We start from the raw sequence: 43,139 nt of genomic DNA, 5'->3' as shown, positions 1-43,139 counted from the left end.
GTCCCTGCCCACGCAGGAACCGGATTTGAGCCCATTGATCCAAAGAAATCACCCATCCAATCTTTTTCGGATGGGCTACTTTTCGAGGAGCGTTTTGGGCTACTTTTCAACGAGCGCTGACAGGTGGTGATCCCGGAAGATTCGAGCGCTTCGCGGGCTTTTTGGACTGTGGTGTGCGAACACCCCACGGTGATACGGATTTGGCGGACGGACCAACCTTTGAGAACAAGGTCCATCACCGCCCGGTAATCAGTCACAACTGGACTCCTCTGGCAATGCCGCGCGCCCTGTAGTCGCGCGGTCACCAGCATCGTCCCCCAAGGTGTTACTGGATACTCACCATCGCGTTACTCGAAACCCACCACGGTGTTACTAGATGCACCCGCGCAACACTTCGGAAAGTAGGATGAAAGATGAACGTAAAGACGCTGCGTAAATCCGCGCTAGTTGTAATCATGTTCTTGATCCTCGGCGTTTTGGCGTACGAAGTATTCACTGGGTCACTGACTGTTAGTACGACCGTCGTTGCAGTGGGTGCTTTGGCATTTATGGCCTGGGGGTATTGGAAGGTTTCCCACGAGCGGCCGAGCACGGTCTTTTTCACCCCGGTGATCTTGTCGCAATTCCCGGAGTTCACGAGCTCGTCGTTCCTCGTCTACTACACGCTGCTCGGTGTGTCATCGGCTTTGGCGATGCCAGTGGCAGGTCAGCTGGTGGACAAGCTGAAGGCACAGGGACTGCTCATTATCGGCGGAATCATCGCTGCGGTGGGGCTAATCATCTTTGGGCTGTCAACGTCGCTGTGGATGTTCTACCTCGCCGGCATCGTGATCGGTGTCGGTGTGGGCCTTTCTGCACAGTATGTGCCTATCGTTGTGGTCAACCGATGGTTCTTCCGGAATAAGGGCACCATCATGGGTGTCGTCTTGGCTGGCTCCGGGGTGGGAGGCATGATCCTCGGAATCGGCATGCCATATCTCTTGGATTCAGTCGGCTGGCGCGCCGCCTCATTCTTCCTCGCGGCATTCATGGCGGCGTTCACGATACTTCCGGCGATCTTCCTGGTGCGCAACTCCCCACTGGATTATCAAATCCCCGGCTATGGCGAGACGGCTGTCAACGCTGATGAAGCCGCCGACGTCTCCGGAGTCGAGCCGGGCTTGACCCAAAAAGAAGCGTTCACAGTGCCCTGGTTCTACGTGCTCATCGCGTCCTACTTTCTTTTCGGCATGACGTACGCGATGACACAGCACCTTGTGGCGTACCTGTCGGGCACTCCGTGGGGCATCTTTGTCTCCTCCAGCAAGATCTCCGCGGTAGTCATCACCGCGACTCTGAGTTTGATCGTGTTCAAACCGTTGATCGGCTGGTTGATCGACAAGATGGGGCTCCTACCGGCGATGTGGCTGACCTTGGGAGTGGCCGGTGTTGCGGTGTTCATCTCCACCTGGGTCACCTACTTCATTCCGTACCTTGTTCTCATCGTCATTATGTCCCTGGGCACTTCGAACGGTACGGTGTCTCCCCCACTCGTCGCGCAGGCGGCGTTCGGGCAGCGTGACTTCTCCAAGATCTGGGGTGTGCTCGGGATGGGCTACCCAATCGGCTTGGCGGTGGGAACACCGTTGTGGGGAGCGTTCCCAGACAAATTCGGTTCTTACGGCGCCGGCTTCGTCCTCGTCCCGTTCGTGACGGTCATCTTCATGGTCGGATTCACTCTCTCGGTCAAGAAAACCCGCAAGCTGTGGGCGATGAATCAGAAGAAGTAGCTCGCAGATATCAGCGCTAGCATCGTGCCGACACACGAAATCGGCCCCGAGGGGAAGCCTCGGCGCCGATCGTCGATAAGCGGGGGCGTGTCTTAATCCTTGGCCATGACCGTGGCTGCGGCGAGGAGCACAGACATAGAGCCGCGGTCGAGAGTCGGCTGGAGCTGCGGGAGGAAACCCTTGTTGTGGTTGGGCGGACCATCGTGGCCCTCCTCGAATCCGGACCAGGAGATGAAGACGTAGGGGGCATCCCAGGCGTTTGGGATGACCGGGAAATCCTCGGAACCGGATAAGCCAGCGCCCCATCCGACCAGTTCTTCGCCGAAGTAATCGGTGAAAGTGTTCTTGAGGCGCTCGGTCAGATCCCTGTCGTTGTAGATCACGGGGACGGAATCGAGGTATTCGAACTCGGGCGGTTCCGGGCAATTACCGGCCTCGCACTCGGCGGTGATAACGCGTTTCATGATGTCCTGGATCTGTTCGGAGATCTCGTCGGTTGAGGCACGCGTGTTGATTCCGAGCTCGACAAGATCGCAGATCGAGTTGGACGACGTTCCGCCGTGGATAGATCCCACCGAGATCACGCCAATCTCGAGCGGGTCGATCTCGCGGGCTACCGCAGCTTGCAGTCGGGTGACAATCGTCCCCGCGGTTGGAATCGGGTCGATTGCGCGGTGCGGAAGGGAGCCGTGGCCGGATTTTCCGTGGATGCGGACCTTCCAGTTCGACGCGGCGGTAGTCATTCGACCCGGCGTGAAAGCGAAGCCGAGCGGCGGGTCTTCGGCGAGAACGTGCTGGCCGAACACGTAATCCGGCTTAGGTAACCGTTGAACAAGGCCGTCCTCCACCATTCGGCGGGCCCCGCCACCAGCTTCCTCGCCGGGTTGGAAAAGGGCGATGAAGGTACCCGACCAAGCGTCTTTGTTGCGAACGAGCGCGTTCACGGCACCGAGATGCGCGGCGGTGTGCATGTCGTGGCCGCACGCGTGCATGACACCTTTCTCGGCCGGCGCGGCGTAATCGGCTCCAGTGTCTTCGGCGATCGGCAACGCGTCGTGGTCGGACCGGAACAAGACGGTCGGGCCGTCCCCATTCTCGATGACAGCGACTTTGCCGGTCCCCGCGAATGTCTGCACCTCGAGCCCCATGCGTTTGAGCTCTTCTTCGATGCGGGCGGCTGTCTCATGCTCCTCCATGGACAACTCCGGGTTCCGGTGGAACCACTTATACAGCTCTTCCCGCTCGGCACGAGTTTCCTCCAGCGTGGCTGATAATTTCTCGATGTTCTCGTTGACCATGAATTTCCCTCCGTTCTGCAAGTGGTGGCAGCACCACGTTCACGTTTAAGTCTAGGTCGATTCTGCGGAATGCAGGCGGGAAATGCGGTTCGGTGAAGTTGCGGGGCTTCAGGTGGGAGACCTTGACTTTGAACGGCACCGAATCAGTATTAAGCGTCAGGCTGTCACGGTTGGCAATGAAGTGCATATCAAGGAAGCTCTCAAGACTGAGGGTTCAAGGCGTGTAGTTGCCTTTTCTTCGAAGCTGGACGATGAACTCAAAGCACTGTGCAAGGGGAAGAAGAAAACAGACTTCCTCTTCACCAAACAGGGAACAAAGGAGCCGTTAAAGCGACCGCAGGGGACGAAGTCGTGGCTCGGTTGTGCCGTAGGACGCATTCAAGCAGTAGATGAGGATTTCCCCCATGTGACATCTCATGATCTTCGTCACACCGCCGTCTCTTTGATGGTGAGCGTGGGGGCACCCATCTCTGTAATCTCACGTCAGGTGAGACATAAGAACATTTCGATGACGTTGGATCACTACACCGAGCTGTTCGATAGTGACCTAGATTCTCTGACAGCAGCGATGGATTCCATCCTTTAGCGGCGGAGCTGTACGGCATCCATACGGCAATAGCAGTGCTGGAAGTGCCTATTTATCGTCTCTTTTTTCTATTAATTTGTGGATAACACCCCGCCTGACCTCGTTGTTACTGGTTAATGGAGTGCAATGGGGGTTTCGGAAAACTCATTGACCACTGCTGATGTTGCCCGATTCCAACCCTAGTTCCACGGACCCGACGATCTAGTTCCAAACTTCGAAGGTGACCTTGGTCTATAGCCTTCTCACGGGTATACGAAGGGGCGAGAATGGAAGACCCCATTCACGCCGAACTCAGTCAGCATGAATGGGGTCTTCTAGTCAGCCGACTCCGTCAGGAGCCGACTTCTTCGGCTAAACCCGCTGGCGGATGGTTCCGCCGGGGTTCTCGTCGCCCCAACGCTTCGTTACGAAGCGACCCGTCGTTGCAGAGCGGGTTACGGTGCGATTGTTGCTGGTTCCCTTCCCGACTCGTTCGGTAGTGGTCTTGTTAGGCCACCGGCCCCTAGCCGCGTTGGAAACGAACTTGCCGGTCTTTGCAGACCGATTAACACTGCGTCGAGCCATTCTCGACAACCTCCTATGGAGTCTGACGAGAGTGAGCGCGTTTCGTGCTTGAAACGCTGTTGACTCAGTTAGACTCGGTGTATCACGTCCAAGTGGTGACCGAGACTAATCTCTCGTCGGAACGGGGTCGAGCGCCAACTCGGCCCCGTCACTCAGTCTTAGGGGGTAAGCGTACGAATTTCCCCTTTTTGCTGGTAGTGGCACGTTTCTGAGCGAGTTTTCTTGCCATTGCGGCGGTCTGCTCATTCGACACTTTCGACCGCATTTGGCGTACCTCTTGAGTGCCAAATGACGAGCGCCCCAACGCCTCTTTGTAACGGCTAGTCATGCCACGCCTCCTTCGTTCCTATGCTTTCTGGCTTTCCCTCGCGCCCTTTCCAACGTTTTGTTCACATTGCGAGGAAGCATTCCGAGTCTGCCCGCAATGTCCTTCGCAGAAAGTCCCTCAGCATGCAAACGCACGACTTCCAACCCTCTCTCCGAAAGCAACCCGGTCACGAGGCGCAGTTCGTCGTCGCGTTCAAATTGCGTCTCCAACGGCATTTCGCGTGAAGGCAGGTTGTGCAATTCATCTTCTTCAACCTCTTGTATGTAGCGTGCAGTCTTCTTGAGCTCTTTGGCACGTTGTTTCAGCACCTTGCACGCCTCAATTAAGCACCTGCCGACGAAGAAGGTCTTCAAACTCGCTCCGCCAGTCGGTGACCACTTTCCTCCAACAAGCGCGTCTTCCCGAAACCCGAGGACGGATTCCACGACGATGTCTTGGGCAATTTCTTCTGCTTCTTCTGGGGTGAGGAGGTCTAAACGGACGTCCTCGTCCTTGGGGACGAATTTCAGTTTCTCACGGCATTTGGAAAGCAGTTCTTTCGTCAGAATCCACTTCTTGATACATGCGAACCCGTACCCCATGAGCTCGATTTCAAAATCGTCGTAGTCCCTGCCCTGGAAGCCTTGTTCCCGCAAAACTTCATAGAGCTCGCGGTCACCCGCAAGGCGATCTGATTCCCCGCTCGGCTTTGTGGACTCCGTCCACGCGACGGTGGTCTTACGCTTACGCCGCCCTTCGTTGCGAAACCTGTCTAAGTCGCTCACGAGCCTCCCTCATGTTCTAGGAGGAGAGTTTAGCTTCTGGGTATCACCTCTGGCTAGGCAGTTTCGAGACGCGACCGAGAACGTCCTCAGTCAACTTGGCCGCGTGCGGGGCATCATTTCTCGGGTAAAGCGCTCGTCCTTGGACAGGGCAGGATCACCGTGCCGCTGTCTGCTCGCCAGCCGGCACAAACCACCGTCGCGTCTGGCACACCACCGCCGGCAGTCCCTCCTTCCGGCAGTTCTCCGCGATCTTCCGGGCAAGCGCGAGCTTGTTCGTGCGGCCGATAAACTCGGTACCACCTTCTGTCCAAACCTCGTAGGTCTGTTTCCCGAAGCGGGCGTCGATCAATTCGCGAGGCGCGTCCTCGTAGACGCCTGTGTCAGCCACGAGAGTGTCGTGCTCCATGTGTGTTTCTGCGACGAGCCGAGAGCGCTCCCACATCGACAAGTTCCGCGGGTCAGCGTCGGCCTCAAGCGTCACGAGTCCGGTGGCGCGGTCGCAGTTCTTCACAAGTGCAGTCAGGAACTTCTTGGCCTGCGCCACGTCGAACTCGACGTGCTCACCGTCGGCGCCCAGCAGACGCACGGTCTCGGCATTGCGGCCGAGGAACACGTTCATGTGCGCGAGCTCGTCGCGGTTGAGGAACAAGTCGAGGTGGAGAAGGACCGACTCGGGACGCCGCCGTTTTGGAACCGGTACGGAAAGGAACTCTATGTCTGATTCGTCAAAGTGGTGGTGGCTAATACCCCAGGAGCCTGCCGAGAGCCCAGGGTGGCGAACAACCGCAGGGGTACGAGATTCGATGGAGGCTAGGACGTCTCTTTGAGTAGTGGGTCGTTGTCGGTTTCGATCCGGTCCCACCGCGCGAGGTACACAGCAGCCTTGTCGCCGCGGGCTAACCGTTCGCCTGTTTCCCCAAGGGCTGCGGCCGCCGACCAGTGGACGGACAGGAGGTTGAAGTTCTCGTCTCGGACTTCGATACGAGACCCCGTTGCGGGGTACGGGGCGGAGCCTTTCATTGTGAGTGCGTAGAAGTTGTCGGGCGCGGCTTCGTCGGACCAAGGATTGTCGTGGTGTGAGGTCATGCTTTGAGCATGTCGTCGTAGCCACGTTGTCGCCAGGTCGGGGGTACGTGGTTAGTAGGGAGCGTTGCCTGACGTTCGCGGAACACTGAGTTGCCGCTGAGGTTGCTCATCTTCACTGCTGGCTTGAGCGTCTTGCGTGAACTGGAAGGACATGGCGAGGAGCTGTTGAGTGAAATCCAGCGCGTTCGTCGCAGTTCTATCGGTTATCGCTTCGATTTCGTGAGTGGCATCGTTGCCCCACTCCCGGATACTGTCTGCCCAATCGTTTTTCATGCGATGCGTGAGGTAATCGTTCTCAACCAAATAGTTAACGCAGGTTTTGAATTTCGGAGCCCAGCCGTCCTTGTCTTTCGGAGGAAGGCCAAACTCCACAGCGGCTGCGAACACAATCTTCCTACACATCAGAACAGAGCTGGTGTAGGCGCCCACGGAGTGCGTGAGCACGGCCTCGCGCCACATCTCGCCTATGTGATTCGGCAAATTTCGTATCGGCCGGTCGCCAGCAGCAGGAGGGAAAACAGTCCATTCAGACCGGCCGTCGGACATCGCGATAGACGCTCCGAGGCACTCGGTGCAAACCATCCACCGGAAATGCTTCCTCTCGGTGCTGCCCGTCGGGTAGGACTTAGCGATATTCACCGTTCGGCCGCGGCCGCAGTTCGGGCATTCAATCGAACCTTTGTTGGCTGTCGAGTCTTCGAAACGAAACACAGTATGTCCGTCATTGGGGTGCAGAAAAAGTAGGCTGAACTCTTTTCTCCCGAGCATGAAACTCCTTTGATCGAGGGGGCGGTCAGGTCAATCGTAACTACCAGCAACGACACCTCCCGTTTTCTTTCGAACATGCCGACGACTAGGGCAGGCTGGTCATCAAACGCTGTTCGCCGCTCGCTTCGAGTCCCGAACCGAAAGGTTCGTTAACCTTGAAACAGCACTAGAGAGGACACCCATGTCACGACTGACTGACCTGCTTGCCCAGGCCCGGGCCTATGACCCGCGGATGGCCCAAGAACTGGAGCGCGAGTTTCGTCACGCCACCAACCAGCGCTCCTTCGGCCTCGTCTTTGAGCGCCACCTGCCCGACGCTGTCGAGCTTCCAACCCGGCCTGTTCGCCGCGGCGATACGGTTCACCTTCTGCCCGAGCGTGGATCAACGAAACCCACCGACCCGGCGCTGTGGACAGTGGCGAAGATTGACCGCACGGCCGAGGGAGGGGCCACCGCGGTGGTTGTCGAAACGAAGCCCGCGAAGGACTCCGAGGCGGAGGTGCGAGACGGGGTTGCAGTAGACGACCTTGTCGTAGTCGCTCAGCACGATGACACGATCTACCCCGGGCTCGTCCAGACCGGTGAGGTCGTGAACTCTGATGACCCCCAGGCGCCGTTTCACACGGTCATTAACGCCGAGAACCTCCACGCTTTGAACTTGCTGACGTACACCCACCGTCACAAGTTGGACTGCATCTACATCGACCCGCCGTACAACACCCGTGACAAGGACTGGAAGTACAACAACGACTACGTTGACGGAGACGACCAGTACAAGCACTCCAAGTGGCTGTCGATGATGGAGAAGCGTCTGGAACTCGCAAAGGAGCTTCTTAACCCCGAGGATTCGGTGCTCATTGTCACGATTGACGAGAAGGAGTACCTGCGGTTGGGAATGCTGCTGGAGCAGACGTTCCCGGAGGCGCGGATTCAGATGGTGAGCAGCGTTATTAAGCCTGGCGGCGTGAGTCGTAAGGGATATTTTGGTCGTTCGGATGAGTTCCTTTTCTTCGTGATGCTGGGTAATGCCACTCCTTCGCCGGTTGAAAGTTCCGAGGGGTTTGGATTCAGCGATGCTTCCGAAAACTCGAAGCCGAAAGACCCCCTTTACTGGAACACTCTTTGGCGGTCTGGTTCGAATGCTAGTCGCTCAGATCGTCCAGATTTGTTCTATCCGATTTACCTTGATGGGGAGGGGCGAGTAGTCGCGGCTGGTGATTCGCTTCCTAAAGACGTAAACCGACACAGCGTTGAAGGTCCAGAGGACCTGATTCAAGTTTGGCCGCTTCGTAAAAACGGCGACGAGGGGCGTTGGCAACTAGGGCAAGCCACTCTTTTGAAACGCGCTGCTGACGGTTACATCAGAGTAGGGCGCATCAACGGAGAAAATACAAGAATCTACCATCTGTCAAGCGGTGAAATTTCCAAAATTGAGAACGGTCAAATTGAGATTGCGGGCCGAGCAAAAGACGGCAGCGTTATCGGAGTTGAAATAGAAAGTGGCCGCAGTGTCATCCCCACGTCTCAGTGGCGTCTGGCATCGCATGACTCAAGTAGGTTTGGAACCGCGCTACTCACCTCGTGCCTGGGAGAAAAGCGATTCGACTATCCGAAGTCTCTCTACGCTGTCGAAGACACTATTCACTTTTTTGTCGCCGGCAAGCCCGACGCGACGATCCTCGATTTCTTCTCCGGTTCGGGAACAACCGCCCATGCAGTGATGCGTCTCAACAAACAGGACGGTGGCAGACGCCGCTCAATCTCAATTACGAACAATGAAGTGAGCTTCGCGGAGGCTAAGAAACTAACCAAAGACGGCTTCCGCCCTGGGGACCCTGAATGGGAGCGCCTCGGAGTATGTGACTTCGTCACAAAGCCTCGTATTGAGGCTGCAATCACCGGCAAAAACCCGGCCGGCGACCCGATCAAGGGTGACTACAAGTTCACTGACGAGTTCCCGATGGCCGACGGATTCGAGGCTAACGCCAGGTTCTTCACCCTTACGTACGAGCCCCCGACGCGGGTGCGCCACGGACTGGCCTACACGCAGATTGCCCCGCTTCTGTGGATGAAAGCCGGCCAATTCGGGCGAGTCATCGAGTCCATCCCCGACCGCGGCTGGGACGTGGCCGAATCGCACGGAGTCATCACAAACTTGGCTGCGGTCGAATCGTTCGCCGACGCGATCCGCGAGACGGGAAGCGTTACGACCGCGTACATCGTCACCGACGACGACTTGGCTTTCCAGTCAACAGTGAGCCGACTCGACGGCCTCGACGTTGAATGTGTGCAGCTCTACAGCACTTACCTCACCAATTTTTCCTTCACCCAGTCCGGAGGTGCGATCTGGCCATGAAGTACACGCTCAAGCCCTACCAAGAGACTGCTTCGCGCGAGATTCTTGAACGCCTAGATGATGCCAACCAGGTTCGTTCTATTGGCAAGCAGGCCGCGTTCGCGCTTTCTGCACCGACAGGTGCCGGTAAGACCGTGATCGCCACCGATGTGTTTGAGAAGCTCCTTTTGCCGTCAGATGACCGGGTGCCGGACGAGAAGGCTGTCATTATTTGGTTCTCGGACAACCCGGACTTGAACCGTCAGTCGCGTCACCGTATCGAGGGTGCGTCGAGTAATTTGCACGGTCGTACTGTCGAAATCGACAACTCGTTCATTAAGAACGAGTTTGAGCCGGGGAAAATCTACTTTCTCAATACCCAGAAGCTGTCCAAGGGCACAGTGCTGACGGGGGGACGGAAGAAAAACGGTTCGAACTTCGAGCTGTTCGACAATGCACCCGATTTGACGCGGGTGACAATCTGGGACACGCTTCGTAACACTCTTGAGTCGTCTGACCACAACGTTTACTTCGTAGTTGACGAGGCACACCGCGGTTCCGGGAAGCAAACCGACCGTGAGACGATCCTCCACCGTCTTATCGCCGGCCACACCCCGGACGGCGTTACTGCGCCGGTTCCGCCGATGCCAGTGGTCGTGGGCATTTCTGCCACACCGGGCAAGTTCAAGTTAATGCTAAACGACATGCCTGGTGCTCGCATGGTGTTAGAGGACGTGGACGTCCCGACCGACGAGGTGCAAGAGTCGGGGCTGCTCAAAGACATTGTTGAGCTCCAGATTCCCGGTGAGGAGGGTGAAGCGTTCGAGAACGTCTTCGTCCGCCAGGCGGCCCGTTTGCTTGCTGAATCCACGCGGCGTTGGAGCGAGTATCACATTGAGCAAGGCGGAGATGACAAGCGAGTCGTACCTCTGATGGTTGTGCAGATGCAGGACTTAGCGACCCCGGAGGACATGTACCGAGTCATCACGGCTTTGCGTGAGGGTTGGCCAGAGCTGCCGCATGACTGCTTTGCCCATGTTTTCGGTGAACATACTGCGATCCAGGCCGGCGACACGGTGATTCCGTACATCGAGCCGCAGCACGTCGAGGACCGCGAGTGGATTCGCGTTTTGTTCGCCAAGACGGCTATCTCCACCGGCTGGGACTGTCCGCGTGCCGAGGTGATGGTGTCTTACCGCCCAGCCAATGACGAGGACTTCATTACCCAGGTCATTGGCCGCATGGTGCGCTCTCCGCTGGCGCGCCGAATCCCAGGTGATGACCTTCTCAACTCCGTGCTGTGCCTGTTGCCGAGGTTCAACCGCGCGGCCGCTGAGCGGGTCGTAATGAGCATCAACAAGCCAGGCGAGATTGACCCGCCGCCGTTCATCAACCCCGTGGTGAAACCGGAAACGCTCCTGCCTATCGAGAACGAGGACCTGTGGACAGTGTTTACTGCTCTTCCGACCGAGGTTGCCCCGAAACGGTCCGGCAAGCCGATTTCACGCCTCATCAATACCGGCATTGAGCTGGAAGTAGACGGGCTCATGCTGGACGGCGAATCGAGGGCCAAGAAGGAACTCATTTCTATAGTCAACGCGCTGCTCGTTCGCTACGCCGACGAAGTTGAGACCAAGAAGAAAGACATTCTGAAAGTTGAGACGCAGCGACTGACGTACCGGTACTCGGACCGGGGGCTGAAAGACGAAGACTCCATCGAACTTGTCGCCGACGACAGGGTTATCACCGAATCGTTTGAGTTGGCGACCCCCGTGTTCAGCCGAGCACTCGCCAACCTGTGGGTCAACGATTTCCTGGTCGCAGGGTTAGAGAACGGTGAAGCCGACGAAGACCTCATTATCGAAGCGCACCTGACGCTGGGCGCTCTGGCGAAAGTCGAAGGAGCCAAAGACTCTCTGTGGCGTGAAGCCGATCAGACGGCGAAGTCCTGGCTTGACCAGCACCGGGCTGACATCTCCGCGCTGCCGGACAGCCGGCAGGCGAAGTACACGGTGCTGCGTGAGATGGCCGAGGCGCCTAGCACTGTGTTTTTGGAAAAGCCCAAAAACCGCATGGAGTCCCCGGGCGTGTGGAACTCGGAGAAAAAGGAGCTAGACCCGTACCCCCGCTACGACAACCGGGCACTCGTCGCGGAAAACGGTTCAGCGCCAGCGAACCTGAATGACTGGGAGACAAAAGTCGTCGAGACCGAAATGGCGCGACTTGGTGCGGTTTCTTGGTACCGTAACCCTTCGCGTCCAGGCCGAGACGCGCTTTCCGCGGTGTACTACGACGAGGCCACCGGTCGCTGGAGGAGTGTACAGCCGGACTTCATCTTCTTCCTTCGTGACAGCGAAGGCGCCATGCGAGCGTCCATTGTTGACCCGCACGGTGCCTACCTCGGCGACGCGCTCGGGAAGCTGCGCGGCCTTGCTCGCTACGCGGAGCAGTACGGAGAGCTCTTTGTCCGCATCGAGTCAGTCTCCGGAGCGGACGCCGAGTCGCTCAAAGTTCTCGACTTGAAGTCCGAAGCGGTTCGCGCGGCGGTGGCCGAGGCGGTAAGCGCGGAGGCCGTGTACGAGAAACACGGGTACGACTACAGGTAACGGTCGTTTCGTGGACCTCAAGGCTCACCTGGCCAATGAATGACTAGTCGATTGGCGCGACCCGAATCCGATTCCCGTCCGGGTCAGCGACTACGAAAGTTGTGCCAAAAACGTCCTCGTGCGGCTCCTCGACAATACGAACGCCTTTGTCCACCCAGGCGTCGTAAGTCTCCTGCACCTGCTCTGCTGTGACGTTCAGACAAACTTCCGAAGTACGTACTGGTTCGCCCGCCAGAGCTGATGACTCCCCAGTCCACAGGGCTAGAGCAACGCCTTCCGCTAGTCCGAAAGTGACGTAACGCGGTGTTTCAAAAGTTGTTTCGACTTCGAGCAAAGCCCTGTAGAAGTCAACCGATTTCTGGATGTCGCTGACGTAGACGATGAAAACCAATTCGCGGTTCATTTTCTTCCTCCAAACTCAAGATTGTTCTGTCCACGTTACCTGGGACATCGGTGGACCCATAGGAATCTGAGTTTCTGGAATCAATACAGTCGCCGCGTAAACGCAGGCCGCAAGCCACCAGAAGAAGTGTTCTGGAGGGCCGCGGACTAGAAGTTGTGTTCGAATAGCAAAAATCGGCGGAAACCGGTCTTAATCTATCGATTTCCGGGCGTTTGGCGTTCGGCGAAGCTCTTTCTACCAGCGGGTTCCGCCGCAACTTGCTGAAACCAAAAGTAAAGGAGGTTCCTGTGAAAATTTTCCGAACTCTTTCGAAAAGTTCTCCGAAACCCCCAAAGAAGATCGTGCCTCAGGTGAGACTCGAACTCACACCTGACTGGTTTCAGTCAACCTAGAGTTGGTCCAGCAGGGCGATGTACTTCTTTCTGGCCTTCATTGAATGGATGAGCAGCTCATCGCCATCCTTCGCGACGATCACCACTGTTTCAAGCAACCGACCATGGTGATCAAACCCCAGACGCAGTTCCCGCTGTTGGTTGTCGTCTTCGTCCAAAGTCTCGACCCAAAGGGGCCAAGTAGCCGCCTGAATGCTATCCGCCTCCTCGATGCCGTGCTTGTGGGCGGACTGGGTAAGTCTCATGCTGCAAGGAACCGTGCAATCGCCTCACGCATAATTTCGGATCGAGTAAGGCTCATTTTTTCGGCCGCTGCGTCGAGATCCAACAACTCCTGCTGGGTAAGGCGGACCCCAATAACTTGCGAGGGCTCAGCACCGCGCCCTGGGCGTCCCTTCCCACGTTCCTTCAGCACCTCAACGTCATAGCCTGCTTCTGCTTCGGCTACCCACGCTTCGAGCTGCGAATCATCGAACCTAACCGGCATGAGGCAATTCTATTACCGATCAAGTGGAGCGCGCCAGAGGATTGTGCCCCAGGTGAGACTCGAACTCACACTGGACGGGTTTTGAATCCGTTGCCTCTGCCAATTGGGCTACTGGGGCGACTCGGAAAATCCTAGCCCAGGCTGCGACGAATAGATAAATCTGCCCCGCTGGCTAGACTAACGGCCATGCGTATTTCCTCCAGTGCTGCCGTTTCCGCCGCCACTGCAGCTGTACTCGCTGCTTCCCTCATCGTCGCCCCGGCCGCCTCCGCACAGACTGCTGACACGCAGGCTGGGGACCAAGCGTCGGAAAGCTCGGTGCGCGCCGAGGAGGCGTGGAACAAGGCCAAGGGCTCCACGGATTCCTCCACCACCCAGAAGCGCACCGGCATCGGCGCGCCGGCGGAGGCGCTGCAGCCGCTGAGCCCGAACCCGGCCGCGGATCCGCTGTACATCAACCCGGCGGAGAACCCGCTGAAGGAAGTCAGCAGCTCCGAGATGTTCCTCGACTGGACCAGCGACATGGAAGAGGGCGGCGCCGGCAAGGACTTCGTGCAGGCGTGGGCGATCGGCTCCGCGATCCCGGATACGGCGAACCCGGTCGAACTGCTGAAGCAGGAGATTCAAGGCTCCACCATGATGTCCTCCGGCCTGTTCACCGGCGATTTCGCGCAGAGCTCCCGCGGCTCTAGCCAGGCAACCTCGGTGATTCTGCCGGTGTTCCTCGGCGTCATCGTCATCGGTCAGGTCATCGAGTGGCTTATGCGCGGGGTGCGTTTCATCACCCCGTAACGGGCTCGGCGCTTGACGACGATCGTTGTGAAGCGTGCCTACTTTCAAGATCGCCCCGCGGGGTTTAATATGCACTGCAGTGTATTTTTAACAATCTTGAAAGAACCATGCAGAAACCACTCCCCTTCGCCCGCGCTGCCGGCATCGTCGCCGCGCTGACCGCGGCATCGCTGCTCGCGGGCTGCGTGACCAACGAGGAAGGCGGGAACCCCGAGGGCTGGCAGCCGGTCGTGCCGGCGGCGGTGCCCGAGCTCGCCGCCTTGGTGCCGCCGGAGGTCGCCGCTGACGGCGCGCTGAATATCGGCACAAATCCCCCGTTCGCACCGTTCGAGTTCAAGGACTCCCAAGGTGCGATAATCGGCCTTGAGATGGACCTCGGCCACGCGGTGGCCGCGGTGCTCGACCTCGAGTACAAACCCACCGACATGGACTTCTCCATGATCCTGCCCGCAGTGCAGGCCGGCAGCATCGACGCAGGCATGTCCGGCTTCACGGACAACGAGGAGCGCCGCAAGTCCTTCGATTTCGTTAACTTCCTCTACGCCGGCATCCAATGGGCGTCGCAGCCGGGCTCGGGCGTGGACCCGAATAACCCGTGCGGCCTCATCGTCGCCGTGCAGCGCACCACCGTCTCCGAGACCGACGACGTACGCCCGAAGAACGATGCCTGCATCGCCGCCGGCGAGGAACCGATCACGATCCTGTCCTTCGACACCTCCGATAACGCCGCGCTTGCAGCGCTGGTCGGGCGCGCGGACGCGCTCAGCGCGGACTCCCCCGTCACGGCCTGGGCGGTGACGCGTTCCGACGGCAAGTTGGAACTCATCGGGGACATGTTCGACGCCGCGCCGTACGGCTTCGCCGTGCCGAAAGATTCCGGCCTGGCCGAGGCACTCGCCGCGGCGATGCAGCACCTCATCGAAACCGGTGATTACGACCGCATCCTCGCCCAGTGGGGCGTGGAGACCGGCCACCTCGACCAAGCGTTGATCAACGAGCAGCCGTACCAGGGCGCAGCCCAGGGGTAGTAAAGGAACATTATGAGCAACCGTATTTCACTGCCGTCGAGAAGCAGCCGCCCCGAGCGCCGCGAACGGCCCGAGCGCATCGAAGCGAAGCCACTGCGCCACCCCGGACGCTGGGTGCTGGCCGCGGTGCTGATCGCGCTGGTCATCTGGTTTGTCATCGGCGCCGCGCGCAACGAGGCGTACGGCTGGGAGACCTACTTCCAGTACTTGCTGGACACCCGCATCGCTACCGCAGCGCTGCACACGCTCGCGATCACGATTCTGGCGATGCTCATCGGTGTGATCGGCGGCGTCATCCTCGCCGTGATGCGCATGAGCCCCAACCCGGTGTTCAAGTCCGTGGCCTGGGTGTTCCTCTGGATCTTCCGAGGCACCCCGGTCTACGTGCAGCTGATGTTCTGGGGCCTGCTCGGCGCGATCTACGACTCGATCAATCTCGGTTTCGCGCAGATCCCGCTCGATCCGTTCACGTCCTCGGCGTTTATGCTCGCCGTCGTCGGCCTCGGCCTGAACGAGGCCGCATACATGGCGGAAATCGTCCGCTCCGGAGTCGCCTCTGTGCCGGAGGGCCAGATCGAGGCCTCGAAGGCGCTGGGCATGGGCTGGGGACAGACGATGCGCCGCACCGTCCTGCCCCAGGCGATGCGCATCATCATCCCGCCCACCGGCAACGAGTTCATCTCCCTGCTTAAGACCTCCTCGCTCGTCGTCGCCGTGCCGTACTCCCTGGAGCTCTACGGCCGCTCCATGGACATCGCTGCGGCACTCTTCCAGCCCGTGCCGCTGCTGCTGGTCGCCGCGACCTGGTACCTGGTGATCACTTCCATCCTCATGGTGGGCCAGTACTACCTGGAGAAGTACTTCGACCGCGGCGCGACCCGCCAGCTCACTGCTCGTCAGCTGGCCAGCCTCGCCGACGCGGAGGGCACCATCCCCCACAACGTGCAGATCATCGATGAGCCCGCGAACAAGAAGGGACACCGCTAAGCCATGACCGTCAAACACCTCCCCATGGTCCAGGCTGTCGATGTCTGGAAAGCCTTCGGCGGCTTGGACGTGCTCAAGGGCATCGACCTCGAGGTCATGCCGGGGACCGTCACCTGCATCATCGGCCCGTCCGGCTCCGGCAAGTCCACGTTCCTGCGCTGCGTCAACCACCTCGAGCAGGTCACCGCGGGCCGCCTCTACGTTGACGGTGAGCTGATCGGCTACCGCGAGCGCGACGGCGTGCTCTACGAGATGAGCGAGCGCGACGCCGCCCGCCAGCGCCGCGATATCGGCATGGTGTTCCAGAACTTCAATCTTTTCGGCCACCGCACGGTGCTGGAGAACATCATCGAGGCCCCCGTGCACGTGAAGGGGCAGCCGGTCGCCGAGGCGAAGGCCCGCGCGATGGAGCTGCTGGCCATGGTAGGCCTCGAGCACAAGGCCGACGCTTACCCGATCCAGCTCTCAGGCGGCCAGCAGCAGCGCGTGGCCATCGCCCGCGCCGTTGCGATGGACCCGAAGCTCATGCTTTTCGACGAACCCACCTCCGCCCTCGACCCGGAGCTGGTCGGCGAGGTGCTGCGCGTCATGCGCAATCTTGCCGACGACGGCATGACGATGCTCGTGGTGACCCACGAGATGGCGTTCGCACGCGAGGTTGCCGACCACGTGGTGTTCATGGCCGACGGCGTCATCGTCGAGCAGGGCACGCCGGCCCAGGTGCTGGACAACCCGCGCGAAGAGCGCACCCAGGCGTTCCTGAGCACGCTGTTTTAACCCGCGAGGCTGCTGCCCCGGATTTGCTTTGGTTTTGCCGGGCGCTGCGCTTCCTAGCATGGGTCTTCCCGATGGTTTTCGGGGAGACCCTTTGTGTTTCCGCAATGGGGTAAATATTTGATTTCGCGGATTATTGTGGCGGTTCCTCCCCGTTATGTGTGGGTGGCGCACACTTGTGTGCGAAGCCCAATATGTAGCGCATTACCATAAAGGAAAGTGTCTCCCGGCGCCGGGAAGCCGTGCACGCGGCGCCGCGGGGCTCGGGGTGAGTGGCGGGGACTGGGGCGGGGTTTAAAGGGCGAAGAGGCCGCGGACGAGCGCCGTCGCGCCGCCGAAGAATGCGAGGCCCAGCGCGATGCGGCGCGCCTTCGGTGCGGGGACGCGCGGGGCCAAAGCCTTGCCGACGATAACGCCGAGGAGAAGCCCGAGTAGTGTGGCAGCCCAGACGGCGGGGTGGATGCCGCCCATGTCGGCCGCCCCGGAGAGCTCCTTGCCGAGGAACGACAGCGCGCCGCCGACCAGGAAGATCGGCTGAATGGTGGCGGCGTAGGTGCGCTGATCCCAGCGCGCGGCCTGCGCGTACACGGTGATCGCGGGGCCAGCGACACCGGAAAGCGTGTTCATGAAGCCGCCGACCGCGCCGGAGATGGCGGCGGGCACAACGCCCTCGATGCGGGGCACGTAGCGCTTCCCGAGCGTGACCACGCTCAGGGCCACGAGCAACAGCACGCCGATCAGGATCTGCAGGACCGCAGTGGACACTCGCGGGATGATCCACGCGCCAGGGATGACTCCGATAATGAGCGCGCCGGCGATGGGCCAGAACTTGGACCAGTCAATGTTGGCGCGCATTCCCCACGTATTGGCCGTGGCGTTAATCACGGCGAGGACGTTGACGAGAACGATGCCGTCGATAGGCCCGAGCAACAGCGAGAGCACGGGCGCGGCAATCAACCCCATACCCATGCCCGAGATGCGCTGCAGGCCCGCGCCGAGGGCAACGGCCAAGAACAGGCCGATAAGGATCCAGGTCACCGGAGCGCCAGCGCTTTTAGCGGAACTTCTTCAGCATCGCCTTGCGGACGTGCTCCGGCACGAGGCCGGTGATGTCGCCGCCGTACTTGGCCACTTCCTTGGTCAGGGACGAGGAGATGTAGCCGTACTTTTCGTCGGTAAGCAAGAAGTACGTGTCCACGCCGGTCAGCCGGCGGTTCATCTGCGCCATCGGCAGCTCGTACTCGTAGTCGAGGGCGGTGCGCAGGCCCTTCACCAGCGCGGTCACGCCGTGGGCGCTGGTGTAATCCACGAGGAGGCCGCCCCAGTTGTCCACGCGCACGCGGGGATTGTCGGCGGTTACTTCGCGGATGAGCTCAACGCGTTCGTCGATAGTGAACAGCCCCGACTGCTTGGCGGGGTTGCCTGTGACCAGGACGATGACCTCGTCGAAGTGGCGCGAGGCGCGGGTGACGATGTCGAGGTGGCCGTTGGTGATCGGGTCGAACGACCCGGGGCAGACTGCGGTGGTCAACTTATGCTCCTTCCTCGGCGGACTCCGGATCCGAGTAGACCGCCATGTCCATGCGGGCGATGCCGTACAGGCGCTTCTTCAGCTTTTGGCCGGTCGGGGTGAATTCCCGCGGCCAGGCGGTTTCGGGGCTTTCGCGGTGGCGCTCGATGACGACGACGGCACCGTCGGCAAGCGTGGGCTTGAGCGCCTCGACCATCTCGGCGACGGCTTCGTCGGCCAGGTCGTACGGCGGGTCGGCGAGCACCATCGTGAAGTGCTTGCGCGGGGCGCGCGCCACGTACGTCGATGCCCTAACCGGCTCCACGCGCACGTTCGGGTGGCCGACAACGCCGATGTTGTACTCGATGACCTGCACGGCTCGCGGATCGTTTTCCACCAGCACGACCTCATCCGCGCCGCGCGAGGCCGCCTCGAGCCCCAGGGCACCGGAGCCGGAGAACAGGTCCAGCACCCGCTGGCCGACGAAGCCGAACCGCACCTGCAGGGAGGAGAACAGGCCCTCGCGGGCGCGGTCCGACGTCGGGCGCGTGCCCTCCGGCGGCACCTTGATCTTGCGGCCCCGGGCCTCACCCGAGATGATGCGGTTCATCGACATAACTAGCTCTTATCCAAATACTCGAAGTCTTCCGGCCTGAAGCTCGCGGTTGCGGCGCGGGCGAAGGCGAGATTGTTGGCGATGATACCGGCGGCGTCGTTGTAGGCCCGCTTCACAACCGCGTAATCATCCACCAGGTTCACCAACTTGAGGGTGCGGGCGATGCCGGACTGTTCGGTGCCCAGCACGTCACCTTCCCGGCGGGTGAGCAGATCCAGCTCGGCGAGCGCGAAGCCGTCGGAAGTCTCTGCAACAGACGCGACGCGCTCGTAGGAGGGGCTCCCCTGCTCGGCCGTGGTGTGGAAGAAACAGATGGATTGGTTGCCGCCGCGGCCGACGCGCCCGCGCAGCTGGTGGAGCTGGGACACGCCGAAGTGCTCGGATTCGCGGACCATCATCACGGTCGCGTTCGGCACGTCGACGCCGACCTCGATCACGGTGGTGGAGACCAGCACGTCGATCGCGCCCGCGGAGAACGCGCTCATCACCGCGTCCTTCTCCTCGCCCTTCATGCGCCCGTGCAGCACCGCGATCTCGAGCTCCTTCAGCTCGCCGGTGGCGAGCAGCGCAGCAGTTTCGGTTACGCCGCCTGCGCCGTCGATGCGCGGGCACACGATGTACACCTGGTGCCCGGCGGCGACCTCCTCGCGGATTTTCTCCCAGGCACGGTCCACCCACTTCGCGCGGAACTCTGGCACCACAAACGACTGGATCGGCTTGCGCCCGCCGGGAAGTTCCGACAGCGTCGAGACGGCGAGGTCGCCGAAGACCGTGATCGCGATGGTCCGCGGAATCGGTGTCGCCGTCATCACCAGCAAGTGCGGGGTGGTCTCCCCCGCCTTCGCGCGCAGCTGATCGCGCTGCTCCACGCCGAAGCGGTGCTGCTCATCGACCACGATCATGCCGAGCTTGAAAAACTCCACGCCCTCCTGGATCAGGGCATGCGTGCCGACGACGATATCCGCCTCCCCCGTCATGATTTTCAAGAGCGCATCCTGCTTCGCGGCCGCGGGCAGCGAGCCGGTGAGCGCGACGACGCGGGCGGGCACGCCGGCGCGCAAGAGCGTCTCGGTGAGTGAGCGGGCATGCTGCATCACCAACACCTCGGTGGGCGCGAGCAGCGCGCACTGCGCGCCGTTGTCGATGGCTTGCAGCATGGCGATGAGCGCCACGATGGTTTTTCCGGAGCCGACCTCGCCCTGGAGCAGGCGGCTCATCGGCAGCGTCTCCGCCATGTCTCGGGAGATTTCGGTGAGCACCTCCTGCTGGCCCGCTGTCAGCGGGAACGGCAGCGCGCGCAGCAGCGTGTCCTGGTCGCCGCCCTCTTTCCTGGGCAACGCCGGGGCGGTGTGGTGGGCGAGGTCCGCGCGGCGCACGCCCATCGCCAGCGCGACGGAGAGGGCTTCGTCGTATTTCAACCGCTCCACCGCCGGGCCCGGCCCTTTCGGCCCCGGGAAGTGGATCTGGTGGATCGCGGAGTTGAGCGGCAAGTGTCCAATCGGGGTAAAGCCGAGCGGTTCCTCGATCGGGTCGAGGTCCTTGAGCACGGCGTAGACCGCACCCATGATCGTCCAGGTGCTTACCAGCTTGGTGGCCGGGTAGATGGGCATCCATTCCTTGCCGGCGAGGATCTCCTCGAGGTCGCCGAAGTAGGAGAGCTGGCGGAGCGAGCCGGTTGCCTCTGTGGGACCGTCGAGAAGCACGAAGTCCGGGTGCTGGAGCTGCGGTTCGCCGTTGAACCAGTCGAGCTTGCCGGTGAACATCGCGCGGCGGCCTTCGGTGAGCACGCGCTGCGCGTAATGGGAGCCGAAAAAGGTGGCGGCGAAGTCCCGGTGGCCGTCGCTGAGCCGGACCTTGAAGATCGGCCGCTTCGGCTGCTTCCGGTTCGGGATCAGGTGGGTGCCAGTGACGGTACCGATGATGTTGAGCGTGTCGCCCTTTCCCAGGCCCTCGAGATCGGCGCCGGTGCCGTAGTGCAGATAGCGGCGCGGATAGTGCTTGAGCAGATCTCCGACGGTGTGGATGTCTAAGTGCTTCGCCAGAGCGCGCGCCTGCTTCAGCGGGATGACCAGGTTGAGCGGCCGCGCGTCGTCGAATCCCAGCACTTACTCCACCCCGATCTCCGCAATCGCGCCGAGGCCGTCGGCGGGGTACGCCATAACTTCGACTCCAAGACGCTCGGCCAGCTGGCCGAGCACCTCGTTCGCTTCCTCCGCGCCCGGCTCCTGTGGGTCGTAAAGGATGGTGACTTGCTCCCCGCCGTGCTCCAGGAAGCGGGCGCAAGTGCCCTCGACGGCGCGCAGCGCATCCTCGTCGATGCAGACGGTTTCACCGTGCGACGTCACTACAACGTCGCCCTTCGCCACGGCGCCGCCCTGGATCAGTCCGGCCCGCGGCGCGCGGTGGGCGACGGCGGTGCGCATCTCCCCGGCGGCCTCGGACATGGTGAACGCGGCGGTGGCCAGCGGCTGCGCCGGATCGTGCACCGTCAGCGCCGCGATCCCGGAGACAAGGCGCACGGTGGGCAGCAGGGTCACCGTCTGCTCGAACGCGCCGGCGGCCTTTTCGACGGCGGCGAGATTGCGTCCGTCGAGAAGCCCGTTGGGCAAGAGCAACACCTCACTGGCGCCGGAGCGGCGGATGGCAGCGAGAATGTCGGCGACCGCGTCGGGGCCGGGCGCGACGGTGAGCGCGCCGAACTCTTCGTAGAGCGCGGTGAGTGAGCCGGGCGGGGTGACGGCGATGATGAGGCGTTCTGGGGCGTGGGTCGTCGGCTCCGGAGGCAGGACCTCGAGGCGCAGGTCGCTCACCGCGCCCGCCCCGTAGGCCTGCTCGATCACCTGGCCGGCGCTGGTGGAGTGGATGTGCACTTTGCCGGTACCCTCACCGATCCGGGCGATGACCAGGCTGTCGCCGAGCGGGGCGAGGGCGCGCTCCAGGGCGTCGAGGTCGCCGTCGAACATGAACATGACCTCGATGTTGCCGCCAATGCCGTGGTGGTCAGCTGCAGCTGCCCCGGCTGGGCCGGCCGCCGCTTTGTGCTGCCCAGTCAGCGCGGGCTGCGGGCCGCCGCCAGCCTCATCGGTCAAGGCCTCGAGCAGGACAACCAACCCGGTGCCGCCTGCGTCCACGACGCCGGCTTCGCGGAGCACCTCCAGCTGTGACGGTGTGTTGGCCAGCGCGATGCGCGCGGCCTCGGTGGCGGCTGCGGCGACATTCTCAATCGTCGGCTGCGTCGGATCCTGCGCTTCCGCAACAGCCTGCGTCGCGGCGACGGATGCGGCGCGCAGCACCGTGATCACGGTGCCCTCGACGGGGTCGGCGATAGCGCGGTCCACGAAGGTGACGGCGGCGGCCAGTGCATCGGCAATCACCACGCCCCCCGGAGTATCCGCGTGCATGGACTGGGCGAGCCCGCGGATGACCTGCGACAACACCACACCCGAGTTGCCGCGCGCGCCCTTCACCGCGCCGACGGCAAGTGCCGAGGCAACCTGTTCAATCGGGGCGTCAAATGCGAGATCGTCGGCCTCCGCGACCGCCGACGCCATGGTATGCGCCATGTTGGAACCGGTGTCCGCGTCCGGTACGGGAAAGACGTTCAGCTCGTTGATCTCCACCCGCCGTCGGTTCAGCTCGTCGGCGGCGCGCCGCGCCCATGCGAGCAGGCGCGGACCGTCGAACGCGGGAGCTGGTGCCATGTCGGAAGAGTTTACAACGACCAGTCGGCAGGCTCCGCGCCCTGGCTGACGAGAGCCTCATTCGCACGGGAGAACGGACGCGAACCGAAGAATCCGCGGCTCGCCGACAGCGGCGAAGGGTGCGGCGAAGCAATGACCGGCGTGTCCCCCAGAAACGCCTTGGCCTGCTGCGCATCGCGCCCCCACAGAATGGCGACCAAGGGTGCGTCGCGTTCCGCCAGCGCCCGGATCGCCGCCTCGGTTACAGCTTCCCAGCCCTTCCCGCGGTGCGAGCCGGGGGCACCCGGACGCACCGTGAGCACCCGGTTGAGCAGCATGATGCCCTGGGTCGCCCAGGAGGAGAGGTCGCCGTCGTTGCGGGGCGGGATGCCCAAGTCGTCGAGAAGCTCCTTGTAAATGTTCACCAGCGAGCGCGGGGCGGGCACCCCCGGTTGCGTGGAGAACGCAAGCCCCATCGGGTGCCCCGGCGTGGGGTACGGGTCCTGGCCCAGGATGAGGACGCGCACGTCGTCGAACGGCTGGTGGAACGCGCGCAGGATGTCGTGCCCGCGCGGCAGGTACTCGTCTTGGGTGCGCAGGAAATCACCCATCGCACGGATCTGCGTTTCGACGCTCGCGAGCGGGCCCTGCCAGCTTTCATGCACCGGAAGGTTCATCCAAAGCTCTCCCATCCGCCGGTGTATTTCGGTTCGTCGCCGTCGATGCGCACGCCCGGCTGGCGCGTTACGGTGCCGATCGAGCGAAAACCCACGGGCGCGGAACGGTCGCAGGTGCCGATGAGGGTGTGATCCTCGCCGCCGCACAGCACCCATTCCCACGGGTCGACGTCAAGGAAGTGGCCGGCCTCCACGAGGAGACGGTCGGGTGAAAGCGCCACGGAGGACAGGTCGATGCCCACCTCGGAGCGGCGGGCCATGGTGCCGAAGTCTTTGATGAGCCCGTCGGAGTTGTCGGTCATGGCGGTAGCACCCGCGGAGCGCGCGACCACACCGCGGCCTGGGGTGATCTCCGGGCACTGGTGGGCGTGGACGAGCGGCTCGAAGCGCTCCGGTATCTCCTTGCCCGACTGCAGCAGCGCAAGCCCGGCCGCCGAATACCCCAGCTTGCCGTGCGCCACCACGCGCTGCCCCGGCCGCGCACGATCCAGACGCAGCGCGTCCAGGTTGCCGCCGAGTGAGCCGATCGCTGTCACCGAGATGACGAGTTCCTTGCCGGATGTGACATCGCCGCCGACGAGTTCGGAGGACCACGCATCCGTCATCTCGCCCACCCCGCGCGCCAGCTCCTCGATGACAGCCACCGGCATGCTCGGGGGCGCGGAGATTGCGAGCAGCGCTGCGATGGGTCGCGCACCCATCGCCTCAATGTCGGCGTAGTTCTGCACCACTGCCTTCTTGCCCACATGGAACGGCGTGGAGTACTCCGGGCTGAAGTGGCGCCCGCCGACCAGCATGTCGGTTGAGGCCACCACGCGGGAGTTCGGCGCGGCTGGTGTGAATACCGCCGCGTCATCGCCGTTGATGGCGGACGGGGCTGCGCTGACAATCGCTTCGATCACGCCCTGCTCGCCCACCTCCTCGAGGGTGGGGCCGAAGTCTGGGAACCCGGTGCGAATCACGTTGGTGACTTGGCCTTTCAGTAGACTGAGCCGCCATGAGCTCGATGGAAACTAGCGCCAAGATTAGCCGGACCCCGATCTACATCATCCTCGGGCTGGCCCTTGCGCTGGTGTTCGGCGTGCTCTTCGGGGCGCGCTACGTGTTCCAGGAGGCCGCCAACCAGCCGGTGGCGATGCCGGAACTGCCGTCGCCCGCTGCTGATTCACCAGAGTGCGCCGAGTTCATCGCCGCGCTGCCGAACCGGGTGCTCGGCTATCCGCGCGCGGAGCTCGCCGAGCCCGCCCCCGCCGGCGCCGCCGCCTGGCAGCGTTCCTCCACCGAGCGAGTGACCGTGCGCTGCGGCGTGGAATGGCCGCTGCAGTTCCACGCATACGCCCAGCCTGAAACGATCGGCGGGCAGCGGTGGCTGCGCGTCGACGATGTCGCCGGCAGCACGACGGCCACCTGGTTCACCACCGACCGCTCCCCCGTCGTCGCCGTCACCGCGGACACGGCCCAGCTCAGCTCCGGTACGACCCCCGTCGACGACATCGACACCGCTGCCCTCCCCGTCGCCGACGTGGCCCTCGCCCCCGCCCCGCTCTCCCAGCTCGCCGCTGGCGACGCCACTGGGTGCGACTCGTTCGCGGTGCCGGATGCCATCGCCGAGGGCTATTCGCGTCTCGACGTCAGCGAAGAGCACACGTTTGCGTGGACTTCACCCGGCAAAGAACCGATCGTGCTGCGTTGCGGTGTCGCCGAACCGGAGGCCTACGCGCCCGGCGCGCAGCTGACCCAGATCAACGACATCCCGTGGTTCGAGGACCCGCTCGCCAGCGGCGGCCCAGCGGGCCGGACCATGTACGCCTTGGGCCGCGAGGCGATGCTGGCCGCCTACCTGCCACTCGATAGCGGCAACGAGGCGATCACCAACCTCACCGAGCTGATCAGCGCGAGCGTCCCGGCGAAGTAGGCGGGCGCTAGCGCGCGGTGCGGGCCAGCGCGGTGCGGACGAGTACGTCGAGGAGCTCGGGGTATGCGAGGCCGCTGGCCTGCCAGACCTGCGGGTACATGGAGATCGGGGTGAACCCGGGCATGGTGTTGACCTCGTTGAGCACGGGGCCGCGGTCGGTGACGAAGAAATCCACGCGCGCGAGCGACTTGCAGTTCAGCGCGCGGAATGCGGTGACGGCCATGCGCTGGAGCAGCCCGGTCGCCGCCGCGTCGTAGGGCGCGGGGATGGTCGCGGTGACGTGGTCTTCGAGGTACTTCGTCTCGAAACCGTAGAAGCCCTCGGCGGAATCGTCGGTGCCGTTGAGTTTCGCGGCGACGGAGGCAGCGATGCGCCCGTCCGGGTACTCGAGTACGCCAACCTCGACTTCGTCGCCGACGAGAGCGCCTTCGACAAGCACTTTGGTGTCGTTGGCGAAGGCCAGCTCGATGGCGGCGGGCAGCTCGGCCCAGTCGTCGACCTTGGAGACACCGATGGAGGAGCCGCCGTTGCAGGGCTTGACAAACACGGGCAGGCCGAGGCGGTCGCGCTCCTCGGCGGTGAGGTCGGTGCGCTCGCCGGAGCGCAGCAGGATGCCGTCCGCAACCGGGATACCTTCGGCGGCGACGACTTTTTTGGTGAACTCCTTATCCATCCCGCACGCGGAGGCGAGCACACCAGGGCCGACGTAGGGGATGCCGGAAAGTTCGAAGAGGCCCTGGATGGTGCCATCCTCGCCGTACTTGCCGTGCAGGACCGGGAAGATGACGTCCACCGTCGCGGTGACCTCACCGGTGGCGGCGTCCGTGAACTGTCCGCGGGTGGCAGGTGACGTCGATACGCGTAACGCCCTGCCCGAAGAGACCTCGGGGAGTGCCTCGCCGGCGACGGGATCGAAGGTGCCCTCGACCCAGGTGCCGTCGCGGGTGATGCCGACCGGGTAGACCTCGTACTCCTCCGCGGGGAGGTGCGCCATGATGGCGCCGGCAGAAATGCAGGAGATGGAGTGCTCGGTGGACTGGCCACCGTAGATAACGGCAATACGAATCACACGTCGAGCGTACCCGCCGCGGTTGCGCTTCCCTATCCCGGCGACACGTCCGGTTACTCGGATTTCTTCGAGCGGCCCATGAGTGCGGCGATGGCTTCGGCAACGCTCATGCCGCGGTGGCAGACGGCGTACACAGCCTGGGTGATGGGCAGTTCCACGCCCTGGACTTCGCCGAGCTGGTGGATGCTGCGCGAGGAGATGACGCCTTCGGCGACCTGGCCGCGGGTAGCGGCGCGGGCCTCCTCGATGGTGGCGCCGGCGCCGAGGGCTTTGCCGAAGGTGCGGTTGCGCGACAGCGGCGAGGAGCACGTAGCCACCAGGTCGCCGAGGCCGGCGAGGCCCGAGAACGTGCGCGCATCAGCGCCGAGAGAGAGCCCGAGGCGGGTGATCTCGGCGAGGCCGCGGGTGATCAGCGTGGCGATGGTGTTCTCGCCGAGGCCCTGCCCGGAGGCCATGCCGCAGGCGAGCGCGATGACGTTCTTGGTGGCGCCGCCGATCTCGCAGCCAATGACGTCCGTGTTCGTGTACGGGCGGATGTAGTGGTTGGCGCACGCCGCCTGGACCAGCTTTGCGCGGTTTAAGTCCGGGCAGGCGATCACGGTGGCTGCGGGCTGCTCCTCAGCGATCTCGCGGGACAGGTTCGGCCCCGACAACACGGCGATGCGCTCCGCCTCTGCACCGGTGACCTCGGCGATGATCTCGCTCATGCGCATGTGCGTGCCGGTCTCGATGCCCTTGGAGATGGAAAGCAGCGTGGCGTCGGGTTTCAGGTGCGGGGTCCACGCGGTGAGGTTCTCGCGCATCGTCTGGCTGGGCACGGCGAACACGGCAATATCGGCCGCGGCGAGCGCCTGCTGCGCATCCGACGTCGGCGTGATGGCGTCCGGCAGGGTGATGCCTTTCAGGTAATCCGGGTTTTCGCGCGTCGTGGCAATTGCCTCGGTGAGTTCGGGGCGGCGCGCCCACAGCTGTACGGCGTTGCCGCCGTCTGCGAACACCTTCGCCAGGGTGGTGCCCCAGGAGCCGGCACCCATCACTGCCACGTTGACCATGTTCACTAACGCTAACATCCGCGCGCAGCCGTCACGTCCTGAACCGGCGTGACACAATGGAACCTATGGCGCCTTCACCTTCGAACCCTCCCCAGTTGCACGAGCAGGACAAGGACAAGTCGGGAGAGATGTTCCTCACCGGCCGCTTCCAGGAAGTGCCGGTGAAGCCGCAGAAGGAATTTTCTCGCACCACCCTCGCCGCCGGCGCTGTGCTGTGGCGCGGCGATCTCAGCGACCTCGACACGGTCACGGTGGCCTGCATCCACCGCCCGCACTACGACGACTGGTCCCTGGCCAAAGGCAAGGTCGATCCGGGTGAGTCGCTCGTGGCCACAGCGGTCCGCGAGATCAAGGAAGAGACCGGCTACGACATCCGCCTGGGCAAGCTCATCGGCAAGACCGTCTATCCGGTGAAGAAAACCACCAAGGTGGTCTATTACTGGACGGGCGAGGTCACCGGCGGCGAGTTCACCCCGAACGACGAGGTGGACGAGATCCGCTGGCTGCCCATCGACGAAGCGATTGAGCTCATGAGCTACGACCTCGACCGCGAGGTGCTGGCGAAAGCGCAGAAACGCTTCCGCACCCCCGCCGACGCCCGCATTCTCTACGTGCGCCACGCCCGCGCGCACGACCGGGAGAAGTGGTCCGGCGACGACAACCTGCGCCCGCTGGACAAGAAGGGCCGCCGACAGTCCGAGATGCTGGTGCCGATGCTTTCGCCGTTCGCGCCGACGCGCATCTACTCCGCAGAGCCGGACCGCTGCCAGGCCACCGTCGCCCCGCTCGCCGACGAATTGGGCATTGACGTGCAGGTGGACGCCCGCTTCGGCGACAACGCCTGGCTGGAGAATATGGTGGAGGCCCAGCGCGCCTTCATGGACGTGGTTGACCAGGGCGGGGTGAGCGTGATCTGCGCCCAGGGCGATGTCATTCCGGCGATGGTCGCGTGGCTGTCGTCGCAAGGCACCCTGCCCCTCGACGGCGAGATCAACGCGAAGAAGGGCTCCACCTGGGTCTTGAGCTTCGCTGACGGCCAGCTCACGGGCGCCGACCACATCCCGACTGCACTGCCGGTGCAATAAAAGAGAAAGGACCGCCGATGACTGAATCACCGACGACACTGACCCCCATCACCCAAGAACGCATCGAGGCCCAGCTCGACGGCTTCGGGTTGAAGCACTTCCGCGGCGAGGACGGCACGACCACCACCGCCTTCCCGGGGCTGGTCTGCTTCTTCCAGATCACCGACGCGGGCTTCAAGATCTCCACCCGCTGGCTCGCCACGGCCCGCACCCAGGACGAGGTACAGGCGCTGCGCATCGCGGCCAACGACATCAACCGCTCCGTGCCGCTGGTGCGCACCCACCCGATCACGCGCGAGGACGGCACCGCCGTGGCGCTCATTGAGGCACCGTTCTTCACCACCCTCGGCGCCAGCGACGAGCAGCTGAAGAAGATGCTGGAGTTCTACTTCTCCGCAATCCACCACGTCGCAGCCCAGCTCACCGAGCGCGTCCCGAACATCGTCGACCCCCAGCCGGAGGCCTAAGCCATGACCGCAGAGAACATCACCCCCTTGAGCTTCGAGCGCATCACCGCACTGTTTGACGAGATGGGCTGGCGTTACGACGTCCAGGACACCGGCACCGTGCTGCGCACCGGCTTCTCCGGCATCGGCATGGAGCTCAAGCAGCTCGGCTCCAGCATTGCCATCGTCACCACCGTCGCCGTCGACACCGTCACCGCGGCGCGTTTCGACGAAGTGTTGAGCTGGGTGGAGCAGTACAACAACGACAACGCCTTTCCCACCGCCACTGCGCTGCTCGACCCAGAGCGCGACTTCACCGCGTTCGGCGCGGCCTACACGCTGCCGGGCGACTGGGGCTACACGGACGACCAGTTCATCGCCCACATCACTTCCGGCATTGAGGGCGTCGTCAACGCCGGCCGCGACTTCCTCACCGCGTTTGCGCCCGAGATCATCGAGCGCATCGACGAGAACCTCTAGGGCTCGACGACCGGCTAGCTGATCGACGGCTTGAACGCCGGGCGCTGGGACTCGAAGCGCTCGATCGAAGCTTCGTCGCGAAGCGTCAGCCCGATGTCGTCGAGGCCCTCGAGCAGGCGCCACGCGGTGTAGTCGTCGATTTCGAAAGTGTAGGTGTTCTCGCCCACCGTGACCGTGCGGTCGCGGAGCGAAACGGTTGCCTCAAGACCCGGCTGCTGCTCGAGCTGCTTCCAGATGAGTTCGATGTCGGCCTCGCTCATGATGCCCGCGAGCAGACCGGCCTTGCCGGAGTTGCCGCGGAAGATGTCCGCGAAGCGCGGGCTGAACACGGCGCGGAAGCCGTAGTCCATGAGCGCCCACACGGCATGCTCGCGGGAGGAACCGGTACCGAAGTCCGGACCCGCGAACAGCACGGAGCCGTCCTTGAAGTCCTCCTGGTTGAGCACGAAGTCCGGCTCGTTCTCGCGCCAGTTGGAGAACAGGCCGTCCTCGAAGCCGGTGCGGGTGACGCGCTTGAGGTAGCGCGCGGGGATGATCTGGTCGGTGTCCACGTTGGAGCGGGTCAGCGGCACGCCGACGCCGGTGTGGGTGGTGAACTTTTCCATGTCGGTTCTCCTTTTCTCAGCTGCGCGGCTAGAGGTCGGCGGGGCTTGCGAGGTGGCCGGTCACGGCGGTTGCGGCCGCGACGAGCGGGGATACCAGGTGGGTCCGCCCGCCCGGCCCCTGGCGGCCCTCGAAGTTGCGGTTGGATGTGGACGCGGAGCGCTCCCCCGGCGCCAGCTGGTCCGGGTTCATGCCGAGGCACATGGAGCAGCCGGCGGTGCGCCACTCGGCGCCGAAATCGGTGAAGATCTTGTCCAGCCCCTCCTCCTCGGCTTGCTGCTTCACGACGGTCGAGGACGGCACCACCAGCATGCGAGTCCCCTCAGCAATGCGCTTGCCCTCGACGACGGACGCTGCGGCGCGCAAGTCCTCGATGCGGGCGTTGGTGCAGGAGCCGAGGAAGACGGTGTCGATCTTGATGTCGCGCAGCGGGGTGCCCGGGGTGAGATCCATGTAGGCCAGCGCCTTCTCGGCGGCCTGCTTGGAGGCCTCGTCGGTGAAGTCCTCCGGGCTCGGCACGTTCGCGGACAGCGGCAGGCCCTGGCCCGGGTTGGTGCCCCAGGTGACGAACGGGGTGAGCGCGGAGCCGTCGATCTCGACGACGGTGTCGAACTCCGCGCCCTCGTCCGTCGGCAAGGTCTTCCAGTACTCCACTGCGGCGTCCCAGTCGGCGCCCTTCGGGGCATACTCGCGGCCCTCGACGTAGTCGAAGGTCTTCTGGTCCGGCGCCACCATGCCGGCGCGGGCGCCGGCCTCGATGGACATGTTGCAGATAGTCATGCGGGCTTCCATCGACAGCTTCTCAATGGCCTCGCCGCGGTACTCGATGATGTGGCCCTGGCCGCCGCCGGTGCCGATCTTCGCGATGATCGCCAGAATCAGGTCCTTCGCGCTCACACCCTCGGCCAGCTCGCCGGTGACCTCGATGGCCATCGTCTTGAACGGCTTGAGCGACAGCGTCTGGGTGGCCATGACGTGCTCGACCTCGGATGTGCCGATGCCGAAGGCGATGGAGCCGAACGCGCCGTGGGTGGAGGTGTGGGAGTCGCCGCACACAATGGTCATGCCGGGCTGGCTGATGCCCAGCTGCGGGCCGACGGTGTGCACGATGCCCTGCTGGATATCGCCCATCGGGTGCAGGCGCACGCCGAACTCCTCGCAGTTCTTTCGCAGCGTGGCGACCTGGGTGCGCGACGTCGGCTCGGCGATCTCGATGAGGTCGCCGGTGGTGATGCCCTCCGTCGGCACGTTGTGGTCCTCGGTCGCCAGGTGCAGCTCGGGGTGGCGCATCGCGCGTCCCGCCATGCGCAGGCCGTCAAAAGCCTGCGGCGAGGTCACCTCGTGCAGCAGCTGAAAATCGATGTAGATGAGGTCCGGCTCGCCGTTCTCACCTTGAGTGACAACGTGGTCGCGCCACACCTTTTCCGCCAGGGTCAACGGCTTGCCAGCCATCGCGTTCCTCCTCTGTTATCCCGCCCGGCAGCTCGTCGTAAAGCGGGGAGCTCCTGCGAAAGCTTTCCAAAATGCGGGATGGTACGATCCATGACGTGAGACAGTATAGCGAAGACTCGGGCATTAAAGTCCTTGACCGCTCCGTAGCGATCGTCCGCTCCGTGAGCCGCGGCGATAAGTCGCTCGCAGCGCTGAGCCAGGATACCGGCCTGCCGCGCGCCACCACCCACCGCATTGCCACCGCGCTGGAAGTGCACCACGTGCTCGCGCGGACCGAATCCGGCGCGTGGACCATCGGCCCCGCGCTCGCCCACTTCGGCTCCGGCACCTCTCCGCAGCTGCTCACCGCGGCCACCCCAGTCATGCGCGGCCTTGTCGCCACTGTCGGCGAATCCGTCCAGCTCTACGAGCTCACCGGCGACACCCGCACTTGCATCGCCTCCGAAGAACCTGAATCCGGCCTGACGTACACCGTCCCCGTCGGTTCCCAGCTCTCGCTCGCCGCGGGTTCCGCCGCGCGCGTCTTCGCCGCTTTTTCGCTTCTCGACGATTCCCCCTTCCCCGCCAACGAACTCAACACTGTCAAAGAGACCGGCCTCGCCGAGTCCGTCGCGGAGCGCGAGGTGGGCCTGGCCTCCGTATCCGCGCCGGTGTGCGAGGGCGACCGCCTCGTCGCGGTGCTCTCCGTCTCCGGCCCGGCCGAGCGACTCGGCCCCAGCCCCGCCGCGAAGTGGGGCGCGGAGCTGGCAGCCGCGGCGCGCGCGATTTCCGACGCGCTCTAGCCGGCATCCGCCTTAAGCGTCGATGTCGTCGAGCCGCGGCTGCCCGCCCGGCTCCCACACGACGTTCTTCGCCAGCGGAATCTGGTGCGATGCGCTCTCCAGGATGTGCATGAAGTAGCCCGCCGCGTTCGGGATCGCGACGATGTCGCCGGGCACCACGCCGCGCGGGAAGCGGATCTTGCGGCGCAGGATCAGCTCGTCCTCGATGCAGTACGCGCCGACCAGGAACGCCTCGAGTTCACCGGGCCGCTCCGCGCCGCTCGCTTCCACGAGGTACGGGTCGGTCAGGTAATCGTCGGACGTCGTGCGGCACTGGGTGCGGTTCATGGCGAGGCCGACAAGCGGCAGGCCGTCGGAACGCGTCTTCACGAAGGCGACTTCGGCGAGGATCACTCCGCAACCGTCGAGAAGCGAGCGCCCCGGTTCCAGGTGGAGCCGTAAGCCCCGCTCGCGCAGCCCCGCACCGATGCCGCCGGCGAGGACCTCGCCGAGCCACGGGCCGCGGGTGGGCTCCTGCCAGTAGGGGTAAGTGTTGGTCAGCGGGTCCGATTTCCAGGTGAACGGCGTGGCGTAGCCGTTGCGCTGCTGTTCGATGGCGTGCTGGTACGCGCGCCACTCGCCCTCGTCGGCGAGGTAGCGCATGGGCACGCCGCCGCCGATGTCGATGAACTCCGGCGCGTGGCCGGCGGCGGTGAGCAGGTCCGTGAGTTGCATGCATTCGGTGAGGGCGCTTGAGCGATCCGCAGCCGCGTAACCGTGCAGGTGCGCGTGCACACCGACCGCGCGGACGTGCTCGCCGGGGCGCGCGAGGTGCTGTGCCCAGGCATCGAGACGCTCGCCGAAACGGGTCGGCGGCATCGTCGCCGGGTCCGGGGCAAGGCGCGGCGCGACAAGGGCGACGCGTGCCGACGCCTGCGCCAAACCCGCAATCCGGTCGTACTCGCCGCGGTTGTCGGCGGAAATCACGACGCCGTTGTCGATCGCGAGCTTGAGCAGCGCATCTGGCTTGATCGCCGCGGAGAGGATGATGCGCTCCCCCGGCACGCCGCGGGCCAATACCTGGCGCAGCTCGTTCTCGCTGGCCACGTCGACGCCGTTGCCGGTGTCGCGGGCGGTGTCGGCGAAGACGAGCGCCTTGTTGGCCTTGCGGGCGTAGAAAACCTTCGTCTCCACGCCAGCCGCCTCGCCAGCGTCAACGAGCTCGGCGATGTTCGCGGCCATCGGGGCGGGGTTGAGGACGTTGACGGGGCTGCCGTACTCCTCGATGAGCGCGCGACAGGCATCTGGGTTGGCCAGCAGCTCGTCGGACCACGCGACGTGCTTCGGGGCCAGCGGCGGCATGCCGTGGACGCGCTCCGGGTAAGAGAGCGCCGCGCGGCTGACGCGGTCGGCCCAGCGCTCCACTACGTCGTGCTCGGAGCGGCGCAGGGTGTCGTGGCCGAGGATGAGGCCCTCGTTCATGCGGCCTGCAGCCGCGATGTGCGCCTGCCCCGCCAGGGTGCCGTCGCGCTCGATGTGTAGGGCGCGCGTGTCGGCGTACGTCTCACCGATGCCGCTTTCCACAAGCCGGCCCACAAGCGTGCCCTCCACGACGCCGGGCGGGGCGAGGACGGAATCAATCACCACGGTGGCGCCGACCTCGGCCGCGAGGTCCGCGAGGGCCTCGTCGCCGCGGGCGATGAGCTCGATGCGGATCCGGCCGGCATCGATAAGCGCCAGCACCTCGCGTGCGGACTCCGACGGCGGGCCGAACGCGACGCGCTCCATCGTGCGAGTGAACGCGTCGAAGTCGCCGCCGCCGAGGGTTTCCCGCCCGCCGAAGGAGGCGCGGTCCACGAGCGCGTCGTAGGTATCCCGGAACGCGATGCCAACCGCGAGCGCTGGAGTCAGCGGGGCTTCACCCTCCGCCGCGGCGAGAGACGCGCGCAGCTCCGCGACCGGGTCGCCGGTGAAATCGGCGCCGTCGAGCACAGCGCGGACATCCGCGGCGCTCCCCTCGCCACCCGCGGCCTCGAGCACGCGCATTGCGCACTCGGCGAGGATCGCCTTGAGCTCGGCCAGCTCCTCGCAGGTGAGGATTGCAGCCGACGCCTCCTCGATCGCCGGCGCCGCCTGCGCGGCCGCCGCGTCATCCAGGTACCCCTTGACCTCCATGAAACGACCCGAGCGGGTCACCGGGTAGAAGACCCGCGCTTTCGCGCGGCGCACCACGTCGATGAAGGTCAGCGCCGCGCCGCGCACGAGCGCGATGTCGTCATCGCGGACGGAGTCAAGCTGTGAGGCTGGATACGCGGGGGCGATCACCGGCACATCGGCTATCTCAGTGCCAGCCAGAGAGCCGGGCCAGGTGTCGGCGTGGCCGGTGGTGATCAGCACTTCGTCGAAACGCTCCCCGTGCACCTCGACTCCGTCGCCCTTCGGCGCGATGTCGGTGACCGCGAGTTCGCGGTGCGTGAGGCTGCACGCGGGCGGCAGATGCGCATCCAGCTCCCGCCACGACTCGGCGAGCAAGTCGCCCACGGTGCCGCGCGAGGGGAAGTCGCTTGCAAGTTCGTGGTCCGGATCCAGCGCCCGCAACTGCGTTTCGACGATCGATTTCGGCGCATTCAGCAGCCACTGCCCGGGAAGACCTGGCTGGAACGCACCGAGCGCGGACGCTTCGGCGAGCGGCCGATCGTTGAACACGGTGAGCTCGATGGCCGCGCCGCGTTGGCGGGCGCGCTCCATGAGCGATTCGGCGGCCCACAGCCCGCGGGGTCCCGCTCCGACAATGGCGACCTTCATGTTTAGAGCTCCATCCCGAGGGTCTCGGCGACCCATTCGTCGTTGTACACCGTGTCGAGGTAGGCGCGGCCGTCATCGTGGAAGATCGCGGCGATCTCGCGGCTGCCGTCCTCCGTGAGCAGCGCCTCGATAGCGTGCGCGACCGCACCGCCGGATGCTCCCGGCACGAACCCGGTCCGCGTGGCCAGGCGGCGTGCGGCGCGCACGGCGTCTGCCGCCTCGACGCGAATGACGCGATCCGGCTCCACCTCCTTCGACAGCGCCGGCACAACACCCGCGCCGTAGCCGGGGAGGATGCGCTCCCCTCGGGTGCCGTCGAAAAGCACGGAGCCCTGGGCATCAACCGCAACTACCTGGGTGTCGTACCCGTTTCGGCAGATGTGGCGGAGGCAGCCGCCGATTGTGCCGGTGGTGCTCACTGCGACGACGAGGATCTCCGGCGCGTGGCCGAGCTGCTCGACGATCTCGGTCATGGTGCCGAAGTCGTGCGCGTCGAATGCGGCGCGGTTGGAGTATTGGTCGAGGTTGACGGCGCCGAGCTCCTCCTTAAGCGCGGCAACCCTCTTGCGGCGCGCGGCGAGCCAGTCTCCAGTCTCCGGGTCGGGCTCGGTCACGGGGTGCAGGGTCGCGCCGAGAGATTCGATCATGCGCAGCGTGGCGACGTTCGTACGCGCGTCCACGACGCAGTGGAACTCCCAACCGCCCATGACGGCCTCGCGTGCGAGCGCGACGCCGAGGTTGCCGCTGCTCGACTCCACCGCTACCGCCCCCGGGTAGAGCAGGCCACGCTCGGTGGCATCAGCGACCAGAGCGCGGGCAGTGCGATCCTTCGCGCTGCCGCCCGGGTTGAAGGATTCGAGCTTGCCCCACACTGTGGATCCAGCGGAGCTGAATCCGTTCGAAAGGTCGATGAGCGGGGTGCGCTCGATCGCGCCGAGCACACCACCCGGTTCATAGTCATGTGCCGCCGATACTGGGCCTTGTACACGCATGCGTCCGAGCTTATGCGAATCCGCGGCAACCCGTCTCGGCGCTACCTTCCAGCCCGCGGATACACGAGCGGGTTTTCAATGGTCACAGCCACCCGCTGCCCCACCTCGGGATGGAACCCAGTGCCGGTGCGCGCGCGGAACTCGACGCCCTCGATGTGCACCGTGATGGAGTAGCCGGTCACCTCGAACAAGACCGAGGTGACGGTACCCAGCTGGGCCACGCGTGCACCCGCACCAGCAGACTCGCCCGCTCGAGCGACCGTCACCGCCTCTGGCAGCACCGCGACGGTCACCGGCCCTGCAGAGCCCTCGCCTACTACCGTCACTTCACCCGTGCGCCACGCAAAGGAGGGCGCTGCGGTGTGAACCTGGTCGCCGGCGAGGTCGCCGTCGAGAAGCGCGGCATCAGCGATGAAGGACGCCACCCACGGTGTCGCCGGCCGCGAGACGATTGTGGCGGGGGTGTCGAACTGCTCGAGGCGGCCGTCGTGAAGCACTGCGATGCGATCCGCGATCGCGATCGCCTCCTTGCGGTCGTGCGTGACATGCACCGTGGTCAGCGAGGATTGGCGGGTGAGCGCCACCAGCTCGCGGCGCAGCGAGTCGCGCAGGGGCTCGTCGAGGGCGGAAAGCGCCTCATCGAGCAGGAGCACTTTAGGCTTAGCGACGATCGCCCGCGCCAGCGCCACACGCTGCCGCTGCCCGCCGGACAGCGTCGACGGCTTGCGTTTGCCGTATCCCGCAAGCCCGACGGTTTCAAGCGTCTCCTCGACGCGCTCGCGCTGCTCCGCCCTACTCAGCCCGGCGCGCTGCAGCGGGTAGGCGACGTTTGCTGCGACATCCATGTGCGGCCACACGGCGTGCTGCTGGAACACCATGCCCATCTGGCGGCGCTCGGGAGGGACGGCGGAGACGTCGGCACCATCCAGGGACACGGTGCCTGACGACGCCGGGATGAACCCGGCAAGCGTGCGCAGGAGGGTGGTTTTGCCGGAGCCGGACGGTCCGACCAGTGCGACGAATTCGCCGCTTGCGATGTCGAGGGTGATCGAGTCGAGGCCGACGGTGCCGTCGGGAAAGACGACGCTGAGGTTGTCGAAGGAGATGTCGCTCATCGTTTAGGTCCTGTTGGGGTTGCGCACGGTGAGGGCCAGTACCGCGATACCGATGACCGCGAATATCAGCGCGAGGGCGGAGGCTTGGTTGTAGTTGCCGGATTGCTGCAGGTTGAACAGTTGCACGCCGATGGTGGTGGTGCCCGGCGCGACGAGCAGGATGGACACGGTGAGCTCTCGTACGGCGGTGACGGCGACGAGAACGGCGCCTGAGAAGACGGCGGGCAGGGCCATTCGGCCGCTGGTGTCCATAAGCGCGCGCAGTCTGCCCGCGCCGGAGATGCGGGCGGCTTCTTCTACGGCGGTGGGGATCTTCATCATTGGGGCGCGGACGGCTTGGAGCACCATGGAGGTGAATGCGCAGACGTAGGCGAGCAGGATCACCCAGCGGGTGTTGTAGATGCCGGTGTAGCGTCCGACGATGACCCAGCCCACGCCGATGATCAGGCCTGGGAGGGCGGCGGGCAGCAGCGTGAGCAGGGAAAGCGCTGTGTTGGAGCGTGCTGCCGTGCGGGTCACCAGGATGCCGATGGCCCAGCCGAGGGCGGCGCAGAGCACCGCGGCCCCGGCGGCGAGGATCACCGAGTTGGTGAAGCCGTCGCGCACGCGCGGGTTGCTCAGCGTTGCCGCGAAATTGTCTAGGGAGATGGTGTCCAGCGTGAACGGAATGCCCGGGGCGGGAAGCAGCGCGCGGTAGGTCAAGCCGAGCAGCGGGCCGAGGGTGAGTGCGAGCGCCAGCACCCAGGCGATCACGGTGACCGGCCACTTCGCGCGGCCGAGTGAGAGCCTCATGGTCTCCCCGCCGCTCACCGCGGAAGAGCCACGAAGTGACACCACGTAGTCAGCGACCACCGCGCCGATGCCGAGCAGCATGAGCACAGTACCGACGGTGGAGACCACCTGGAGCGGGTTCGATACCGTTCCCGACTCCATGAATCGGTAGACCATGGTCGCCAGCGTTTCGAAGCGCACCGGCGAACCGAGGATGGAGGGGATGCCGAAGTCCGCGAGGTTGGACACCGCGGTCAGCGTGAAAGCGCTGAGAAACGCAGAGCCAAGCAGCGGGATGGTGACGGTGCGCAGCACAGTACCGCTTCCCGCGCCGCTGATCCGGGCTGCGAGCTCAAGGTCGGAGGGGATGGCGCGCAGCGCGGCGGCGACGATGACGTAGACCACCGGGTAGGAGTGCAGCGTCATTAGGAAGATGATGCCGTCGGCGCCGTAGAGATCCCAGATCGGCCGACCGAAGACGGCGTTAAGTCCCTGGTTGCGGCCGAAGAGTTGGAGCCACGAGATGGCTCCAACGAACGGCGGCACCAGCAGTGGTGAGAGGAGGAATAAGCGCAGGCCGGTGGCGCCGCCAACGTCGGTACGCTCCAGCAGGATTGCGATTGCCCCGCCGATCACCACAGCACCGATAGAGGATGCCAACGTGGTGTAGAGCGAATTCCACGTCGCGCGGTAGAGTCCTTGCTCCACCAGCACCGGGAACTGGTTCCCGCCAAGCGCCAAGGCAACGACCATGGCCAGCGGTGCAAGAAAAATCGCCGCGGCAATCAGCCACACCCCGATGCGGGCGAGGCCGAGCCCCGGCGAAGCAAGCTTGTTCACAGGACTAGTTCATTGCGCCCTGGAAGAACTCGACCGCGCGCTTGCGGTCGCTGGTCAGGGTGTCCATGTCCACCTGCATCAGCTTGATGTCGTTCAGCTTCGGCGCATCACCCGGGGTGCCGACACCGTCGATGACCGGCAGGTAGTTCTGCTTTACTGCCAGCTCCTGGCCCTTCTTGGACAGGATGAAGTTGATGAAGCGTTCTGCCGCGGCCTGGTTCGCGGAGTCCTTGAACACGCCGATCGGCTCAGTGATGTACGGGGAACCCTCGGTAGCGTAGACCTCCTTGATCGGGGAGCCCTTAGCTGCCAGGTCGCGCACGAGGTAGTCCACGACGATGCCCACCGGGTGGCCGCCGCCTGCGATCTCCTGGGAGGTCGGGCCGTTGGATGCGGCCACCATCGGGTGGTTCTCGCCGAGTGCGGTGATCCACTCCTCGCCCAGCTGGGAGTCGTTGATCCACACGGTGGCGTTGTAGGCGGCTGCGCCGGAGACAGCCGGGTCCGGCAGCACGATCTTGTCCATGAAGCGGGCGTCGGTCAGGTCGGTCCAGGACTGCGGGGCGTCAGCCTCGTCGATCACCTGGGTGTTGTAGGCGATCACGGTCGGGATGATGCGGGTGCCCACGTAGAAGCCGTCTTCATCCACGGCCTCCTCCATGACGTCCTTGGAGTCAACATCCTTAAGCTTCACCAGCAGGTCATCGGCCTTGTACTTCTCAAACGTCGGCGCGTCGGCGCACCAGATCAGGTCCGCCTCGACCTTGCCGGAGGTGCGCTCAGCCTCGATGCGAGCGTTCAGGTCACCGGTTCCCGCGCGGTACACCTCGACCTCAACGTCCGGGTTCTCCTCGTTGAACGCGGCGATGATCTCATCGACCTTGTTCTCCGGCTCAGAGGTGTAGAGGGTGAGCTTGGCGTTCTCGCCGGTCGCAGCGGCGGAGGTGACTGCGGAGCTGGAGTCCGCCGCCGGAGCGCTGCTCTCACCGGTGGTCTTCGGAGCCTGGGACGGCTCGGAGCAGCCAGCAAGCGCGAGCACTGCGCTGCCGCATACTGCCGCCACGGTCATGGTCTTACGGATGAACTGCATTGGAAGGCTCCTTGGTCGCGGTGGATAAACCGCGGCTAGCCTAACAATGAAGCCCTGTGTCCGCTCGGCGAGGAATTAGAAGAACGTCGCGCCCTCCCGCGCGAGCCACGCCCCGCGACCGGTGTCCGCATCCCAGCACGTCACACCGGTCTCCGCCACGGCACAGACCAACGGGCCGTTGTACACAACCTCGCCGTACTGCACTACTTCCGGCGCGATGACGGTGCCTGTGCCGTACTGCCCCTCCATGTACAACGGCACATCGTCCTTGGCAAACGAATTCCCTTCGCGCACGTCGACGAACCACTTCGGCCAGCCATTCTCGTCATACCCCAGCACCGGGTGCTGGTGATAGGAATCCACGCCGCAGTTCAGCATCGGGTCCGCACCACCCGGGGACAGTTCGCAGCCTATGTTACCGCTGGGCGTAACGAACATCCCCACCTCCCGGCCCAGGTAGCCGATGTATTGGACCATCGCCACAGGGCGTGCGTCCGCCGGCACCGGGCCGCCCGCCCCGGGGTACGCGAGCGGCGCTCCTGGTACCCCGCTTGGCGACGTTCGCATCCCCACCTCCTGGCTCGGAGCCTGCGCCTCACTCGTGGGTGCCTCGCTCTGAGAGGCCACCGTCTCGGTCACCGTGGATACCGACACAGGCACAGATGCTGATGCAGAGGCGGGCTGTGCCGGCTCCGCCGGGCGCGGCTCCGGGATCATCGAGCAGCCAGCGAACAGTGCGGCGCTGGCGATCGTGAGCGACGCGGCAAGAATGCAGTGGGGATTCACGACCCTCGATGCTAAGTGGGTGGTGAAGGAAGCGTCGGCAAGCAAAAGGCCCCCGGCGGTGAGCCGAGGGCTTGTGCGTTGTACCCCGTACGGGATTTGAACCCGTGTTACCGGCGTGAGAGGCCGACGTCCTAGGCCGCTAGACGAACGGGGCAAGTGCTCTTGCGATCAACTCGCATCGTAGCGACTTGCCAACGATACAAAACTCGCCCGCGATTACCAAACTCGCAGGTGAGAGGTTAAAAGAATGTTGCGCCCTCGCGCGCCAACCACGCGCCGCGGCCCGTGTTCGCATCCCAGCACGTCACACCCGTCGCCTCCACCGCGCAGACGAGCGGCCCGTAGTGCACGACCTCGCCGTACTGCACCACTTCCGGCGCGATGATGGAGCTCGAGCTGGACTTACCCTCCAGGTAGAGCGGCACATCGCCCTTAGCAAACGCGTTGCCCTCGCGGACGTCCACGAACCACTTCGGCCACCCCTGCGCGTCATTGCCCAGCATGCGGCTCTGGTGGTAGGAATCCACCCCGCAGTTGAGCATCGGGTCCACCCCACCCGGCGACAGCTCGCAACCGATGTTGCCGCTGGGCGTTATCAGCAGCGCAACGTCGCGGCCCAGGTAGTCGATGTACTGCACCGCCGCCACCGGCCGCGCGTTCGCCGGCACGGGCCCGCCCGCGCCCGGGTACGCCAGCGGCGCGCCAGGGACACCGCGCTGCGGTGCCGCGTTCGCTGTGGACCTCTCAGGGGCGTGGGGCTGGGTCTCGGTCTCGGTGACGGTCGCAGCCTCCGCCGACGACTCCGCGGCTGCCGAAGTGCTTGCAGGCGCGCTCGTCATGGCACTCACCGGTGCCGCTGCGGGTGTGGGGCGCGCCGGCTCAGGCGTTGTTGGCTGCGTGCAGGCCGCTGCGGACACGGCGAGGAGGCAGGCGGCCGCCGAAGCGAGGGCGGCGCGGAAGGTGCGCTGTGCGGTCATGCCCCACATGCTAGCGACTTGACCTCGGCTCGGAGGACCCCTTCCGCTCTAGCGGCTGCGGCGCCTCGGAGGTCGCGGGGGCGGTGGTGATCGGCGCGGATCGCTCAAAGGGCTGCACGTCGAGCGCGGGGCCAATCACACGCCAGCTTTCGCGCATAGATTTCTCGAACAAGCCCCAGCTGTGCGTGCCCTCCACCAGCTCGTACCACTCCACGTCCAGCCCGGCCCGCTGTGCCTGTTCCACGAAGTACACAGAGCAGGCGTAGGAGGCCGCCTCGATTGCTACTGGCGGGCCAATGCGTTCCGACGAATGCTTCGTGGCGTCGATCGGCCCTGGCACGCCCTGCGCTGAGGACACGAAGAGCTTGGTGCCTGTGAGCTTGTCCAGGTGGAGCACCGGCGAGTGGGCCACCCAGGCCTCGTCGCCGGGCAAGCCCCACATCTTCAGCGGGTCCGCCCCGTTCAGTTTCAGCGCCGACGACGTGTAGATCCCGCCCACCAGGCCCGTCGTGGACGGGCAGCCGGAATAGGAGCCGGCGGCGACGAAGCGCTCCGGCACCTGGGACGCAATCCAGATCGCCGGGCCTCCCGACATGGAGATGCCTGCGATGGCATCGCGGCCGGTGCCGTAGAACATTGCATCCATGACCGGGGGCAGCTCCTTGGTGAAGTACGTGAGCCACTTATTGCGCCCGGTGGTGGGGTCATCCTGGTACCAGTCGGCCTGCATTGAGGACACCGAGCCGATCGGCGTGACAACGTTCACCAGCTTGTCCTGGAAGAACTCCTGGTATTGCGACGAGTTGCGCCACGACCAGCCGTTCGCGGCACCATCCGCACCCATGAGCAGGTAGAAGGTGGGTCGCGGGGTGGTGTTCTCCGGCCCGCCCGGCAGGATCACCTCGTTGCGCACCTCGCGCTCCATGGACGGCGACCACACCGTCACCTCGTACACGTCGTTCTCAACGTGCTTCATGCCGCGGAACTGAGCGGGCGGCGCGTCCGGGTCCGGGAACGTGCGCGAAGCGTCGGTCAGGCCGGAGCTCGCCGCAGCGCCGGAACTGCCCACCCCCTCATACATGGATGAGCCGAACACTCCCCCGCCCAGAATCGCCAGCACCAGCGCCGGGATTGCCAGCAGCGGGGTGCTAGACATCAGACTCGATGCCGCACCGGGCACACTCAGCGCGTCGAGCACGCTCGAGCCGGACCTACTCGGCTTGCCGGTGAACACCGATGACAGCGGATTAAACGACGACAGCGATGACAGCGCGTTGCGCAGCGAGGACATGGGGCTGGACATGGAGCCAAGGTACCGGAAAGGGAACGGCGGATTCTAGGGGTCGTTGCAACATTTCCTAGCTTTCAGCTAAACCTAACAGCTCCGCCATCCGCTCCGCAGGAGTAGCAAAACCCAACGTCTTACGCGGCCGACAATTCAACCGATGAG

At 64.2% G+C, this 43,139-nt stretch carries 41 protein-coding genes and 2 tRNA genes; 13 read left to right on the top strand and 30 right to left on the bottom strand.

What is annotated here, in order from left to right; translation table 11 throughout:
* Nucleotides 1–257: helix-turn-helix domain-containing protein (locus M5J20_RS10560; RefSeq protein ID WP_253579378.1), on the bottom strand; the 257-nt coding region annotated here is incomplete at its 3' end.
* Between the two features lie 156 nt (nt 258–413).
* Between M5J20_RS10560 and M5J20_RS10555 the strand changes: the two genes are divergently transcribed.
* Nucleotides 414–1,769: an MFS transporter gene (locus M5J20_RS10555; RefSeq protein ID WP_253579376.1), complete on the top strand. Its 1,356-nt coding sequence runs from the start codon at nt 414–416 to the stop codon at nt 1,767–1,769.
* Between the two features lie 92 nt (nt 1,770–1,861).
* Here M5J20_RS10555 and M5J20_RS10550 read toward each other — a convergent pair whose 3' ends face one another.
* A complete protein-coding gene (locus M5J20_RS10550; protein ID WP_234948813.1) occupies nt 1,862–3,067 on the bottom strand; it encodes an amidohydrolase in 1,206 nt (401 codons plus the stop codon).
* A gap of 82 nt (nt 3,068–3,149) precedes the next feature.
* Between M5J20_RS10550 and M5J20_RS10545 the strand changes: the two genes are divergently transcribed.
* Complete coding sequence (locus M5J20_RS10545; RefSeq protein ID WP_253579375.1) at nt 3,150–3,653, top strand: site-specific integrase; 504 nt, start codon at nt 3,150–3,152, stop codon at nt 3,651–3,653.
* Between the two features lie 888 nt (nt 3,654–4,541).
* On the opposite strand, the gene M5J20_RS11530 is transcribed toward M5J20_RS10545, so the two are convergent.
* The 4 genes from M5J20_RS11530 to M5J20_RS10525 all read right to left on the bottom strand — a co-directional run bounded on the left by M5J20_RS11530 (nt 4,542) and on the right by M5J20_RS10525 (nt 7,163).
* On the bottom strand, nt 4,542–5,309 hold the full coding sequence (locus M5J20_RS11530) for an RNA polymerase sigma factor (RefSeq protein ID WP_253579372.1): 768 nt from the start codon (nt 5,307–5,309) through the stop codon (nt 4,542–4,544).
* Between the two features lie 154 nt (nt 5,310–5,463).
* Nucleotides 5,464–5,958, bottom strand: a complete 495-nt coding sequence (locus tag M5J20_RS10535) for a hypothetical protein (RefSeq protein WP_253579371.1) — start codon at nt 5,956–5,958, stop codon at nt 5,464–5,466.
* A 161-nt stretch (nt 5,959–6,119) separates the two neighbouring features.
* A complete protein-coding gene (locus M5J20_RS10530; protein ID WP_253579369.1) occupies nt 6,120–6,395 on the bottom strand; it encodes a hypothetical protein in 276 nt (91 codons plus the stop codon).
* Nucleotides 6,396–6,446: 51 nt separating this feature from the next.
* The gene (locus tag M5J20_RS10525) at nt 6,447–7,163 is read right to left on the bottom strand and encodes a DUF4145 domain-containing protein (protein WP_253579367.1); all 717 of its coding nucleotides are present in this window, start codon (nt 7,161–7,163) and stop codon (nt 6,447–6,449) included.
* A 181-nt stretch (nt 7,164–7,344) separates the two neighbouring features.
* On the opposite strand from M5J20_RS10525, the gene M5J20_RS10520 reads away from it, so the two are divergent.
* Together M5J20_RS10520 and M5J20_RS10515 are read left to right on the top strand one after the other, a co-directional pair.
* Nucleotides 7,345–9,519 carry a site-specific DNA-methyltransferase gene (locus M5J20_RS10520; protein ID WP_253579365.1) on the top strand — a complete coding sequence of 725 codons (2,175 nt, stop codon included), beginning with the start codon at nt 7,345–7,347 and terminating at the stop codon, nt 9,517–9,519.
* Complete coding sequence (locus M5J20_RS10515) at nt 9,516–12,104, top strand: DEAD/DEAH box helicase (RefSeq protein WP_253579363.1); 2,589 nt, start codon at nt 9,516–9,518, stop codon at nt 12,102–12,104. Before M5J20_RS10520 ends, M5J20_RS10515 begins: the two co-directional genes overlap by 4 nt.
* A gap of 43 nt (nt 12,105–12,147) precedes the next feature.
* On the opposite strand, the gene M5J20_RS10510 is transcribed toward M5J20_RS10515, so the two are convergent.
* From M5J20_RS10510 to M5J20_RS10495, 4 genes are all read right to left on the bottom strand, one after another.
* A complete protein-coding gene (locus M5J20_RS10510; RefSeq protein ID WP_253579361.1) occupies nt 12,148–12,507 on the bottom strand; it encodes a VOC family protein in 360 nt (119 codons plus the stop codon).
* Between the two features lie 388 nt (nt 12,508–12,895).
* A complete protein-coding gene (locus tag M5J20_RS10505) occupies nt 12,896–13,144 on the bottom strand; it encodes a toxin (protein WP_253579359.1) in 249 nt (82 codons plus the stop codon).
* Nucleotides 13,141–13,386 carry a ribbon-helix-helix protein, CopG family gene (locus tag M5J20_RS10500; protein WP_253579357.1) on the bottom strand — a complete coding sequence of 82 codons (246 nt, stop codon included), beginning with the start codon at nt 13,384–13,386 and terminating at the stop codon, nt 13,141–13,143. Before M5J20_RS10500 ends, M5J20_RS10505 begins: the two co-directional genes overlap by 4 nt.
* A 44-nt stretch (nt 13,387–13,430) precedes the next feature.
* Nucleotides 13,431–13,504, bottom strand: a tRNA-Leu gene (locus M5J20_RS10495).
* Nucleotides 13,505–13,572: 68 nt separating this feature from the next.
* On the opposite strand from M5J20_RS10495, the gene M5J20_RS10490 reads away from it, so the two are divergent.
* From M5J20_RS10490 to M5J20_RS10475, 4 genes are all read left to right on the top strand, one after another.
* Entirely contained in the window at nt 13,573–14,178 is a 606-nt protein-coding gene (locus tag M5J20_RS10490) for a hypothetical protein (RefSeq protein ID WP_253579355.1), read from the top strand.
* A 107-nt stretch (nt 14,179–14,285) separates the two neighbouring features.
* A complete protein-coding gene (locus M5J20_RS10485) occupies nt 14,286–15,206 on the top strand; it encodes an ABC transporter substrate-binding protein (protein ID WP_253579353.1) in 921 nt (306 codons plus the stop codon).
* 12 nt (nt 15,207–15,218) lie between these two features.
* A complete protein-coding gene (locus M5J20_RS10480; RefSeq protein ID WP_253579351.1) occupies nt 15,219–16,193 on the top strand; it encodes an amino acid ABC transporter permease in 975 nt (324 codons plus the stop codon).
* Between the two features lie 3 nt (nt 16,194–16,196).
* A complete protein-coding gene (locus M5J20_RS10475) occupies nt 16,197–16,970 on the top strand; it encodes an amino acid ABC transporter ATP-binding protein (RefSeq protein WP_302467803.1) in 774 nt (257 codons plus the stop codon).
* 291 nt (nt 16,971–17,261) lie between these two features.
* Here the strand turns inward: M5J20_RS10475 and M5J20_RS10470 are convergent, their stop codons facing one another.
* From M5J20_RS10470 to M5J20_RS10440, 7 genes are read right to left on the bottom strand one after another with little or no spacing between them, the layout of a single operon-like run.
* A complete protein-coding gene (locus M5J20_RS10470) occupies nt 17,262–18,005 on the bottom strand; it encodes a sulfite exporter TauE/SafE family protein (RefSeq protein WP_253579350.1) in 744 nt (247 codons plus the stop codon).
* A 16-nt stretch (nt 18,006–18,021) separates the two neighbouring features.
* Nucleotides 18,022–18,498, bottom strand: coding sequence for a pantetheine-phosphate adenylyltransferase (gene coaD / locus M5J20_RS10465; RefSeq protein WP_253579348.1), 477 nt, complete (start codon nt 18,496–18,498; stop codon nt 18,022–18,024).
* A 1-nt stretch (nt 18,499) separates the two neighbouring features.
* Complete coding sequence (locus tag M5J20_RS10460; RefSeq protein WP_253579384.1) at nt 18,500–19,087, bottom strand: RsmD family RNA methyltransferase; 588 nt, start codon at nt 19,085–19,087, stop codon at nt 18,500–18,502.
* Between the two features lie 8 nt (nt 19,088–19,095).
* Nucleotides 19,096–21,198 carry an ATP-dependent DNA helicase RecG gene (locus tag M5J20_RS10455; protein ID WP_253579346.1) on the bottom strand — a complete coding sequence of 701 codons (2,103 nt, stop codon included), beginning with the start codon at nt 21,196–21,198 and terminating at the stop codon, nt 19,096–19,098.
* On the bottom strand, nt 21,199–22,794 hold the full coding sequence (locus tag M5J20_RS10450; protein ID WP_253579344.1) for a DAK2 domain-containing protein: 1,596 nt from the start codon (nt 22,792–22,794) through the stop codon (nt 21,199–21,201).
* Between the two features lie 11 nt (nt 22,795–22,805).
* Complete coding sequence (locus M5J20_RS10445; RefSeq protein ID WP_253579342.1) at nt 22,806–23,450, bottom strand: uracil-DNA glycosylase; 645 nt, start codon at nt 23,448–23,450, stop codon at nt 22,806–22,808.
* Nucleotides 23,447–24,412 carry a thiamine-phosphate kinase gene (locus M5J20_RS10440; protein WP_253579340.1) on the bottom strand — a complete coding sequence of 322 codons (966 nt, stop codon included), beginning with the start codon at nt 24,410–24,412 and terminating at the stop codon, nt 23,447–23,449. Before M5J20_RS10440 ends, M5J20_RS10445 begins: the two co-directional genes overlap by 4 nt.
* 35 nt (nt 24,413–24,447) lie before the next feature.
* On the opposite strand from M5J20_RS10440, the gene M5J20_RS10435 reads away from it, so the two are divergent.
* On the top strand, nt 24,448–25,365 hold the full coding sequence (locus tag M5J20_RS10435; RefSeq protein WP_253579338.1) for a DUF3515 domain-containing protein: 918 nt from the start codon (nt 24,448–24,450) through the stop codon (nt 25,363–25,365).
* Between the two features lie 7 nt (nt 25,366–25,372).
* Here M5J20_RS10435 and M5J20_RS10430 read toward each other — a convergent pair whose 3' ends face one another.
* Both M5J20_RS10430 and M5J20_RS10425 read right to left on the bottom strand, forming a co-directional pair.
* Nucleotides 25,373–26,434 (bottom strand): D-alanine--D-alanine ligase family protein, encoded by a 1,062-nt coding sequence (locus M5J20_RS10430; RefSeq protein ID WP_253579335.1) that lies wholly within the window; start codon nt 26,432–26,434, stop codon nt 25,373–25,375.
* 53 nt (nt 26,435–26,487) lie between these two features.
* A complete protein-coding gene (locus M5J20_RS10425; protein ID WP_253579334.1) occupies nt 26,488–27,486 on the bottom strand; it encodes an NAD(P)H-dependent glycerol-3-phosphate dehydrogenase in 999 nt (332 codons plus the stop codon).
* A 65-nt stretch (nt 27,487–27,551) separates the two neighbouring features.
* Here M5J20_RS10425 and M5J20_RS10420 point away from each other — a divergent pair, with 65 nt between their 5' ends.
* From M5J20_RS10420 to M5J20_RS10410, 3 genes are read left to right on the top strand one after another with little or no spacing between them, the layout of a single operon-like run.
* On the top strand, nt 27,552–28,571 hold the full coding sequence (locus M5J20_RS10420; RefSeq protein ID WP_253579332.1) for an NUDIX hydrolase: 1,020 nt from the start codon (nt 27,552–27,554) through the stop codon (nt 28,569–28,571).
* A 17-nt stretch (nt 28,572–28,588) separates the two neighbouring features.
* Nucleotides 28,589–29,038 carry a YbjN domain-containing protein gene (locus M5J20_RS10415; protein WP_253579330.1) on the top strand — a complete coding sequence of 150 codons (450 nt, stop codon included), beginning with the start codon at nt 28,589–28,591 and terminating at the stop codon, nt 29,036–29,038.
* A gap of 3 nt (nt 29,039–29,041) precedes the next feature.
* Nucleotides 29,042–29,497 carry a YbjN domain-containing protein gene (locus tag M5J20_RS10410; RefSeq protein ID WP_253579328.1) on the top strand — a complete coding sequence of 152 codons (456 nt, stop codon included), beginning with the start codon at nt 29,042–29,044 and terminating at the stop codon, nt 29,495–29,497.
* Between the two features lie 14 nt (nt 29,498–29,511).
* Here the strand turns inward: M5J20_RS10410 and leuD are convergent, their stop codons facing one another.
* Both leuD and leuC read right to left on the bottom strand, forming a co-directional pair.
* Complete coding sequence (gene leuD / locus M5J20_RS10405) at nt 29,512–30,102, bottom strand: 3-isopropylmalate dehydratase small subunit (protein ID WP_253579326.1); 591 nt, start codon at nt 30,100–30,102, stop codon at nt 29,512–29,514.
* A gap of 28 nt (nt 30,103–30,130) precedes the next feature.
* Nucleotides 30,131–31,552 (bottom strand): 3-isopropylmalate dehydratase large subunit, encoded by a 1,422-nt coding sequence (gene leuC / locus M5J20_RS10400; RefSeq protein WP_253579324.1) that lies wholly within the window; start codon nt 31,550–31,552, stop codon nt 30,131–30,133.
* 95 nt (nt 31,553–31,647) lie between these two features.
* On the opposite strand from leuC, the gene M5J20_RS10395 reads away from it, so the two are divergent.
* A complete protein-coding gene (locus tag M5J20_RS10395) occupies nt 31,648–32,334 on the top strand; it encodes an IclR family transcriptional regulator (protein WP_253579322.1) in 687 nt (228 codons plus the stop codon).
* A 12-nt stretch (nt 32,335–32,346) separates the two neighbouring features.
* Here M5J20_RS10395 and M5J20_RS10390 read toward each other — a convergent pair whose 3' ends face one another.
* The 9 genes from M5J20_RS10390 to M5J20_RS10350 all read right to left on the bottom strand — a co-directional run bounded on the left by M5J20_RS10390 (nt 32,347) and on the right by M5J20_RS10350 (nt 42,992).
* Entirely contained in the window at nt 32,347–35,118 is a 2,772-nt protein-coding gene (locus M5J20_RS10390; RefSeq protein ID WP_253579320.1) for an FAD/NAD(P)-binding protein, read from the bottom strand.
* A gap of 2 nt (nt 35,119–35,120) precedes the next feature.
* Entirely contained in the window at nt 35,121–36,110 is a 990-nt protein-coding gene (locus M5J20_RS10385; RefSeq protein ID WP_253579318.1) for a pyridoxal-phosphate dependent enzyme, read from the bottom strand.
* Between the two features lie 41 nt (nt 36,111–36,151).
* On the bottom strand, nt 36,152–37,225 hold the full coding sequence (locus M5J20_RS10380; protein ID WP_253579316.1) for an ABC transporter ATP-binding protein: 1,074 nt from the start codon (nt 37,223–37,225) through the stop codon (nt 36,152–36,154).
* A 3-nt stretch (nt 37,226–37,228) separates the two neighbouring features.
* Entirely contained in the window at nt 37,229–38,749 is a 1,521-nt protein-coding gene (locus M5J20_RS10375) for an ABC transporter permease (protein WP_253579382.1), read from the bottom strand.
* Between the two features lie 91 nt (nt 38,750–38,840).
* Nucleotides 38,841–39,926, bottom strand: a complete 1,086-nt coding sequence (locus M5J20_RS10370; RefSeq protein ID WP_437177647.1) for an ABC transporter substrate-binding protein — start codon at nt 39,924–39,926, stop codon at nt 38,841–38,843.
* Between the two features lie 75 nt (nt 39,927–40,001).
* A complete protein-coding gene (locus M5J20_RS10365; RefSeq protein WP_253579313.1) occupies nt 40,002–40,712 on the bottom strand; it encodes a RodZ family helix-turn-helix domain-containing protein in 711 nt (236 codons plus the stop codon).
* Nucleotides 40,713–40,793: 81 nt separating this feature from the next.
* Nucleotides 40,794–40,866: transfer RNA gene (locus M5J20_RS10360), tRNA-Glu, on the bottom strand.
* An 85-nt stretch (nt 40,867–40,951) separates the two neighbouring features.
* A complete protein-coding gene (locus tag M5J20_RS10355; protein WP_253579311.1) occupies nt 40,952–41,689 on the bottom strand; it encodes a hypothetical protein in 738 nt (245 codons plus the stop codon).
* Nucleotides 41,690–41,699: 10 nt separating this feature from the next.
* Nucleotides 41,700–42,992: an alpha/beta hydrolase gene (locus M5J20_RS10350; protein ID WP_253579309.1), complete on the bottom strand. Its 1,293-nt coding sequence runs from the start codon at nt 42,990–42,992 to the stop codon at nt 41,700–41,702.
* Nucleotides 42,993–43,139: the final 147 nt, after the last annotated feature.

Source organism: Corynebacterium stercoris (assembly GCF_024160105.1).
GTDB lineage: Bacteria > Actinomycetota > Actinomycetes > Mycobacteriales > Mycobacteriaceae > Corynebacterium > Corynebacterium stercoris.
This window is presented reverse-complemented; position numbering and strand designations above follow the sequence as displayed.

Bases quoted from the DNA above. Each gene is read 5' to 3' on its own strand.
- M5J20_RS10555 (WP_253579376.1), top strand. From the start codon at position 414: ATGAACGTAAAGACGCTGCGTAAATCCGCGCTAGTTGTAATCATGTTC.
- M5J20_RS10550 (WP_234948813.1), bottom strand. From the start codon at position 3,067: ATGGTCAACGAGAACATCGAGAAATTATCAGCCACGCTGGAGGAAACT.
- M5J20_RS10545 (WP_253579375.1), top strand. From the start codon at position 3,150: ATGCGGTTCGGTGAAGTTGCGGGGCTTCAGGTGGGAGACCTTGACTTT.
- M5J20_RS10530 (WP_253579369.1), bottom strand. From the start codon at position 6,395: ATGACCTCACACCACGACAATCCTTGGTCCGACGAAGCCGCGCCCGAC.
- M5J20_RS10525 (WP_253579367.1), bottom strand. From the start codon at position 7,163: ATGCTCGGGAGAAAAGAGTTCAGCCTACTTTTTCTGCACCCCAATGAC.
- M5J20_RS10520 (WP_253579365.1), top strand. From the start codon at position 7,345: ATGTCACGACTGACTGACCTGCTTGCCCAGGCCCGGGCCTATGACCCG.
- M5J20_RS10515 (WP_253579363.1), top strand. From the start codon at position 9,516: ATGAAGTACACGCTCAAGCCCTACCAAGAGACTGCTTCGCGCGAGATT.
- M5J20_RS10510 (WP_253579361.1), bottom strand. From the start codon at position 12,507: ATGAACCGCGAATTGGTTTTCATCGTCTACGTCAGCGACATCCAGAAA.
- M5J20_RS10505 (WP_253579359.1), bottom strand. From the start codon at position 13,144: ATGAGACTTACCCAGTCCGCCCACAAGCACGGCATCGAGGAGGCGGAT.
- M5J20_RS10500 (WP_253579357.1), bottom strand. From the start codon at position 13,386: ATGCCGGTTAGGTTCGATGATTCGCAGCTCGAAGCGTGGGTAGCCGAA.
- M5J20_RS10490 (WP_253579355.1), top strand. From the start codon at position 13,573: ATGCGTATTTCCTCCAGTGCTGCCGTTTCCGCCGCCACTGCAGCTGTA.
- M5J20_RS10485 (WP_253579353.1), top strand. From the start codon at position 14,286: ATGCAGAAACCACTCCCCTTCGCCCGCGCTGCCGGCATCGTCGCCGCG.
- M5J20_RS10480 (WP_253579351.1), top strand. From the start codon at position 15,219: ATGAGCAACCGTATTTCACTGCCGTCGAGAAGCAGCCGCCCCGAGCGC.
- M5J20_RS10475 (WP_302467803.1), top strand. From the start codon at position 16,197: ATGACCGTCAAACACCTCCCCATGGTCCAGGCTGTCGATGTCTGGAAA.
- M5J20_RS10460 (WP_253579384.1), bottom strand. From the start codon at position 19,087: ATGAACCGCATCATCTCGGGTGAGGCCCGGGGCCGCAAGATCAAGGTG.
- M5J20_RS10450 (WP_253579344.1), bottom strand. From the start codon at position 22,794: ATGGCACCAGCTCCCGCGTTCGACGGTCCGCGCCTGCTCGCATGGGCG.
- M5J20_RS10445 (WP_253579342.1), bottom strand. From the start codon at position 23,450: ATGAACCTTCCGGTGCATGAAAGCTGGCAGGGCCCGCTCGCGAGCGTC.
- M5J20_RS10435 (WP_253579338.1), top strand. From the start codon at position 24,448: ATGAGCTCGATGGAAACTAGCGCCAAGATTAGCCGGACCCCGATCTAC.
- M5J20_RS10425 (WP_253579334.1), bottom strand. From the start codon at position 27,486: ATGGTCAACGTGGCAGTGATGGGTGCCGGCTCCTGGGGCACCACCCTG.
- M5J20_RS10420 (WP_253579332.1), top strand. From the start codon at position 27,552: ATGGCGCCTTCACCTTCGAACCCTCCCCAGTTGCACGAGCAGGACAAG.
- M5J20_RS10415 (WP_253579330.1), top strand. From the start codon at position 28,589: ATGACTGAATCACCGACGACACTGACCCCCATCACCCAAGAACGCATC.
- M5J20_RS10410 (WP_253579328.1), top strand. From the start codon at position 29,042: ATGACCGCAGAGAACATCACCCCCTTGAGCTTCGAGCGCATCACCGCA.
- leuD (WP_253579326.1), bottom strand. From the start codon at position 30,102: ATGGAAAAGTTCACCACCCACACCGGCGTCGGCGTGCCGCTGACCCGC.
- leuC (WP_253579324.1), bottom strand. From the start codon at position 31,552: ATGGCTGGCAAGCCGTTGACCCTGGCGGAAAAGGTGTGGCGCGACCAC.
- M5J20_RS10390 (WP_253579320.1), bottom strand. From the start codon at position 35,118: ATGAAGGTCGCCATTGTCGGAGCGGGACCCCGCGGGCTGTGGGCCGCC.
- M5J20_RS10385 (WP_253579318.1), bottom strand. From the start codon at position 36,110: ATGCGTGTACAAGGCCCAGTATCGGCGGCACATGACTATGAACCGGGT.
- M5J20_RS10380 (WP_253579316.1), bottom strand. From the start codon at position 37,225: ATGAGCGACATCTCCTTCGACAACCTCAGCGTCGTCTTTCCCGACGGC.
- M5J20_RS10375 (WP_253579382.1), bottom strand. From the start codon at position 38,749: ATGGTCGTTGCCTTGGCGCTTGGCGGGAACCAGTTCCCGGTGCTGGTG.
- M5J20_RS10370 (WP_437177647.1), bottom strand. From the start codon at position 39,926: ATGCAGTTCATCCGTAAGACCATGACCGTGGCGGCAGTATGCGGCAGC.
- M5J20_RS10355 (WP_253579311.1), bottom strand. From the start codon at position 41,689: ATGACCGCACAGCGCACCTTCCGCGCCGCCCTCGCTTCGGCGGCCGCC.
- M5J20_RS10350 (WP_253579309.1), bottom strand. From the start codon at position 42,992: ATGTCCAGCCCCATGTCCTCGCTGCGCAACGCGCTGTCATCGCTGTCG.